The following is a 57,671-nucleotide window of genomic DNA, read 5'->3' as shown; positions in this document are numbered from 1 at the left end:
CGGACTGCTCGTCAAGTCCGTGGTCGGCCGGGCCAGGCCCGTGCTGCAGGACCCGGTGGCGCACGCCCCGGGCTACTCCTTCCCGTCCGGTCATGCGATGACGGCGACGACCTCCTTCGCCATCTTCATGCTGGTCCTGGCACCCCTGCTGCCACGGGCCTGGCGTATCGCGGGCTGGTGCGTCGCCCTGCTCTGCGTCCTCGGGACCGGCTTCACCCGAGTCGCCCTCGGCGTGCACTGGTTCAGCGACGTCCTGGGCGGCTGGCTGCTGGGCCTGACCGTCGTCGCCCTCACCGCCTGGGCCTTCGAGGCCTGGCGCGTCGACGCCGGACGGAGCCGTACCCCGGTGAGCGACGGCCTGGAGCCGGAACTCACCGAAGCCACCCCGGAACCCCGTCCACGGACCCGCTGAGAGACGTACGGGAACAGGGCTGTTGCAAAGTCGCGTGATCTTGTGAGCCTGCTGTCAGAGCAGGCCGATGAGGTCGAGAGGTCGGGTGTGGGGCCTGTAGGAGAGGTGGCGGAGGGCGGCGGCGATGTTGCGGTGTCCGGCCCGGCGGAGGGTGCTGATCGCATGGTTGCGCCAGGTGGCCATGTTCTCCGGGCCGCGTCCGGTGCGGATGCGGGAGGTGTCCTCGGCGAAGGTCACGTCTCGGACGAAGTGGAGTCTGTTCTCGATGCCCCAGTGGGAGCGGGCCAGTGCCGAGCCGCTGCGGGGAGGCTTCCTTCGAGGTCAGGTCGGTGATGGCGTAGACGGTCCTGCGGGTGAGCCGGCCGGTGGTGGCGTCGGTGCGAAATCGCATAATCCGTGCGGCCTGGACGACACCGGGGAAGTCCACGTCGAGGCCGGTGACCGTCAGAGCCTTCACGACCCGCAGCTCGCGCCGTCCGTGCCCGGCATCGCGGTCCGCGTGGCGGGCGGTGACGTGCTTCCAGGGCAGTGAGCGCAGGGTCTTGAACAGGGTCGGCTGGTTGTCCTTGACGACCAGGAGGTAGCGGGCGCCGGCCAGGACCGCGCACGCCGCGATCACCAGCACGCTCACGAACGGGTGACGTACCCCGCGGCAACGACGTGGATCGGGCAGTCTGACCAGTCGTTCTGTCACCGGAAGCCCGGCCAGGCCCGCCAGGACAGGCGACTTGAACAGACATGGCGTGAGAGACTGACGGCACATCGAAGCTCCGTTGGACGCAAGCGACTTGGGGAGGTTCAAAGGACGCCTCGCCCCCACCACCAGCCACTGACCCTCAACCAACCAAGATCAGCCGTTGACTGGACACACCCCGGGTACAGCGTTTCTGTTCGCAGCAGTACAGGCGCGCTCGTAGCCGGACGATCATCTGTCGTGAGGCCAACGGCCGCTCAAACAGGGTGCGTTGATACGGGCTGTGTAGACGGCGGAGAGCCGGTCCTCGCGCTTCGCCCGGCATGGCTCAGGCGGGCCAGGCAGGCAGGTCGGCACGATAGCTGAGCACCAGCACGAGGTCGGCTATCGCACCATCGCGTAACGCCTCGCGTGTGTCGGCGTCGTCGGCCAGGGCGAGCTCCCATTCCCCGGTCGGCGTTTTCGCCCAGGGTGAGGATGATTCGCCCGGCGGTGCCGCCTGGTTGGGGGGATCGGTCAGGGGGAGCCAGGCGCTTCCGGTGCCCAGGCGTGTGCTGATGATGTCACCGGTGGCTGTGGCTGCGCCGCCGTGGATGCGCCGGTTGCCCCGCACGAGGTCCAGGTGATCGACTGCGATGTCGGCGTCGCCTTCTGCGCGTTCGCCCGACCGAATGACGAGCAGGGCCACGGCCTCCAGGCGCACGTTGTCGAGGTTGCTGGGGAAGTCGGCCTCAGTGACGGGCAGGGTGACCGGCGGGATGGCGGCCAGGTTGTCGGGATCCCGCTCGTGGAGGGTGTACCAGGCGTCAGGGAAGGTGTCGCGCAAGCTCAGCGGGAGGGTGCCGTGGACGCTTTGCGGCAGAGCGGCCCGGACCTGGCGGGCGTAGTCGGGATCGGCCAGAGCGGTGTACTCCATGGTGACCAGCACGTCTGCGATGGCGCGGAAGTCGAGGGGGTTGGCGGCTCTGGGCATCTGCAGTTCCCAGGTCGTATGGACGCCGTGATCCTCGGAGAAGTACTTCAGTTCCGGCTGGGGGTCCAGTTCGAAGATGCCGGTCGCGCCGACCGGGGAGGTGTAGGCCACCGTTTCCGGTGGACGGGTGAGGGTGATCGGCTGGAATACGCCATATTGTCCCACCACTACCTTCGACTGCCCGCTGCACGTCAGTGTCGCGGCGATCCCCTGGGCAGCCGGTACGAGGGCCACCACCGAGAGCCGTATCCGGCGGATCGTGCGGAGGAAATGGCCGGGGAACCGGCGGTCGAACGCCTCCATCGGCGTGCAGAACCTGAGGACGCCGGTTCGTCGGAACTCCGCGAACGCTTCAGGTGCCGTGCGTGAGAGGGAGAAGACATGATCGAGGTTGAGCTTGCGCCGGTTGGTCTCGAACGCGTGCTGGTCGAGTTCGGTGAGGTCACGCAGCAACCGCGCCGATCCGCTCAGACCGTACCTTTCAGGTTCGTTCTGCCTCTGCGCGGCAGCGGCGGAGACGGTCAGGTAGCTCGTCTTGATGATCTCCGGCGGAGGCTGCTGGCGCTCGAAGGCGAGCTGCTGCTGGGCCATTTGCGCGACGGAGGTGGCCTGCCGGAGCAGATAGCACCGAACTTCTCCGAGCTGACCAGCGATCCATGCCTTCATCTCAGCGGTCAATCGGCGACCTGCGAGGTAGTTGACCGCTGCCTGAGCGTGGCGTTCCTGCGCCGTGGCGACGTTGTGCTCCTCCGCTGCGAGTACTGCCCGCCGTCTGAGGACTTCCCCCTGCTGGGCCACGATGACCTCGTCGTCGCGCGCCAGGGAGGCCTCCAGCTGCAGCTGTTGAGACCGGCGCTCATAGCCGGCGCGCGTGGCTGAGTCCTGGGACCGCGCTTCCTGCTGAGCCAGCGTCCGCGCCTGTCCCGAACGCAATGCGGCTGCCAGCGCCACCGCTCCCAGCATCCCTGCGCCCCAGGCCGTCGTTGCTGCTGCCGCAGCACTGGCCATGGTGAGTCCTGCGTCGCTCTCCGCCATGGCCTGACGTGTTGCGGCGATCTGCTGATAGCTGTCCAACAGATCCCGTTCCCATTCGGACGGCCCTGCCGCGATCCAGCCTTCCAGCGTTTCCGCCTGCCGCTTGGCTCGGAGTACCTGCGCCTGGGCGACCTTCACGTCCTGATCAGCCGCGTCCACCGCAGCCTGTTGCACGACCGCGCGCGCACGGGACAGTTCCAGGTCCGCGCCGGCCTGTTGTTCCGTATAGCCTTCGGCGTCGGCACCTACGAGTGCCGCCTGGTAAGCCTCTTCGACCGGAGCAGCGAGTGAAAGAAGTTGCTGCGCCCGTGCGACAAGTGTGGCGTAGCGATAGGGCGTGGGCCGTGGGGGGCGCGTCGGCGGTGTGAGTGGCCCTCCGTCCAGCGCGGGCACCACGAGCTGCGAGGCAGTGCCCTCGTGGGCGGCCGGTGCGGGCCGGGGCACGCCGGCGATGGTGAGTCCGCGGCGCAGCCTTCCGAGGTTCGCCGCGACACGCCCGCGCAGGGCTTCGAGGAGTGGGTTCGCGGGAACACGCGGTGCTTCCGGCGGGTCGTCGAACTCTGTCGAGTGCAGGCTGCGCAGTGCGGCCAGGTAGAGCTCCCGGGCGCGTGGGCGCGATTCAGGTGTGTCCGCGGTGAACTCCGCATCGGCCTGCTCAGCGAGGCAGCGCGCCAAGAGCAGTTTGGTGAAGCGCAGGTGGGCACCGGCGCGGCCTTCGGCGATACGGTGTGGGTTGAGTTCGTCGCCGGCAGGCCAGTTCAGCGGGCGTTGCAGTACGGTCGGCGGGCCTTCCTCCAGAAGGAAGCCCGCGAAGATGATCCGGTCGGCGCCGGTCTGGTCGTACGCGTACAGGGTGCGCAGCCAGTCGATCGCGGCAAGGTCCTCGCCTATGCGGCTCAACGCGATCGCGGACTGAAGCGGTACCAGCCACATCGTTTCCTGCACTTCCGGGGGCAGGTCGCGCAGTGCGGTGGCGCCGTGGATCAACGAGCGCTGGCCTTTCGCGAGGGCGGCCAGCCCTATGGAAGTGAGCTGGTCGGTGAGTACCCAGTCGATCAGCGGTTTCCCGCTCACGACGACGGCCTCGAGTGCAGCGCGGGTCTCCGGCTTGAGCCTCTTCTTGTAGGCGGCCGCCTGTTCGCGTGCTGTCTGCGGAGTGAGGTCACCGCCGGCAGCGGTCAGTTCGCGCAGGAATTGTGCGTAGGAAGGTGTGGTGCCGGGACGAAGCGCCGGATAAAGCATGAGTTCGGGGCGGAAGAACACAGACACGGCGGTCTGCCAGGCCGCGTGGGCGCCTGTCCAGCGCAGCTCTTCGTCGAAGTCGGCGCGGGAGTAGGCGTCCGTCTGACGCAACTGCCAGCTGCTTGCGTGTCCTGCGGGGGGCCACGGGCCCTGCGGGAGGAGCCGGTTGGTGCGCGCTGAGAATACGATGCCTTGCACCGCTTCGATGGCCTGGTCGACGCGGCTGGTGACATCCTCGGGGCCGGCGCCGACATCCATGAACAGCACGGAGCTCAAGGCGTCGGCGACGGACAGGCCCGGGATGCCCGGGTCGATGGTGCGCAGCAGTGCGTCGCGCACCAGAGGGAGGGCCGCGTCCTCCGCGCGGGCGCAGGCTGCGGTCTGCGCTGCGGCGGCCGACTCGACAGCCAGGGCGCGGGCCGCCAGCCGGTCCAGCCAGTCCTGCCGTGCTGTCGCGTCGATGAAGGAGGGCAGTGCCGTGCCCGTCGCCTGCGCCGCGTCGCGGAACACGGCCGGGTCGACGACCACGTCGACCGTCGCTTCCACGGAGCGCCAGGTCGCCCAGTTGCGCCGCCGCAGGACACGCACGAGAGCGGTGACGACGTCGTCCCATTCGTCGTCGTGCAGGGGCCCTGTCCCGGCCAGGTCGCGCAGTTGGAGCAGGCGCAGCATGTCCCGCTGGATCAGGCCGACGGTGGTGAGTGCCTCGGTGATGTCCTGCCCGGCGCGTCGGGCGGCCGCGAGCTGATCGAGGTCGACACCTGCGAGCACGGTTGCGACGGCATTGTTCACGGCTGCCGCGTCGTCCCCGGACATGTCCCGCAGGGCGGTGAGCGTCCTCAGCTGGGTGTCCCGCCAGGCGATGCGGTCACGGAGCAGGCCGGCCGCCGACCCGGCCGGGTCGGCACAGTCCTCGGCGACGACGACCTCCGGGTCCAGCACCGGTGTCTGCCCCACTGCGCCGGGTGTTCCGTGATCGGTCCGGCGCCACTGCGTACGCAGGGCCGCGAGCCTCCAGCGAGTCAGGGCGGCTGTCTGCGGCAGGGGTTCGGTGGCCTTGAGCGGGTCGGCGTATCCGAACAGCGTCTCCAGTGCCGCCGCGTTCAGGCCTCCGCGGCTGACGAGCAGTTCGTCGAGCTCGTCCGGCCGGGTCGGCCGCAGGGCGATGCCGAGACGCTGCGCCAGTGCGGTGCGTTGTGCGGGCGTCGCCCCTCGCGCGAGGCGCAGTTCGACCTCGGATGTGCCGTGGGCGCCCAGCAACGCCTGGTAGGCGGCCTGCAGGTGCCCGCTTGTGGCGGCCGCGGCCCGTGCTGTCATGCGTCCCGTCCGGTCCCAGGCCGCACGCCCGTCGAACAGGACGTAGCCGATGCCGTGGACCGTCGAGTGTTCCAGGCCCACCAGCCTGGCGGGCACGCGCAGTGTGACCCACTCGCCCGGCTCCGGCAGAGCGCCGATACGGCGGCGGCTGTCGGTCTGGTCCGTCCCCCGGTCGATGAGGTCTTCGCCCCAGTAGGCCCGGTGCTCCCAGGAGCCGTCGGCGTCCTGCCACTGGAGCATGATCTGTCGCGGTGGGTGAAGAGGGTCGACCCACACGTCGGTCACCAGGACATCGCCGCGGTCGACGGGGAAACCCGTTGCGGGCAACCGGAACCGGTGCTGATGCCGGCCCGCGGTGATCTGGGAGCGGTGGCAGCGGACACCGGTGGAAGGTGCCGGATTCTCCGTCACCCATTCCCAGGAGTCCTGATCGGTATCTGTCTCGGCCCCGTCCGGCAAGGTGTCGTCCACCCACAGGCGGGCTCCGTCGCCGTCCTCTTCCTTGCCCAGCAGGCGGTGCAGGTCGGCTTCGTTCAGAGCGCGTCCGAACACGGCGACGTCCGCGATGTCGCCCGCGAAGAACTGTGCCATGGCGGGTCGGCCGCCGATCCACAGCTCGTTGTCGGCAGGATGGGCGTCGCCGACCGGCCCGGACACCTCGGCGGTGTGCCGCAGGACGCCGTCCGTCCAGGTCCGCACACGGCTTCCGTCGCAGGCCAGAGCGATATGGGTCCACCGGCCCAGCGGCGCGACCGCCCCGGTGTCGATCCAGGTCCAGCCGGGGGCGGTGCCGGCGAAGGCCCACTGCAGCGTCCCGTCCGGGAACCGGGCGATCTCGTACTCGCCTTCCTTGTTGATCACAATGCCCGGCTCGGCGGTGTCCCGGGAGGGGCGGACGCGTGCGACAAGTGTGAACCGGTCGGCCACACGAACCTGGGCCGCACCCTCCGCGCTGACGCGTACATGCGCGGCGTCGTCCGGGTCGAATCGCAGCACCGGCGGAACCGTGCCCTCGTCCCATGCCGCATTCACGACGGTGCCTGTGGCCCTGCCGCCGGCCGTGTCCTCGACGGTGGCGCCCTCGCCCTCGTGCAAAGGCCACGCGGCGAGGGGGGCCGGCGGGCCCGGCCGCACGTAGCGCGCGAGCGTCTCGACCACCAGGCGCAGCGTCCGCACGGGGGCCGTCGCCTCAGCAGGGCTCATGCGTGCGACCGCTGCGACATCCTGCCCCAGTGCTTCGCCGATCTGCTCCGCCGTGGCATACGGAGGCTCTGCCGGTCCCCCATCGGGTGCGCGCACCCACAGCCGGTCGGCCGCGAACGCCAGGAGGTCACCCAGGTATGTCTGACGGCTCAGGTCGCGCAGCATCGTAGGCGTCGTCACCACGACCCGGTGCCCGGCGTCCTCGACCGACGTCGAGTTGGCGTCCATGGCACGTACCTTGATGACATGATCGTCTTGCGCGGGGACGAAAACCTGGGCCGCCCACGTCGAGGGATCGCCGTCAGAGCGGCGTTCGGCGGCGATCCACGGGCCGTCGTCGACACGGGCGTCGACGGCGACGACCCCACTGCTCAGCACACCTCGCCCGGAGTCCTGGACCGTGATGACCACATCGGCGACGGCGCCTACTCCGCTGCCCGGCAGCTTCGACCCGTCGGAGGGCGTAAACGCGAGCACCACCGGGAGAGTGGCGTCGACTGCGGTGACCTGGCCCGCTCCCTCGTAGGTCCGGCCGTTGTCCCGCGTGGCCTGAAGGTCGATGCCGACCTTCCTGCCGCCAGGCGGGACGTGCTGGTCCGCCAGCCGCAGGCGGCCCTCCCAGCGTCCCGCGTTCGGCTGGAGATCCACCCATGCCTGGCCGTCTGCGCGGGCGCGCACGCTGCGGGTGTCGGGCGGACCGGCGGACACCGCGACGGGAAACTCGACCGTACTGACCGGTGCGGTCGGCTCCGCCAGGGCCAGGGTCGCCACGCCCTGCACCACCAGCACGTCCTCCTCCTGCATCCCGTTGCCGAGGGACCAGTGGGCCACCGCTCTGACGGTGCGCGCGCCCGCCGCATCGACCGAGATCTGCGCTTCCCAGGCGCCCCAGTTCGCGTCGAGACCTATTGCCTCCTGCTGCGGGCCGCCGTCGATGCTGACCGTCACCAGTTTCGGCCACCGCGGTGCCTTCGGCTTTCTGGGATCGTCCGGTTCGAACGGCTCGGTGGAACCGGCGATCCGCACAGTGGACCCCACGACCACGCTCGTCCCGTCGGCGGGTGACTCAATGGTGATTCCGGCCATCTGCGCTCCTCACCGGCGTCGGCCCGGCATAGCGGGAGAACCTGTCGGGACCAGGAGGAGGAAGGGGGTCCCGAAGATTTCGTTGAGCGGTTCCCACGTACCCGTGGCGGTTCCCCCGGGACCGGGCTCGTAGCTCCATCGCAGAGAACTCCCCTTCGGGGCGTCGTCATGAAGCTTTCCGGCTTTGATGTTGCTGACAGCCCAGTAGGTCGTGCCCTCGCTGCCGACGGACGCGATGCCGTGTTGCTCAGTGATCTTCTTGGCGTACTTCCAGCTGTTGCAGGAGATGAAGACCGCACGGGCGTCAGGTGTGAAGATCTCCGTCTTGAAGGCGTCGACCGGGGGAAACCGTGTGGCCTTGTTCATGTCGTAATATGGCGCGCCGGTCCCTCCGTGCCCGAGGTAGAACCACTGGCGCACGTTTCCGGCCTTGTTCAGTTCCTCAGCGACCTTGTCCTCTTCCACCGTGCGAACCTCATAGGTCACCCAGGGTCTGACCTCGAGCCACTCCTCCTGGCTGCTGTCCCCGGGGACCGCTCGTGCGTCCAGGCGGCGTTCGCTGAAGTGGCGCACTGCGGCCTCGATCTGCTCTCTCAGCTTCTCCGGTGTGTCGGGAGGGATGAAGACGAGCACATGGTCACCGGAACGGACGGGTCCGGCGAAGTCTTCGGCCGTGTCCTTCGTGAAGAGAGTGACGGCATGGCGGGCGATGGTCTCCCTCGAAGCATGCCGATTCGTCGACTTGTCGCCGTCACCGCTGCTGCGGTCGGAGTTGCCGATCATCACGGCGTGGGTCTGTGGACGGTTCCCGGCTGTCGTGCTCTGCCGCCCGGTCGGGTCAGTGAAGAGCAGAGGATTGTCCCGGGCGTAGGCGTAGGTGTTGCAGCCGTCCACCGGTCCGGCCGGATCGGAGCTCGTCCAGCGGCCCCACCCCGGCGTGTAGCTGCGCGCACCCATCGGCTGGAGGCCGGTCTCCTCATCGCGGGGCATGCCGGTGAACCGGTAGCGTTTGCGTCGGAAGCCGCCAAAGCTGGTCTCGCCATAGGGGAAGTACTCCTCGCGGGTCGCCCACCGCCCCGTGTCGTCGGCGGTCAACGCGGTGCTGCCCAGATGGTCGGCCAGCTCGTAGCTGACCGGCGGTCCGAAGTCGTCGGGGTGCCGATCCCCCGTGCGGATTACCGTGACCTGTGACGCCTCGTCGTGAAGGCGCAGCACTGTGCTCCTGCCGCCGCCGTCGACGGCCCATGCGTGGTGCTCGGCAAGTGCACCGAGGTAGACCGTGCTTTCGTCATGTCCCGCTCCAGGGCCGCGACGCACCCACTTCTTGACCCGGTTGCCCGCCGCGTCGAACAGGTAGCGCGCCCGGACGGACATCGCAGCACCGGCGCCCTCCGTGAAGGCGGTCATACGACCGGCGTGATCCCAGCGATGGGTGCGACTGTCGCCCTCGGTGATCAGGTTGCCGGCGTCGTCGTAGCCGAGAGCCAGGTCGCCGCCGGGATTGCGCACCGAGGTGAGCCGGTTGTCCGCCGGCTTCGCGGAGTCACCGGGCTCCAGGCCACCCATACCGAAACGCCGATGCCAGCCCGACACGGTCGGCCCGGTTGTCGGCCGGTAGAAGAGGTCACGCAGGTTGCCCGTCTCGTCGTACCGATAGGTCTCGACGTATGCGGTGGTGACCTCGGGGCCGTTGATCTGGTCCGGTCTCGCGGGGCCCGGAGTGTACGGGGAACCGACGGCACCGCATCGGGGCAAGTCCTCCGGTGGCCTCGCCGTGGCCAGGTCGGCGCAGCCGCGGCCGGTGGCAGAGGTCAGCCGGTAGAAGGGGTCGTAGGTGAACTCCCGCGTCAACGTGTCTCGTCCGGACGCCGTCCCGGCCACGCCGCATCCGGGGGTGTGCTCCTCGATGCGGGTGACGTTCCCCGCCAGGTCGTAGGTGTAGGTGAGGTCCTGGAGCGGCGGCCCGGTGCCGGTCCAGGTGTCTCCGGTCGAAAGAGCGCGTTCGCTGCGCAACCGCCGCAGTCGGCGGGAGCCGGAATCATAGGAGTAGCGCGTCATCAGGCCGTTGCCGTAAACGACGAGGACGCGTCGGCCCTGCGCGTCGTGGGCGATGAGCGGGACGTGGAGATGCCCGTCGACCGCCATCGCCCGCAGTGCGCCGCAACGGCCGTAGCGGCGGACGACGATCTGTCCGCCCGGGGACTGTGTCTCCACCACTCGCCCGAGGGCGTCGTACCGGGTGCGGGTGAGCAGTCCGGTGGGTTCCAGCACGTCGTCGGCGCCGTCGGCTGCCCAGTCCGGTTCCCACCCGGCGGCGAGCGCGGCGTCGGAGACGACATGTCGTGTTTCGCCGAGGGCACGGCCCGCGAGGTCGTAGGCCTCGATCCGCAGGCGTCCGGCTTCGTCGTCGTGGCTCCAGATCCTGCCCAGGGCCCGCGCCCCGACCGCCTTCTCACGGCCCGCTCCGGGGGGCAGGGCGTCGCCGTGGACGACACGCTCGCGCAGGGTCAGCGGCCCCCCACCCTTGTCGCGGGCCAGCACGGTGCGAGGGCGGCCCAGACCGTCATATGTGCGCAGCGTGAGTGCGTTGCGGGCGTCGGCGGTCAGGACGGTCGAGCCGCGGGCATCCGGCACGGACCACCGCGGTCCGCTGTCGATGCCGGTGACCCGCAGCGGTCTGCCGGTCAGGTCGTAGACGTACTCGAACGCCCTGCGGCCCATCTCGTCGGCGATGACCAGGACGTTGCCATGCACGTCCCTGGTGGTGCGGGTGAGGTGGTGGGCGACGGCGTCCGGACCACCGTGGGTGAGAGCACAGACGCTGCGGCCCAGTGCGTCGTTGACGGTGACGAGCGGGGTGAAATGATGTGCGGCGGGCGCTGCCTGGGCCAGCGATGTGCCGTCCGGAGCGATCGACGACGGAGCGAGGTCGTTCTCGTCGTAGACGGTGACCGTCCAGGGGGACGGAACGACGTGAGCCGGATCGGCCGGGTCGGACGGGGAGCCGTACAGAGTGCGGCGCTGGGAACCATCGGGGTGGACGACGCGCACCGGGCGCCCGAGCGCGTCGTAGGAGGTCACAGTGGGGCGTTCACCGACTCCGGATGTGTAGTTCCAGCCATGGCCGAACACAGGCGGGCGGGTCTCGACGACGCGACCCTTGTTGTCGTACCGCTGCGACCCGCTGACGACGACCCGGTCCGGCCGCCGCCGGCCGACGGCCGGGCCTGCCTCACCGGGTCCTGCAAGCCCGCTGTCGCTGTCCGTGTCCCCCTCGCCGAAGGCGAGTTCGTCGGCCTGGGTCCGGGTCTGCAACAGGCGTGCGAAGCCGTCCGAGTACTCCCTGGACTCGATCATCTCGTCGGAGACACCGTCCGTGGCGTGCCAGATCCGGCGCAGGGTACGTGCGCAGACGGGCTGCCGCCGGGTGGCGTAGGCGGTGAGATCGTAGTCGTGCCGGATGCCGGGCCGCTCCAGGGTGTCACCGTTCCCGTCACGGTCGACGGTGGCGACGAACGACACGAGACCGAGTCCCTGATAGCCGATCGTCGTGGCGGTGCCGTTGGGGTCCAGAACCCGTTCGGGCCGGCCGACGCGGTAGTTGTAGTTTGCCGTCGTCTCCAGAACCGCATGGTCCGTACCGGCCGAGGCCCGTATCCGGACGGGGAAGAGCTGGTAGGGGTCCGGGAAGAGCGCTGTCTCGTGGCCCAGGGGATCGCGGACGGCGCGCAGCAGCCCCCGGCCCGAAAGTCCCGCCTCATCAGGGAGTTGAACGTCGTACATCTGCATGGTCGTGTCGGCGTACCACCCCTCTGTATGGACGGCCCCTGCCCGCTCGCGCCGATACCCGAGCACGCCCTCGGACAAAGCCCCCTGAGGTGTTCCGTCCGGCGTCGGCGCGGTCCCTCCGAGCTCCTTCGGGCGCCGCTCCCGGTAGGCATCGTCGAGCACCGAGTCGGTGAAAGCGAGTTCCTCGGTCCGGGTGAGCAGACCATGCTCCCCGGTCTCACCCGCGGGCAGACCGGTGAACGCGGGGCCGTCGTAGTGGTGCACCGTGTGTCCGACGAGCGTGACCTCCTCCGGAGCCAGAGCGTCGAAGGCGGCGACCACTGCCAAGGCGACTCGTACCTGGTCGGAGAGGACGGCGCAGACGTCGGCCGGGGCGTGCTCCGTCACGGTGGGAGGATTCGCGAGGGCGTACCGGCGGATCTGCGCGACACGGTCGTACGGTGCCAGGCCGGTGGGCGTGGTCGCGTATGCGGTACGGGTGTGCAGGGCGATGACGGACAGCGGGTCCACGTCGACCGCCCCGACGACCGCCGCCGTCAACGGCTTCCTGCACACAGACCGGCGTGGGGCCGCTACTTGGGTATGGCGTCGCGGCTGGCCATGGGCGTCGTAATCCCCGGTGAACGAGAAACGCGTCTGCGGATCGTCGCCGCGTTCCCAGTTCGTTGTGCAGCTCGCGGTTTCGACGGCGAGGAAGGAACGGTGCCCGCCCGGGCCGCGCAGGTTGGACTCCTCTCGCAGCGCGTAGGCGTGTTCGGTCACGGTGTAGGGGCGGTCCTGCAGGGGTGTGCCGTCCAGGGCGTACACCTCGCTGCGCAGCACCCGGCCGCGCAGCGCTCGCAGGGCGTCGCGGCGGGCGGCGCGATCCGGGGCACCTCCCGGTAAGCAGAGCGCGCGCAGAAAGCCACGGATGGTATCGGTGTGGCCGAGCAGCGGAGGTCCGCCGGGCCAGAACTCGTGTGCCAGATCGAGCTCCTCCCAGGGGACGTCCCGGTCGGCATCGACCGGGCCGAGGTGGTACCAGGTGCGGGTGAGTGTGGGAGGGGAGATCGATGCCTCGGGGACCAGGGGGAGCGAATGGTCAGGGTGCGGACCCCCTGCATGGTGAGGGGCGAAGCTGTCGGTCTGCTCCGCGTAACCGAAGCCCCGGAACTCTCGGTCCCGGCCGTCCCAGTAACCGTGCCGGTAGCGGTAGGCGCTGGTCAGTGAGCTGCCGGAGACCTCGTCGATCGTCTCCATCCGCGCCACCACCGGAACAGGGGTGGGCAGCGGCGTGCGCCAGGCGGTGGACGGCCGCGTTGCGTCGGAGGCCGCGTACGCGGCGGACGAGGCGTAGGCGACCCGGGTGACGGCCCCGAGCTGGTTGTCGATCTCGGTCAGCAGCCGTGGCGATCCGCCGCCGCTGAGGTCGAGGAAGTACATCGACGCCCGCCCGGTGCCGGCACGGACGGTGTCGCGGCTGAACAGGATGCCGCTCGTGCCGGTGCCCAGCAGGTCCGTGAGCCGCATGTCCCAGGTGTCTTCCGGGACCCCCGGGACGGTCAGCGGCGGGCTCCACGAGGTGCCGCTGCGGTTGAACCAGACAGTGATCCGTCCGTCCACGGCGTGGACGAGATCAGCGGCTCCGTCGCCGTCGAGGTCGCCGAGCAGCAGGCGCCCGGGTTCATGGCTGATGGGAAGGTCGGGTACCGCTGCCATGCGGGTGCGGGGGCCGAACCGGCCGTGACCGAGGCTGGGCCAGTACTCCACCGACCTCCCGTGGACGAACACCAGGTCGCGCAGGCCGTCGCCGGTCATGTCGGCCCATCGAACCCTCGGGTCACCCGGAGTGACGGACGGTGGTGGCTGTCCGGCGGCATCGGGCGCGAACCGTGCGGGCCGTGGGCCGCTCCAGCCCGCCTCGGGGTCACTGAAGAAGCACAGCAGGCGGGTGCCGGCCAGGACGGCATCCGTGACGCCGTCGCCCGTGAGGTCGACGAGTTGCGCGGCGGGATCCTTCAGATCGGTGCTCGGCAATGTCCGGTAACGACTCAGCGGACCCCAGTCAGGACCGAAGCGCAGCGGGAAGAACCCGGCGACAGCGGGAGTCGTCACCATCAGATCGGCACGGCCGTCGCCCTGCGCGTCGAGCAATTGCACCTCCGGGTCGCCGAGGGCCAGCCCGGCGGGAGCCTGGGGCATCGGCCGCGGCCGGTCGAACACCCCGCTCCCCAGGTTCCGCCAGTAGCGGGCGGTGCCGTTGAGGTGCAGAACATCCGGCAGGCCGTCCCCGGTCAGGTCGACCAGCTCGTGGTCAGCGCTCGACATCGCTATGCCGGGCGGGTCCGAACCGGTGACCGGCTGCAGGCGGCACCTGTCCGGATCGAGCAGCCCGTAGCCGAACCTCACGCTCGGCAGGTCGTGCTGTTCGACGCCCATGTCGTCGTACCCGACCAGCGTCACATCAGTGAGGAGTGAGACACCGTTGTGGCCGTCCTGCTCATAGGCGAAGTCGTAGCGGCGGACAGGCTGGTCCACACCGGCGTGCACGGCCGTACGCAGGCAGCGATACCGGCGGGTCGTGCGGATCTCGAACCCGGCGCGGTACGAGGAGAAGGCATCCGGCCTCGCTTCTGACTCCAACGTGACGCTCGCGAGGAACCGCTGGGACCCGTCCGGGGCGGTGTAGTCGCCGTAGCGGATACGTCGCAGCAACGGACGACGCCAGACATGAGCGCCTGCGGCGCCCTCATCTGCGTCGTACTCGTAGACGACGAGATTTCCCAGCAGATCGCGGGTGCTGGTGAGCGACCAGGCGAAAATGCGGTCAGGGTCGTGCGGATCAGCAGTGACGGCCGGATCCCGCCAGTTGACGGCGGCACCGTCGGGGCGCGGCGTGCCGTAACAGCTGATCAGACCGTCCTTGTCAGTGACTTCCCAGTAGTCCGAACTCCCGGTGCCGCCGTCCCGGCCGTGACGCACGATCTCGGCGAACAGCCCCTCCGTCCGCGGGCGGTACCGCAAGCCGTCGGCCAACTGCTCGACAGGTAGCAGGTCCTCCGCACCCGAGAGGACGAACGTGTCCACGCCCTGGCGATACACCGGCACCGGGGACGTCTTGCGCGTCACACCCGGAACGGACAGGTTCCAGCCCTGCCCCAACAGACCGTTGCCGTATCCCGTGCTGTAGACGAGATCGAGCCTCGGCTGCAGGCCGCCGCGCCCAGCAGGCACCTCGATCGGCAGGGTCAGACCGCCTGCGCCGGTTTGGAGGTCAGGAACGAACGTAGTGCCGATCCCGCTGAGCGCTCCCCCGCCAGAGGGCAAGGAGATGATCTGATCTGGTGCACTGGCCGCGTCCCCCACGGCGTCACCCCCAACCCGCGCCGGAGAGCCAACAGTGTGGCCCGGACTCGTCGGCCGCCGGGAGGAGTTCCGCGAAGAATACGTCCTTTGCCCCTCGGTCTCTCAACATCTCGTCGTGGTGAGCGCGGACTACCCTGATGTCCGCGTCCCGGCCCGCCGTGTACGACGGCAAACACTCCGGCCTTGAGGTAGCGCTGAGTGCCGCGGGTCTCGGAGGTGTGATGGCGCTCGTGTGCGGCGAGCGCGTCGGAGGCAGAGCCTGACAGCGCCCGGCGGGCGAGGGCCCCGGCCTCCACCCGTACGGGCGCGCTGGACGGGCGGCTCGGCGTGCGACGTGTGAACGCTGGTGAGGGAGCCACCTCCCGAGGCTCATGTCCCCCGCCGCAGTGAAGGTGACGTATGAACGCCGACCCATCGGGATCCACCCGGCGAACCCGGAAGACCGCTGCCCGCGGTGCCACCGCCAAGAAGACGGCCAAGAAGGCCACCCCCGCCAAACGGCAGCCCGCCCGCAAGACGACCGCCTCCGGCAACGGGGGCAGCGGCGAGCTCCGGTCGGGTCCCGTCGCCGGAACCACGCTGGTGGACGGCGCGACCTTCCGCGCCAAGGCCCTCCACTACGCCGAGGTGGAGGGGCTCGCGATGTTCGAGGGCGACATCGTGCTCGGTACGGTCGAGGAGCTGACGCAGGAGTCCGACGCGGGGCCGGTGCTCTTCTCCATCGGGATCCCAGCGGTCGAGCAGGGCCGCCAGCGACGCTGGCCCGATGCGACGGTGCCGTTCGAGATCGACCCCAGCCTGCCCGACCCGCAGCGCGTCATGGACGCCATCGCCCACTGGCAGTCCCGCACCCGCATCCGGTTCGTCGAACGCACCCCTGCCAACGCGGCTCAGTTCCCGGACTTCGTACGGTTCGTGCCGGGCAGCGGGTGCACGTCCAACGTGGGCCGCCGCGGCGGCATGCAGAAGATCACGTTGGGCCCCAGCTGCTCCACCGGCAACGCCATCCACGAGATCGGTCACACGGTGGGGCTGTGGCACGAGCAGAGCCGCGAGGACCGGGACCAGCACGTCACGATCGTGTTCGCGAACATCAAGCCGGACATGCAGCACAACTTCCTGCAGCAGATCGCGGACGGCGACGACCTCGGCCCGTACGACTTCGGCTCGATCATGCACTACCCGGCCACGGCCTTCGCGATCGACCCGAACCAGCCGACGATCGTTCCCCGGACGCCGCTGCCTCCCGGCGTGACGATGGGACAGCGCTCGGGACTCTCCCAGGGCGACATCGACGGGGTGCACATGATGTATCCGGCCCCGCAGGCGACCACGGTCAAGGAGATCTCCAAGGATCCTGTCTTCGACACGACCATCAAGGAGATGTCGAAGGACCCCGTCTTCGAGGGCACCCACAAGGTTCCCTTCCACGACCTCATGAGCCCGCCGGCTCCCAGCATTCCGTTCGTGCTGGCAACCCCCCACCAGTCACCGGCGATGACCGGACAGACGGACGGAGTGGCCGAGCAGGTACGCCAGCTGGGCCAGATGGTCGCTTCACTGCAGCAGGGGCTGTCCGCGGTGCAGGCCGGCTACAACCTCCTGCTGGCCCAGGTCGGCACCCAGCCCGTCGCCGCCGGACAGCCCCGATGATCCTGGTCGTGTCCCACGACGAGGACCACACCCGCGCGGTTCTGCGCAGGCTGGAGGCGGCCGGACGCGAGGTGGTCCGTCTCGACCTGGCCGACTTCCCCACTCGCGGCGACGTCACGCTCGACTACGCCGCGGCCGGGGAACCGGTCTACACAGTGCGCACGCCGACGGCCCACGCCCACCTGGAGCGCTGCCGGGCCGCCTGGTGGCGGCGCGTGCGCCCCTTCACCGTCGACCGCCGACTGGGCACACTCCGCGACCAGAGCTTCGCGATCAGCGAGACCGGCGAGGCGCTGCACGGCCTGTTCCACTCCCTCGACTGCACCTGGGTCAATCCACCCGCACTGGACGCCGTCGCCCACCACAAGCCCTACCAGTGGAACGTGGCACGTCGCACGGGGCTTTGCCTGCCCCGGACCCTGGTCACCAACCAGGCTGAGCGGGCCCGCCGTTTCATCCACGAGACCGGCGTCGGCCACACCGTCTTCAAGGGCTTCGTCGCCTCGGCCGACGCCTGGCGAGAGACCCGGCTCGTACGAGACGAGGACCTGACGGTCCTGGACGCCGTACGCTACGCCCCTGTCATCTTTCAGGAGTACGTGCCGGGGAGTGATCTGCGGGTGACCATCGTGGGCGACCGCGTCTTCGCCGCGGAGATCGACGCCTCGCAGACGGGATATCCGGTGGACATGCGCATGGTCGTCGACGAGGCGCGGGTGCGGCCGGTCGAGCTGCCCGCGGCCGTCACCGACCGGCTCCTGCGTGTCATGCGGGCTCTCGGCCTGGTGTTCGGCGCCGTCGACCTGCGTCGGCGGGCCGACGGGGAGTACGTGTTCCTGGAGGTGAACCCGGCGGGCCAGTGGTTGTTCGTGGAGGAGCGGACCGGACTGCCGATCACGGCGGAGGTGGCCGCGCTCCTGTCGCGTCTCGACGAACGTGCGCCCGAACCGGCCGTGGCAGCAGGCTCACTCGCGGGAGGGGCGTGATGACGCACACCGTCACGGGTTTTGTGACCCTGCCGTCCGACACGCCGACCGGTACGGCCGCCTCTCTCCTGGTCGAAGTCCGCGACGTCTCCGTGGCCGACGCGCCTTCCACCATCGTCGGTGCACAGGTTCAGACGGACGTGCCGCTCGCTCCGGGAGGCCGGGTTCCCTTCCGCGTGAACGTGTCCGAACTCGACTCGTCGGCCACGTATGGACTGCGCGTGCACGTCGACCGCTCAGGAAGCGGCACGCTCGAGTCGGGCGACCTCATCAACACGCAAGCCATACCTGTGCGGACCGAAACCGTCGAACGTCTCGAGGCGCCGGTCGATCTCGTGTGAGCCAGTGCTGGATTCCTCTCGGACAAGCGGCCGGTGGTCCGCGGCGGGAGCCCAGTCGAGGTCCAGCCCTGCCAACGCCTCGGCAGCCGCGGCAGTGGTGGCGTCGTCTGCGCGCAGCCCTCGACCGCTACGCCGCCGCAGGCACCGCGTCTTCCTCAGCTCCTCCAGGAGGACAACCGGCGCCTGCGGCAAGCGGTCGAGCACGCATGGAGATCATTCCCCGACCACATGCATAGCGCGATCGTGTAGGGCCACGGGCCCTCCGAAGCAGTGCCGCTCCCCCGACGTCATCGACTGCAGCGTGATGGGTTTTCTCGTCGCTCCACGGCGCAGCCGATGAGTTTGTGGCTCTCGGCCGGTCCAAGCTCGTGACACCCCGGAAAAGGACACCGCCATGTAGGAGCTTCTCGTCGACTTCATCACCTCCCTCGACGGCCACGCATCGGGAGAGGGATGGCCCGGGTTCTGGGGCCTCGAGGGCCTTGAGTACCTCGCACGGCTCGCCGAGCAGCCCGAGCCCACCTACCTGATGGGAGCGAACACCTACCGCCTGATGTCGGGTCTCGCCGCAGGCGAGGTCCCGAATGGCCAAGGCGAGTTCAAGCCCGAAGAAGAGGCGTCCGTCGACGAGCTCACGCAAGCGTCCAAGGTGGTGTTCTCCTCCTCGCTCGAGGAGCGGCTCAGAGTCCGGTCACCAGGCCGGTAGCGACTTCTACCGGCACGTTCTCCAGGATGGTCGCGGGCAGGTGGCTGGTGAGCAGGGCACGCCATCACGGAAATTGAGAGGATGCGCCCGGTTCGATGGATGCCTCTTCGACGCCGCGCGCACCCCACGGCCGACGGAACAGCCGGAAGATCCCTCCACCGCAGGCCCACAAGACGGACGGGCCGTGCCAGGTCCACGGCCGCATGCGGCCGCCGCGCAGCGGCCCGGCTCTTGCCGTATGAGCGCGAGGACCAATGTCGGCGCCCATCTCGATCACCGGACGTTAGAGTCGGCGCGGGGCATCCCGGCAGCACATCGCCCGGTCTGCACGCAGCCCGCCGACCGCCGACGCGACCGACGGCCTGGCCGCCCGCTACCGACCCCACTGCGTTGTCGACCGGCACCCCTTTCCCCTCGCAGTACCGGTGCAGCGTCGAGGTGCTCATGTGCGCCTGCTTCGCCAGAGCCTCACAACTCAGCCCGGACCACTCCTCCAACTCGCGCAGCAGCGCGGCGAAATCGGGCTGCCTCTTCCGCTGCCCCACCAGTCCCCATCCCGTTCGGCATCCCAAGATCGCCACGTTCCTCCAGGCCAGAGCCAGCGCGGACATCCCAGCGTTCCGAAACTCCCGGTGGAATGGCGGACGGGACGCCGCACGCTACAAGCTCGGGCCAGCCAAGCACGACACTTCGCCGGAAACACAGTGACCGATCCCACCCAACTCGCTTTCAGAAGACGGCACTTCCACGCCCACGCGCACACCGCACACCCACGCCGCGCCCAGGCCGATCTTCGGGTCGGCCCCCTCCGGGGGCCAGGCCTCACCCCTCTACCCAGGAAGGTAAGAACCCGGCATGGCACCAACCTGAGTCCCACCCGCCGCGAGGCGCGACAGCAGCCCTGGCATGAGCAGGCATGTTTCGCGGCGAGCGCCGTCGGCCTGCCGACCACCGGCCGCACCGCGGCCTCGCGGGCGGCGCCGCGGACGTGGCTCCGCCAGCCATCGCGGCCACACCGACAGCACTTGCCACCGGATACGACAGGCTGACAGGGCTGCCGCTGTCCGCCTACGGCACCTCCGAGCAGGACGACGTCCTGCTGTACCTGACGAACGAGGCGCTGGTCGCCCGCTGGAAGAAAGGCCGCGGATACACCGGCTATGCAGACCAGAAGAAGACTCGGACGGCCGCGAAGACGAAGGAAGAAGCAGAGAAGCGATCCATCCGGCCAGCGCCTGGGACTACATCGGGAGTGCAACCACGAAGCGGATCGGATTCCACGCAAACGTGCCGGTCCCGTCTTCAAAGGCCCGACCGGGCAGGAGCTGAAGGACTACAACGCCAAGTCAATTTTTTGGGGGGATGCAGGGAATGGACGCAGTTCAGCGTCGAAAGCCTGGGACGAGAGGCTACAGCCAAGGAGCCCCAACGCTCCGCAGCGTGATCACGATGTTGGCATGCGCCGCGCTGATGGCGATACTGGTCGGCCCCGCGCGGGAGGCGAGCGCCGCTCCGCAGGACATCGCGAACCTGCGCCTGGCCACGTGGAACATGCAGGGCGCCACCAACGGGCGCGACAGCAAATGGACGGCGGGCGTCACCCAGCTGGTTCGAGGAAGTACGGACCGGGCCGTGCTTCCGAGCAACATCGTGGCCCTGCAAGAGGCGGGCAGTTCCCCGCCGCCCACAGTCCAGAACGGGGTCCCCGAGGTTCGCGCTCGGTCGGGGAATCTGACGGTGACCGAGAGTCTTTGGCAACCTGGTAGTACCGACGAGTACCGATACGTCTACTTCATGGAGACGGATCCGACCGGGCACCGGGTGAACCTGGCCATGGTGACCGACCGCGTCGCAGAAGAGGTGGTCATCATCCCGCCGGGTCTCTCCAACGGCGAGTCACGGGAATCGTTCGGGGTGAGATTCGGTACGACCTGGTTCTTCACCTTGCATGCGCTGTCCGGGAGCGGCAATGACGGGCCGGGCCTGTTGCGGAACATCGCAGCCGCGGCCGGCGGGAACAGCTGGGTCGCCCTCGGCGACTTCAACCGGGATCCGGTCCGCCTCTATCGGGACATGCCGCTCGACGGCAACGGCAACCGCATAGGGGTCGTGACGAACACGGGGCAGGCGACGTATCAGGGCAGCAGCGAACTGGACTACATGGTCACCTCCGGCGACCTGGTGGGCGTCCTCGCCCCGAATCGTCTGCGCAATCCCGGCGGTTCGGACCACACACCCGTGCAGTTCGGGTCGGCGCTGGCCGCCTCGGCAACCGCGTTCCAGATCACCGCGACCGACGTGCCACCCGGCATCGGAGCCACCGTCCAGGCCCCGAGCATGGAGCACGAGGCGACCCTTGACGACGATCTGCGCGGCGCGCAGAACTGGCACTTCCAGAACTACAGCTCCGAGGACAAGACTGCGCAGATAGCCAATTCCGATCCGGATATCGGGTGCATGGCCTTCTGGGAGGACGGCACCATGAGGACGACGCCGTGCGTCACGGAGCGGGACCAGGTGCCACCGGAGCAGAAGATGACCATCGTCGACGCCGACGTTCCCGGCGAAGGGCGCGATGTGGAGATCCGGCCGTTCTCCCAGCCCGACTACTGCCTGTACGCGTCCTATCAGTGGCAGCAGCCGAGCGGCTTCTCGGGCCGGAGTACCTGGCGGAACTGCAGGGCGTTTCAGTCGAGAGCGGCAGCCGAGGCGGGAGGAGGCAGCCATTGGACCCTCACCCCGGTCCGCCGAGTGATGATCGTCGGCGATTCCATCACGCAGGGCCGCGAAGGCGACTTCACCTGGCGTTACCGGCTGTGGCAGTGGTTGCGGAGCCAGAAGGTCGCCGTAGACTTCGTCGGGCCGTACTCCGGCACGTTCACCCCCGACAAGCCGGCCCCGCCCTCACGTCCGCTGCTTCCGGGTGAGACTCCGCCCGACCAAGGCCCGCGCACCACGGGTGGGTATGCGGTCGACATCCGCGAGCCCCAGAGCCCAGCCTCCGGACGGCCGACCGACATCAGATTCGACAGTGACCACTACGCGCACTGGGGACGCCAGGCCGCGCAGGTCAAACGGGACATCCGGCAACAGGTCGCGACCTACCGGCCCGACCTGATCCTGCTTGCGGTCGGCTTCAACGACATGGGCTGGTTCGTCAGCGACGAACACGGCACGTTGGATAGCGTCGGGCAGATCATCGCCCAGGCCCGCGAGGCCAACCCGAGCGTTGATTTCGCGTTGGCCAACGTGCCGCAGCGCACGAAGATCGGCGGCCGGGACGACCTCATCGCCAAGACCGACCACTACAACAGCCTTCTTCCGCAGTCCATGGCGACATGGCATGCGGACGACAGCCCCATCTCCAACATCAGTCTCGTCGACTGGGCGGGCCGGTACGCGTGCTCTCCCACGAACTGCCCATCCGGGTACGACGGTCTGCATCCCAACGAACACGGGGAGTACGAACTCGCCGTGGCCTTCGCGGAGGTCCTGCGCAAGGACTTCGGTTTCGGCGCCAGCGCCATGGACGCGCCCGCCACCGTGCCCGCAAGGCTCACTCCCGCCTTCCCCACCAATGTGCGAGCGGCATCCACCCCACTCGGCGTCACGGTGACCTGGGACCCGGTGTACGGGGCCGTCGACTACGACGTCCGGTCGCGGATCGCGGGCCAGACAGCATGGAGCCAGGGCAAGGCCTTCAGCAACCGGACCGACACCACATGGACCGTCGACGGCATCGGCTGGGAGTACCAGGTGCGGGCCAACATGGGCTGCCGCTGGCCCACGGACCCCCGTGAACCCCACGGCTGCACGCAGACCACATCGGGATGGTCCGGCACGGTCAGCGCCACCGCCCATCCACAGACCGCACCGCCACCGACCGACATCGCCAGCCGGCCCAGCGCCACCGGTGTCGACGTCGCCTGGACCCCACCGACGGGACCGCACACCGACACCATCGACCGCTACGAGATCATCCTGTACGACAAGGACACCCCCGGCGCCTTTCTCACCAGTACCGGAGCACGAGGCACCGTCGCGCACATCGACGGCCTCATCCCCGGTCACCGCTACCTCGTCGCGATAGCGACCTGGAACGCGGTCGGCGGCGGCCTGCCCGCCCTGGCCCGCCCGGTCACCGTCGGCGTCGGCACCCCGTCCGCACCGACGGATCTGGAGGTCACCTCCACCGACGCGACGACCGTCCAGCTGGACTGGAACGGCTCCAACGACGCCGCCGGCTACCGCGTGTGGGTCCGCAACATCAGCGGCGGCGACAAGGACGGCAGCATCTCCAAGGCCGACGAGGACATCGTCGAGGGCACGAGCAAGGGAATCGGGTTCCTGTTCCCCGGAGTATGGAACTACGAGTTCTGCGTGACCGCTGTCAACGGCGTCTACGAATCCGGCAAGTCGAACTGCGTGGTGGCGCCCCGACCGGCAGGCAGCCTCCGGTCGAGCTCCCCAAAGGCCGCCCGGCCGAGCGAGGGCGACCGAACGCGGCAGGCCGTGCAGAAGTTGCTGGACCTCCCGAAGCCGGTCGACCGGCCCGGTCCGACACCTGGGAGGTGACCAGCTGTGGCAGGCCCGCACCGCTCGCTCACGAGCAGTACGGGCCTGCCACAGAAATCGCCGGAAGTCCCGCAACACGTCGACGACCGCCGTGGCGTAGGCACGGCCACGTCGCAAGTCTCCCGCGCAGCGGTTCCAGCTCGGCCCGTACGCTGACGTCGACTCCCGGCATTTCGCCGACCTGTCGCTCATGACCGGTCCAGCAGCCTGCCGCATAAGGGCGAGAATGCGCTGGCAGTCCGGCGAGAGTGTGGTCTCCTCCATGTCGGGCGGGCGGTGCGGGATCAACGTCACCGCCTGCCCAACTGCCTGGGCGCCGGCGCGGCTGAAGTTTCCCCAAGGCCGGGTAGTTAGCGTTTTCGCAGGTCACGCAAGGAAGTTGGGAAAGTCCTGACGTGGGGCAACGGAGCTCGTTGGTACAGGCAGTCGTCCAAGACAGCTTGTCCAGAAGGAGCTCCGTTGCCCGAGCATTGTGTCCTGCAACCGCCGCTGGCGACCATCACCCGTACGGTCATAGTGGCCGCGGGTCGGTTCGCGCCGGGCCATCTGGGAGAACTGACACCGATCATGCCGTTCGAGCTGGTCGATGCGGTCTTGTCGGAGACACGGACCGTGCAGCGTCGGCTGCGGGATCTTCCCTCGCGGGTCGGGGTCTACTTCCTGCTGGCGATGTGTCTCTTCCCCGAGGTCGGCTATCGGCTGGTGTGGGCCAAACTGACGGCCGGCCTGCGGGGGATTCCGGTTGTCCGCCCGAGCACGAAGGCGCTCCGTGACCTGCGCCGAAGGGTCGGCAGCACGCCGGTGCGGGCGTTATTCGAGGTGCTGGCCGGCCCGTTGGCCCGGCCGACCACGTCGGGGGTGCGGTTCGGCCCGTACCGGACGGTGTCGTTCGACGGCTGCAGCTCGCTCAAGGTGCCGGACAGCGAGCGTAATCAGGCCTGGCTGGGGCGGTGCCCGCACGGCGGGTATCCCCAGGTCGAGCTGATGACGCTGGTCGAGACCGGCACCCGGTCCGTGATCGCAGCGGTCTTCGGCCCCACCCGGGAGGGCGAGACCTCCTACGCCACCAGGCTGTTGCACCATCTGAGCCCCGAGATGCTGGTGCTGTGGGACCGGGGCTTCGACAGCAACGACTTCTTCAGCGCCGTACACGCCACCGGCGCACAGCTCCTGGGCCGCATCCGCCGGCGCCGCCGCCCACCGGTCCTCCAGCCGCTCGCCGACTCCTCCTACCTCTCGGTCATCGGCGGCGTCCCGGTGCGCATCATCGAAGCCCGGGTGAGCATCACCTGCACCGACGGCAGCACCTTCGAGGGCTCCTACCGCCTGGCCACCACGCTCCTGGACGCCCGCCGCTACCCCGCCGACCGCCTCGTGCACCTCTATCACGAGCGCTGGGAGCACGAGAGCGCCTACTACGCGCTGCGCCACACCATCCTGCACGGACGCGTCCTGCGCTCGCACGACCCGGCGGGCGTCGAGCAGGAGATGTGGGCCCTGCTCACCCTCTACCAGCTCCTGCGCCGCACCATGGTCCAGGCGGCGGAGTCCCAGCCGGGCACCGATCCAGACCGCTGCGGCTTCACCATCGCCCTCCAAACAGCCCGTGACCTACTGGTAGGTGCGCAAGGCATCTTCGAGCAGGGCATCGGAGAGATCGGCCGGCGCGTTCTGTCGGCGCTGTCACCCGCACGGCGGGCCCGCGTCAGCACCCGCAAGGTGAAGTCCCCCACTTCCCGTTACGCGGAACGGAAAATGGACGGCCGCCCCGATGCCAGCAAGGCCGTGACCTCAACGGCGATCACGCTCCTGCCGCCACCGGTGCCGGAGCCCGCATTGCCCACGACCACGGTCCCCCAGTACGTCGGCCCCGGCCAGACCAGCACCCGCATGACACGCGTCCTGGCCATCCTGCAGGCCGAACCCCAACGGCTATGGCGCTCACGGGAGATCGCCGAACTCCTCGGCGACGTCACCCTCGTCGCCACCTACCGACAACTCGCCCGCTGGACCGAGAAAGGAATGATCAAAAGGGTCCGCACGGGACGTTACGCGGCCATAACGCAGGAAACGGTCCCCTTGCGTGACCTGCGAAAACGCTAACTACCCGGCCTTGGGGAAGCTTCAGACTGAGGCGACCCCTGTGGTGTGGACACTCTGACAATGGATCTTGCAGATCCGAGCGAAGGTGTACTGGTGGGACGTAGGTCTCCGTATCCGGTGGAGTTCAGGAACGATGCCGTCGCGCTGTACCGCGCGGCGGGCGGGAAGCGCACGTACGCGGCGGTCACGGCGGATGCCGGGGCGAGCGGCGAGACCCTGCGGAGCCGGGCGCGCCAGGCCGACGAACACGCGGGCCGCGATCACGGCCGTGGCGAGCAGAGCGCGGAGAGCCGGGACGAGGAATCGGCCCGGCCGCGCGCGGAGAACGGCCGGCTGCGCAAGGCAGAGAAGGAATGGGAACCCGAGCGGGAGATCCTGCGTCGGGCAGCTGCCCATTTCGCGAAAAAGATGAAGTGAAGACCCGCCGCCGGGACTTCGTCTCCGCACATGCAGAAGCCTTCGGCGTCCAGCGGATATGCCGGGTCCTGCGGGTCTCGCGCCCGGGCTGCTACCGGTGGCTCGCCGGAGCGAGGGCCCGTCGGGAGCGGCAGGCCGCCGACGACGCCCTGCCCGTGGAGATCCGCGAGATCCATGCCGGGCTGCGCGGCTTCGGGCACACCGTCAACCGCAAGCGCGTCGGGCGCCTGATGCGCCGGCCCGGTATCGAAGGACGGCGCCTACGGCGCAGCAAGCGCACCACGGTCCCCGGCCGGCTTGCACCACCGGCCCCGGATCTCGTCCAACGCAACTTCTTCGCCGGGCAGTTGAACGAGAAGTGGTGCGGCGACATCACATACGTGCAGGCCAGCGGGACATGACTGTATCTCGCCTGCGTCATCGACATCTGTTCGCGCCGGGTGCCCGGCTGGTCGACGGCCACTCACATGCGCACGGAACCGGTCGTCGACGCCCTGGAGATGGCCGTGGCGACCCGCGGCGGCCACGTGGACGGGGTGATCTTCCATGCGGACAGGGCTCGCAGTACACATCGGCCGCGTTCGCGCAGGTTCGCGACGGTTTCGGGATCTGCAGGAGCATGGGCCGGGTCGGCTCGGGCTACGTCTGTCAGTCTTTTCGCGCCAGGCCCCCGGGAAAATGCGGTCATTGCGTAGCACTGTTGATCGTTTATGGCTTTCGGCGGTGCCAGCCTGGGCTGTCCGGCAATATGCCTGTTCATGGGGCGATTGCCGGCGGGGATGGGTGAGCTGGTGGGGCATGGCACGGTGCTCGGGTCCGAGTCAGGGCTCGTGGGCAAGGGGGTTGCAGCGCGGATCCCCGACCGCGGCCCGCGCCCGGCTTTCAACACCCGCGAACCGGTCGGGGAGGTCGGGTGACACGGGCGCAGCCGGACCGCCAGCAGGAGGCGTTCGGGGCGGGTGAACAGCAGGGTCCGGTCGCTGTGGTCCTCACGGCATTGTCTGTGGAGTACGAGGCCGTCCGGGCGCACCTCACCAGTGTCCAGACCCTCGTGCACCCTTCCGGCACCCGTGCCGAGTGCGGCCGGTTCGCCGGGACCTCCTGGCAGGTGGCGCTCGCCGAGACCGGTGAGGGCACGCTGACCGCCGCGGCCCTCACCGAGCGCTTCCACACCTGGCTGCGCCCGCAGGTCCTGCTCTTCGTCGGTGTCGCGGGCGGGCTGAAGGACGACATCGAGGTCGGGGACGTCGTGGTCGCCACCAAGGTGTACGGGATCCACGGCGGCAAGCAGACCCCGCACGGTTTCCTCGTACGGCCCGAAGCCTGGCGCACCTCCCACCGCCTGGAGCAGGCCGCCCGGCACGCCCTGCGCGGCAGGGCCCACTTCAAGCCGATCGCCGTCGGGGACGTCGTCCTCGCGGACGCCGCCTCCGCGATCGTCCGCCACCTCAACGAGCACTACAACGATGCCGTCGCCATCGAGATGGAAGGCGCCGGCGTCGCACAGGCCGCCCACCTCACCGGTGATCTGGACGCTCTGATCATCCGTGGCATCAGCGGCAAGGCCGACGCACACAAACACCAGCGGGACGCCGAAGGCTCGCAGCAGCCAGCCGCCCACAACGCCGCCCAGGCCGCAGTCGCCCTCCTGCAAGAGCTGACAGGGCGCCCCGCGTCCGGGTCTGGGGCAGGGACCGGTGGGCAGCGCGGTGACGTGGGGCCGGGCAGGCCGATCGGTGAGTGGGATCCACATGCCCTGGAGGTCCACCCGGCGGGCCCCACCCTGGCAGAGTCCGGTGCGCTCGCGCCGGGACGGTCGACGCTGCCGGGGTATGTGGCGCGGGAGCACGACCGGGTGCTGGCGCGCGCGGTGCGGGATGCGGGCCAGGGCCGCAGCCGGATGGTGGTGCTGGTGGGCACCTCTTCGACCGGGAAGACGCGGGCGTGCTGGGAGGCCGTCCAGCCCCTCGCTGAGAAGGGGTGGAGGCTGTGGCATCCCTTCGACCCGACCCGGGCCGAGGCAGCACTCGAGGAACTGCAGCATGTGGGGCCGCGCACCGTGGTCTGGCTGAACGAAGCCCAGCACTACCTCGGGAAGCGGGCGGACGGTGAGCGGATCGCAGCGGCCGTGCACCAGCTGCTGGTCAGCCCGCAGCGCGGGCCGGTCCTCGTACTGGGCACGCTCTGGCCCGAATACGCTCGCCAGTACACGTCCCTGCCCACCCCGGGCGAGGAAGATCCACACAGCCGGGTGCGGGAACTCCTGTCTGGCTGCACGCTGAGCGTCCCGGACAGCTTTGATGCTGGCGCCCTGGCCAAGGCCGTCGCACTTGCCGAGGGTGGTGACCGGCTGCTGGCCGACGCCGTTTCCCGTGCCCGCGCCAACGGGCGCATCACCCAGGATCTGGCCGGCGCTCCCGAGCTCCTCAAGCGCTACCTGCACGCAACACCAGCCGCCATGGCACTCCTGGAGGCGGCCATGGACGCCCGCCGTCTTGGCGCCGGCCTCCACCTCCCCCAGGCTTTCCTCATCGACGCTGCCACCGATTACCTGTCCGACATCGACTACGACCAGCTCACCGACGACTGGGCTGAACGGGCGTTGGCCGAACTCGCCGAACCGGTCCACGGCAAACAAGCCCCTTTGCGCCGTACCAGCAGGCGACCCTCACGACGAGGCTCTCCCATCCCAGCTGCCGGCGCGCCGTTCTCGCACCCGGCAGGACCGCTGTTCCGTCTTGCCGATTTCCTCGAAGAACACGGACGCCACCATCGCGTGGGGCAGCTGCCCCCTGTCGGGTTCTGGGGCGCAGCCGCAGACCACGTCCGCCCTGTCGACCTGCACACCCTCGGTGAAACCGCCCGGCGATGCGGTCTGTACCGGGAGGCTGCCCAGCTGTTCAAGACCGCCACCGCACGCGGCGGGTCCCAGGGGGCAAGCGACCTCGTCCACCTCCTGCACAGCCTGCACCCCGCCGACCACCGGCCTGCCGAGTGGGTTGCAGCCAACGCTTCAGTCGACGACCCATTCGAAGTGACCACGCTGCTGAGGAACCTGTGGCGCGGCGGCACAGTCGACCAGGCAGCCGCCCTCGCCACGCGAGCTGCCGCTCACGCAGCGCTGGACGACCCGTGGGCGGTGGCCCACTTGCTGTTCAGCCTGCACTATGCCGGAGCGCACACGCAGGCGGCCGCTCTGCTGGCCCGCGCCCCCGCTGCCCACGTCGCACTTGACGACGGGCGTGCAGTGGCGAATCTGCTGTACAACCTGATGGCTGTCGGGGCAGAGGAGCAAGCCGCCGTCCTGCTGGCCCGCGACCCCGCCGGCCACGTGCCTCTCGACTCACCCAGCGCGGTGGCCGATCTGCTGGAGGGCCTGCAGAGGATCGGTGCGCACGACCAGGTCGCCATTCTGGCCACACGAGCTGCCGCCCACGTATCCCTCGACGACCCGCGTTCTGTGGCCGAAGTGCTGGACCTCTTACACAAAGCCGGGGCGCACAAGCAGGTGGCCGCCTTGTTGGCCCGCAACCCCGCCGCCCACGTCCGCCTCGACGCCCCGGATGCGGTGGCTGTTTTGCTGGACGGCCTGCACCATGCCGGAGCGGACCACCATGCGGCTGTCCTGCTGGCCCGTGACCCCGCCACCCATGCCGCACTCGACGACGGGCGCGCTGTGGCCGTGCTGCTGGAGAGCCTGCGCAATGCCGGGGCGGACGAACAGGTCACCACCTTGAGCACACGGGCAGTCGAGCATATGTCCCTTGATGACCATGGCGCGATGGTCCTGCTACTGGGCAGACTGCGGGAAACAAGGCAGAACGAAGACGGCGCCGCCCTGACTGCTCGAGCCCTGGCACGCGTCCCCATCCACGATTCGGTCACGGTCGCCGATCTGTTGTACGGCCTGCGGAATGCAGGGGCAGACAGCCAGGTGGCCGACCTCCTGGCCCGTGAACCCGCTGCCCATGTAGCTCTCGATGACGGGCGAGCCGTGGCTGTGCTGCTGGGTAGTCTGCTGGATGCCAGAGCGAGCCACCAAGTGGCCGCCCTCTTGGCTCGCGACCCCGCCACCCACATCACCCTCAACTCACCCATCGCGGTAGCCCTGCTGCTGGACAGACTGCGGGACGCCGGAGCGAGCCACCAGGTGGCCGTCCTGCTGGCTCGCGATCCGGCCACCCACGTGCCCCTCGACTCACCCACCGCGGTGGCCGATCTGCTGGACTGCTTGCGGGATGCTGAAGCGGATCACCAGGTGACTGAACTAGCCGCACGAGCGGCTGCCCACGCACCGCTCGACGACCCGCGCGCAGTAGCAGTGCTGCTGGACAGCCTGCGAGCCGCCGCGGCACACACACAGGTGGCCCACTTGGCCACACGAGCCGCCGCCCACATGCCACTCGGCGACCCTGCCGCGGTGGCGGTGCTGCTGGACAGCCTGCGCGCTGTCGCCGCACACCCACAGATGGCCGATCTTGCCGCACGGCTTCCTGCGGCGGGTCTCTTCGATCAGTTCATCAAGCTCAATGGCCACCAGGAGCATTTCCGATTCGGTCGGAACACCGATGGCTGCGCCGCCCTCCCGTGGACGTGGGAAGACCTGCCATGAGCCGTCCATGCAGATGAAGGCCGGTCAGCTGCACGCCGACGGCAAGTCCGTCGGCACCCACGACGACGTTGTGGAACTTGAAGAGGTCGGCGACTGAACGCGACGCTCGGACTCTGACCAGAGCAGCGAGGTCTTTCAGGGTGAGCTGAACCGGATTTTGCAGCGGTCCTGAAGCCAGGCCTGATCTCCTCGGCAGATGGGAGAACACAGGTCCGATGCCTGCACCACGGAAGTACCCAGAAGGTACCCCGACGAGCCGCGTGAGCGGGCCGTCCGCGAAGTCCAGACCTCAGACCGTCCGGTCGCGCACGTGGCCCGGGACCTGGGCGTCCCCAAGGAAGCCCTGCGCGGCTGGGTCCGCCAGGCCGGGCCGACCAGGGCGCCCGTCTCGATCGGCGCGTCCACCACCAGCCCGACGCGAGGGCGCGCACGCGGCCCGCTGCACCGTCGAGCGCCTGATGCACGAAGACAGCCAGGAAGGCGTGGCCGAGGCCCTCAACGGCTCCTCCAAGGCCGAACCGATCGAGCACCAAGACCCCTGGCGGGACACTGACCATGTCGAACACGCCGTCGCCGCCTGGGTCGGCTGGTACAACACCGAACGGTTGCAGTCGGCTCTCGGCTACGGCCACCGCACTGCATTGGCACCACCGCGCGGCGGGCCGTGCTCTCGAACTGCCGCGCCCCGGTGGGGGCGTCGACATCAGGGCCGTGGACGCCGTGGCCCTGATGGACCCCGAGGGGGCTCAGCACGACATCGTCCAGGCCACCGGCCGCGCTCTGTGTCAGAAGCCCGGTGAGAGAAAGCTCGCCCTGATCGTGCCGGTATTCCTCCAGCCCAATGCCCAGCAGGAGGACATGTTCACCGGAGCGGCCCCGGAGGACCCCGCCCTTTGCTGCGGTTCCCGTAGTCAGCCGCCGAGCGGGATCCCTGTGGCCAGTGCGGTGGTCACGGGGTGGGATGGTGAGGTGAAAAGCAGCGCCGTGGGGCCCGACTCGACCACGTGGCCCTCGGACATCACGACCAGGGTGTCCGTGCGGTCGGCGACCAGGCGCAGGTCGTGGCTGACCAGGACGAGCGACAGGCCACGTCGGGCACGGAGGTCCGTCAGTAGGTCCATGACGGTGACGGCGGTGTCCGCGTCGAGTGCTGAAGTGACCTCGTCGCAGAACAGCACGTCGGGGTCGGCAGCCAGAGCGCGGGCAATGGAGACGCGTTGGCGCTGGCCGCCGGACAGTTCGTGGGGATAGCGGTCGGCGAAGGCGGCGGGCAGGCCGACTTGGTCCAGGAGTTCCAGGACGCGGTCGGGGAGCTCGGCCCGACCGGCACGACGGTGCAGCAGGAGTGGGCGGCGCAGGGTGGCTCCGACGGTGCGGCTGGGGTTGAGGGTGCCCAGGGGGTCCTGTGGCACGAGTTGGAGGCGGCGGCGCTGGTCGCGGGAGCGGCCGTGTGCGGTGGGAGCGAGGCGGGTGCCGTCGAGGCTGACGGTGCCGGCGGTGGCGCGGTGCAGGCCGACCAGGGTGCGCAGCAGGGTCGTCTTGCCGGAGCCGGAGGCGCCGACGACGCCGAGGCTGCTTCCGGCGGCGAGGGTGAGGTCGATGCCGTGCAGCACGGGGACGCGGCGGCGCCGGTGGAGGTGGACGGCGTGCAGGCCGGACGCGGTGAGCGTGGAGGAGCCGTCGGGCCGTGTGGTTGCGGGCTCGCGCGGGGCGGGTGCGGTGCGTGCGGGTCCCCGCGGGCGTGGGCCGGTCAGGTCTACGACGTCGTCGGCGAGTCGGGTGACCAGGTCGGGGTCGTGGCAGGACAGGCCGATCGCGATGCGGTGGCTTTCCGCGAGGTGGCGCAGGAGGTCGGCGATCTCGTCGCGCAGTGCGGGGTCGAGTCCTGCTGTGGGTTCGTCGAGGAGGAGGACGGCGGGGCGGCGGGCCAGGGCGCGGGCGAGCGCGACCCGGCGCTGCTGGCCGCCGGAGAGGCTGCCGATGCGGCGGTCGGGCAGGCCGTCGTCGGTGGGCAGGCGTACCTCGGTGAGCTGGGCGCGGATCGCCTCGGGGCTTTTGTCCACGGCGATTTCGGCGAGCAGGCGGCGCACCGTCATGCGCGGGTTGAGGGCGGGGCCAGGGTCCTGGCCGACGTAGGCGAGGTGGTGGCGGCGCAGGGTGCGCAGGGCGGGGGCCGGGAGGGCGAGGGGGTCTTGGCCGAGGACGGTGACGCTGCCCGTGGTCCGTTCGGTGTCGGGGGGCAGGGTGCCGGTCACGGCTCGCAGCAGTGTGGTCTTGCCGCAGCCGGAGGGGCCTACGACGGCGGTGATGCGGCCGGGGGCCAGTTCGAGGTCGGCCCGGTCGAGCAAGAGGCGGCCGTTCGGGGCGGTGATCGTCAGGTCGGAGACTCGGACCGCGTTCGCCCCGTCCGTTGTTTGGCTGTCGGAGTACCAGTCGGGCATGTGGTTCACAGTGCGGGCACCGCCTTCCGGCCGGCCTGGGGGACGAGGGCGGCGGCTGCCAGATTGACGCTCATGGCGAGCAGGCCGATGGCGATGCTGGGGGCGAGGACGGCCCAGGGGTTGAGGACAATGCCGCCGGAGTTCTCGCGGATCATCAACGCCCAGTCGGCGGCGGGCGGTTGGGGGCCGACCTGGAGGAAGCCGGCGGTGGCGACGAGGTAGACAGCGGCGACGAAGCGCAGTCCGAACAGGGCCAGCAGGGTGGCGCGCAGGTTGGGCAGCACCTCCCGGACCACGAGGTACCCCAGTCGCTCGCCGCCGACGGCCGCCGCCTCCACGTACCCGGAGGCCGCCACGGGCGTGGCGGCCCCGGCGACCAGGCGTACCGCGTAGGGGACGCCGAGGACGACGGACGCGGTGACGACGGCGAGTCGTCCGCCTTCCGGCCAGGACAGGGTGACCAGGAGGATGCCGAGCACGGCGGGCAGAAGCATCAGCACGTCGGCGGAGCGTTCGACGATCCGTCCGAGGGTCGGGCGCAGAGCGCTGAACGCGCCGAGTATGGCGGCCACCGCGGTGACGAGGACGGCGACGAGGAGTGAGGTGACGACGAGTTCGCGTCCGCCGGCGAGGAGCCGGCTCAGCACGTCCCGGCCCAGCTGGTCTCCGCCGAGGGGGGCGTCGCCGCCGGGTTCCGCGTACGGCGCCGTGACCGGGGCGTCGATGGCGTGCGGGGCGAGCCAGGGTCCGGCCAGGGCGAGGGCGGTGAACAGTACGGCCGGGAGCACTCGCAGGGCTACCCGGCGACGGGTACGACACGGGGAAGGGGCCGTCTTCGCGGCGGCGGTGGTCGCGGTCATGTGCGGTCTCCCGAGGCCCAGGCGCGTATGAGGTCGGCGAGCAGCAGGACTCCGGTGATGACTGCTCCGGTAACGGCGACGACTCCGGCGATCACGGGGCTGTCCCGGTCGGCGACCGCGCCGGCGAGGACGGAGCCGATGCCGGGGTAGTTGAAGATGGTCTCGACCACGACCGCGCCGCCCAGGAGCATGCCGGTGGAGGTGGCTAGGCCGGCAGCGATGGTGGGCAGGGCGCCGGGCAGCAGGTGGTGGGTGAGGATCCGGTGCCGGGGCAGTCCGTCGAGGACGGCGGTCTCGATGTGCGGGGCCGTGGCCTCATCGGCGAGGGCGGCCCGCACGATCCGGGTGTTCCAGCCGATCTGCGGGATGGCCAGGGCGAGGACGGGCAGGACGAGCATCCGCCAGGAGGCGGGCGAGCCGTCGGCGTCGGTCAGGGTGACGGCGGGCAGCCAGTCGACCCACAGCGCGAAGACGAGGACGAGGGCGACCGCGACGACGAACTCGGGCAGCGCGAGGATGCCGGTGGCGCTCGCCGAGACCGCCCGGTCGAGCGGACCGCCCGGCTTGGCCGCCGCCCAGCAGCCGAGGGCAACCGAGGCGACGAGGGTGACCAGCAGCGCGAGCCCGCCGAGCAGTAGGGAGTTGGGGAACGGGTGGGCGAGCAGGTCCGCGATCGGCTCGCCACGGGCGGAGGTGCCCAGGTCGCCGGTGGGCAGGCCGGTCATCCAGTCCCAGAACCGTTCCGCCACCGGCCGGTCCAAGCCCAGCAGATGGCGTCGCTGAGCGAGGTCGGCCGCGCTCTCGCCGCGTTCGGAAGTGGCGTCGGCCGCGTCACCCGGCAGCATTTCGACGGCGGCGAAAACGGCGCCGAGCAGCACGGCCAGCAGCAGGATCCGGCGTGCGAGCACACCGGCCGCGTACGGGACGGTACGTATCACGGCAGGAACCGGCCGGGGCACGGTGGTGCCCTCGGCCGGTTCGTCCCGGGTCAGCGAGCCAGCCATGCCTGCTCGAGCTGGACGCGGCCGTAGCCGGGCAGGGTCGGCAGGTTGCGCACGGCGGCACCCGCGAGGTCGATGCCGTCGGCCATGCCCCACAGCAGGTAGCCGGACTCGTCGTACTCGATCTGCTGGAACTCGTGGAGGACCTTGGTGCGGGCCGCCACGTCCTTGGTGGCCATGGCCTTCTTGTACGCGGCGTCGAACTCGGCGTTCTTCCAACCCGCCTCGTTCTGTCCGGAGTCGGACACCATGGTCTTGCTGGCGAAGAACACCACGGAGTCGTTCGTGCCCCAGTACGTGGTGTACAGGTCGCCCTTGAGCCACGTCTTGTCCCAGAACGTGGCCGACTCCTGCTTGACCACCTCGACCTTGACCCCGGCCTCGCGGACCTGGGAGGCGAACAGGGTGGCGGACTCGGCGAGGCCCGCGATGTCCTCGGTGGTGAGCAGCTTGTACGTCTTCGACGTGTCGAAGCCGGCTTCCTTCAGCAGCTGCTTGGCCTTGGCCAGGTCGCGCTCGCGCTGCGGGATGTCCTTGGCGTAGGCGGGGTCGCCGGTGCCGAGGATGTCGTTGGCGACGGTGCCGTAGCCGGACAGAACCTGCTTGACCATGGCCTCGCGGTCCACGGCCAGGCGCAGCGCCTCGCGCACCTTCGCGTCCGCGAACGGTCCGCTGGCAGTGCGCATGACGATCGGCATCGCCATGTCGTTGGGGCGGCGCACGATCTGGATGTCGTCGCGCTTCTCGGCCGTACGGGCCGCGACCGCACCCACGTTGGAGGCGACGTCGATCTGCCCGGCGAGCAGCGCGTTGGCCATCGCCTGCGGGCTCTCGAAGATCTTCACCTCGATAGCGTCGAGGTACACGTCGCCGCCGTACCAGTCGTCGTTGCGCACGAGGCGGGCGTTGCCGGAGCGGAACCAGTCCAGCTTGAACGGGCCCGTGCCCGGCGCCTTGCCGAGGTCCTTGTCCGCCGTGTCCTTCTTCAGAACGAACGTCGTCAGGCGGGTCAGCAGGGGCAGTTCGGCGTTGGCGTAGTCGGAGACAAGGACGACGGTGTCGTCGCCGTCGGCCGTGATGTTCTCGGGCTTGACGCCGGGCAGCCGGGAGGCGCCGGCGGGAGTGTTGCGCAGCCGCTTCAGCGACCACACGACGTCGGCGGCGGTGACCGGCGTGCCGTCGTGGAACTTCGCCCCCTTGGCAAGAGTGAAGCGCCAGGTCTTCAGGTCGTCCGACGCCTGCCACGAAGCCGCCAGCCGGGGCTCGGTGTTGGGCTTGGTGCCGGGAACGGTGAGGGTGTCGTAGACCAGCGAGATGATCAGGTAGTCGCTCTCGTTGGCCTGCGTGCCGTGCGGATCGCGGGTGATGGCCGAGGCGCGGCCCAGGGCTCCGACTCGGAGGGTGCCGCCCGGCCGGGGCTTCTCGCTCGCCTTCGCCGGCGACTTGGACGAGGTCTCGTCACCGTCGCCGCAGGCGGCAAGCAGCACGGCCGCGCCCATTCCGCCGCCGGCCCACAGCACTTGTCGTCTGTTCAGGTTCACGTCGTACGACCTCGTTCCGCTCACTTGGGGCAGTTTGCTTAGGTGTGCCTACCCTAATAAATTCTTGTGCGCAAGCTTTGCCGAAGGCTTTCCCGATCTCCGGCCGGAGCGTCAGATCGGCGCAGGGGAGCACGCAACGGCGCACGCAAGGCGGGTGGCGCACAGGAGGAGCATACCGAGCTAGTAAGGCTTGCCTAACCTAACTGCGATTGATACGTTGCCGCAGCGATCGCCGAGCCGACCACGGAAAACTCACAGGTCGGCGCTTCCGAGCTCCACTGCACCCGCACCCCGCAACCACCCCCGAAAGGGATGTCTGCGCCATGCCTACGGGAGCCGCACCCGTCCGACAGCTCGACTCGCACGCCGTCGAGAAGCTGACCGAGACCGCCCACAAGATCCTTGCCGACTTCGGCAGTTCGGCCGCCCGACCGGAGCTACTCCGCCGAGTCGCGACGTCCGCCACCCCACTTGGGGCAACGATTCGCCATGCATGTCGTCCGGTCGACACCGACGACGGCCTGTACGTCCTGCGCGGCCTGTCGGTCGACGACGACGGAATCGGCCCCACGCCCGGCAGTTGGGCCACGGCCGGCGACAGCGCCGCCGCCTGGGACGTGATCCTGCTGCTGCTCGCCACGGCCATGGGCCACCCCATCGCCTGGGAAGGGCAGCAGGAGGGCCGCTTCGTGCACAACATCGTGCCCGCACCCGGCCACGAGGAGGAGCAGACCGGCGCGAGCAGCACCGTGCTGCTCAGCCCGCACACCGAGGACGCCTTCCACCCCGGCCGCGCCCACCTGCTGCTGCTCGCCTGCATGCGCAACCACGACGCCGTCGCCACCACCGCCGCCAGCATCCGCAAGGTCCACCTCAGCGCGGATGACACCGACCTGCTGTCCCGCCCGGTGCTGCCGATCCTCCCCGACGACGCCTACGCCGAGGCGCAGTCCTTCACGGGGGAGAAGCCGCCGAAGGTTCCTGCCCTGTGGCAGACCGAGGCCGGCCCGACTCTGCGGTACGACCCCGCCTACACCCCGCTCGACGAGGCACCCGCCGACTACCGGGCCGCCTACGACCGGCTGACCGCCGAACTGGAACGAGTCTCGGTCGCCGTCGCCCTGGAGCCTGGCGACGTCCTGGTCGTCGACAACGACATGGTCGTGCACGGCCGCGTGCCGTTCAAACCCCGCTACGACGGCACCGACCGCTGGCTCAAGCGCGCCTCGGTCCGCGTGCCCGGCCGCCGCAGCCGCCCACTCGCCGAGGCCGACGAACACGGCTATGGGCAGGCCGCCCTCGTCGCTCTGATCTGACCTCCCATCAGCGGCCCCCGGCCTGACCCCCTGGCCCCGAAATCCCCTGGTACGAAAGGGAACAGCCGTGACCGGCACCCCCGCACGCACGGACAACACCCCGTCCGACATAACCGCGGACGACAAGACCCTGCGCATCCTGAGCACCAGCGACCTCGCGGGCATCGACATCTCCCTCGCCGACGTCGTCGACGTGGTCGAGCAGGCGTACCGCACCCTCGCCGACGGCAAGTCCGCCAACCCGCGCAAGCTCACCGTCAAGCCCGAGGACGGCCACTCCGTCTCCTACGCCATGCTCGGCCGGGACGGCGTCCGCGAAGTCGTCGCAATCAAGACGTCGTACAAGCACGGCCTGGACAAGTCCCGTGACCAGCAGCACTACTACACGACCCTCACCGTCTACGACGACACCACCGGCCTGCCCGTCGCGATGATGGACTGCGGACGCATCGGCTCCCTGCGCACCCCCGCCGTCTCCGCGCTGCTCGCCCGCGAGTGCGCGCCGCCCGGCAGCCGCAGCGCCCTCGTCATCGGAACCGGAACCCAAGGCCGCCTCGCCCTGCCCTTCCTGCTCACCACGCTGCCGGACCTGGACCGACTCATGGTCTACGGCACCCACCCCGACGGCCTCGCCGCCGTCCGCGAGCGACTTCACCACTACTTCCCGGAACGGGAGGTGGAGGTCGTCGACGACGTACGGGCCGCCGCGTCCGACGCCGACGTCGTGGTCGCCACCGCGGGCCAGCACACCCCGGCCGCCGTGGAGTCCGACGACCTGAAACCGGGCGCCCTCTCCATCCTCGTCGGCCACGGCATCGCCCCCTCCACGCTCCAGCGGGCGGACCGGGTCATCGCGACCAGCGAGGCGCAGATGAAGGTCACCGGCACGGACATGACCGACGCGGACGGCAACTTCCCCGCCGTCGACGCCGAGTTCCCGGAGGTCGTGGCGGGACGCGCGCACGGCCGGCAGGCCCCGGGCGAGCGGATCTTCGCGTACAACAGCGGGCTCGTCGTCACCGACATCGCGCTCGGCCACCGGTTCGCCCAGCTGGCCATCGAGCAGGGCCTGGGAACACGGGTGTCGCTGTGGCAGTGACCGACCCGACGGCGGCCCCGTCGCTGCCGGCCCACCCGGATCCGCAGCTCGACGCGATCCTGGCCGGCTCGCTCGCGCACGAGCTGTCGTACGCGATCGGCGGCCCCTTCCATCTGCTGCTGCCCGACCGCTTCGACGCCAACGCCGTCGCCTTCACGGCGGTGCTCGACGAGTTCGGCGTCGAGGGGTACGTGTACTACGCGAAGAAGGCGAACAAGGCCGCCGTATGGATCGAGCGGTGCGCCCTGTCCGGGACGGGCGTCGACATCGCCAGCGCCGGTGAGCTGCAGAGCGCGCTTGGGCACGGAGTGCGCGGCGAGCACCTCGTGATCACCGGGCCCGCCAAGGCGGACGCCCTGCTGCGTGTCGCCGTACTGCAGGGCTGTCTGATCGCCGTGGACGCCCTCGACGAACTGGACCGGGTCATCGCGCAGGCGCGGTCGGCCGGACGTCCGGCGCGGGTGCTGTTGCGGCGGCTTCCGCCCGCCCAGCCTCACAGCCGATTCGGCCTGGACGAAGGGGCGTTGGAGACCGCGCTCGTACGGTGCCGGGAAGCCGGAGTCACGATGGAGGGCTTCTCCTTCCACCTCTCCGGCTACGACCCCCTGATGCGTGCCCAACTCGCCGCCGAACTGGTCGACCTATGCCTCAAGGCGAGGACGCTGGGCCTGCGCGCCGACCGGATCAGCATCGGCGGCGGGTTCGCCGTCGACTACACCGGCGCCGAGCACTGGGAACGCTTCCTGCGCGACCAGCGGCCCGAGCACTATCACGCCGGCAAGTCCTTCGGCCCGGCCGACTTCTACCCATACCACTCGCCGGTGGCGGGCCCCGACGCCCTGCGCGCCATCCTCACCACGGGCGGTCTCGCCGGGCGCCTGCGCGAGGCGGGCGTGATGCTCCTGATGGAGCCGGGGCGGGCGCTGCTGGACGGGGCCGGCTGCACCGTGTTCCGCGTGCAGGGCGTCAAGGACCGGCCCGGGTACGGGATCGTCACCGTGGACGGGAGCAGCCTGAGCCTGTCCGAGCAGTGGTTCAACAGCGAGTACCTGCCCGATCCCGTGCTGCTGCCCGCCCAGGAGTCCGCAAGCGAGCCGTACGCCGCCTGCGTCGGCGGAGCCACCTGCCTGGAGTCCGACATGGTCACCTGGCGCAAGGTGCGGTTCCCCACCCGCCCCGGCTTCGGTGACCTGCTCGTCTACCCCAACACCGCCGGATACCAGATGGACTCCAACGAGTCCCCCTTCCACGAGCTTCCGCTCCCCCCGAAGGTCGTCCTCGACACCGCCGGCGGCACGACCCGCTGGCGGTTCGACCGCCATCCACTCGCCTGACTCTCTCCCCGAAACCTGGAGCCATCCGATGGACAAGGCGCTCTCGCGTCCCGCAGTGGTCAGCCACGTCTCCGACCTCATAGGCCACACGCCGCTCTTCGAAGTGTGCCGCACCGACACCAGCAGCCGACTGCTGCTCAAACTCGAACAGTTCAACCCCACCGGCACCGCGAAGATCCGCATGGCCCGGCAGATGGTCCTCGACGCCGAGGAACGCGGTCTGCTGCGCCCCGGCGGCCGTATCGTCGAGTCCACCTCAGGCAACACCGGCCTCGGCCTCGCCGTGGTCGCGGCCGAGCGTGGCTACACCTTCACCGCCGTCGTCGACCATCACGCCGCCGCCGACAAACTGCGCGGCATGAAGGCGCTCGGCGCCGAGCTCATCTATGTCGCCGAGGACGGAGGCGAGGAACTGGCCACGGCCGCCCGCGAGGAGTTCGCCGAGAAGCTGGCGGCCGAGAGCGACAACGCCTACTTCACCGAACAGCACAACAACCCGGCCAACGGGGACGGATACCGGCCGGTGGCGCATGAACTCGACGCCGCCCTGGATGGCCGTATCGACATCCTCATAGGCGCCGTGGGAACCGGCGGAGGACTCTTCGGGACCGGCGGGGAACTGCGCAAGTCCGTGCCGGGGGTGCGGATCGTCGGCGTCGAGCCGAAGGGGTCGATCGCCTTCGGGCCGCCCGCCCACGACTACTACCAGTCCGGCACCGGCACCCCCGAGGGCGCCACCATCGGCGCCATGGTCGACTACGACCTGCTGGACGAGGGCGCCAAGGTCGGCGACATCGAGGCGTTCGCCACCGCGCGCGTGCTGGCCCGCCGTATCGGTCTCCTCATCGGCGGCTCCGCGGGCGGGGTGGTGTACGAGGCACTGACCCGGATGTCCTCGCTCGCGCCGGGCACGACTATGGTCGCGCTGGTCAACGACGGAGGCGAGAAGTACATGGACACCGTCTTCAACGATGACTGGATGGACGCCCGCAATCTCATCGACCCGGCCGTCGAGCGCGAAATCGACGAGCTGCTGACCAAACTCCGCGAGAACTGACACCGATGCCGACACCTCTCACCACCCTGCTCCGGGACAGCCGCGCCCTGGCGACCCTGGCCGTCCCGCTCGCCCTGACCCAGCTCGCCCAGGTCGCCCTCACCACCACCGACACGGTGATGATGGGCCTGATGGGCGCCGAGGCGCTGGCTGGCGGCGGCCTGGCGCTGGTCATCTTCAACCAGCTGCGCACCATGGGCGTCGGCCTGGTCACCGCCGTCGGCAACCAGGTGTCCGCCGCCTCCGCCCGCGCCGACGAGGACGAGGAGCTCACCGACGCGGCGCGGGAGGAGGTCCGGGACGTGGTCCGTGCCGCGCTGGCGCTGGCCACCCTGGCGGGTGTCGTCGGCGCCCTCATCATCCTGCTGATCGGACGGGCAGTGGCGTACCTCGGCCAAGACCCCGAGGTCGTGGAGATCGCCTGGCCGGTGCTGCTCGCCCTCGCCCCCGGTCTGATCCCCTGCCTGTGGTTCCAGGCGATCCGACAGTTCACCGTCGGAATGCGCCGCCCCCAGGCCCTGCTGCAGATCACGATCGCTTCGGTCGCGGTCAACGCGGGCCTCAACTGGGTTCTCATACAGGGCACTTGGGTGTTTCCTGAGTGGGGCCTGCCGGGCATCGGCATCTCCACCTCACTCGTCTACCTGCTGACCTGCGTCGCCCTGTACGCCTCCGCCCGCCGAGACCCCCGGCTCGCCCCGCTGCTCGACGCCCGGATCTGGAAGACCCGCCCGGCCACCCTGCGCCGACTGACCGCCTTGGGCGTGCCCATCGCCGCCACCTACGGCTCGGAGGCGGGCTTCTTCTCGGTCGTAGCCCTGCTGATCGGCACCTTCGGCAGCGCCGCGCTGGCCGCGCACACCGCCGTCAACCAGCTGATCTACATCGTCTTCCAGATCGCCGTCGGCCTCTCCCATGCCGCATCCCTCAACGTCAGCCGCGAACTCGCCCTGGACCGGTTCGACGCCGCCCGCCGTATCAAGAACACGGCGCTGGCGTGCGCGGCGGCCGTGATGGCCGTAGTCGGCGTCGTCTACCTCGCCGCGCCCGGCCTGGTGCTGCGCCCGTTCCTCGACCCGTCGTCCGCCGACGGGCACAGCGCGACGGACATCGCCACGAACCTCCTGCTCGTTGCGGCTGTGCTCCAGTTCTTCGACTGCACCCAGAACATCGGCGTCGGCCTGCTGCGCGGCCTGGACGACACCAAGAGCGGCTTCCGCATCACCCTCGTCGGCTACTGGCTGATCGGCCTGCCCGCCGCCTGGCTCTTCGGGAACCTCGGCGGACTGGAGACCGTCGGCGTCTGGCTCGGCCTCCTCACCGGCCTCGCCGCCACCGCCCTGCTCCTGCTGCGCCGCTACCACCGGGCACTGTCCCTGCGCGCGGCCGGACAGCTGGCCGTCGCCTGAAGCACACCGCTTCACACCACCGAACCACTCGGGCGCCACAGATCGCTGCCTGGTGATGGGGTTTATGACGCCTGGTCATGTTCCTGACACTCGTGCTGGGCAGGTGCCTCCTCTTCTCCGCCTTCGCCGGCCTCATCGGGTTCGGCATCGCCCGCCCGGTCAAGGCCCCGGTGGACAAGGCGATCGGCCGGGGCCCTTCGTGGCGTTCAGTGTCATGACGCTGTGCATCGCCGTGCTGGCCGTGATCGTGCCGCTGGTGACGTGACCGGCTGTCGCACACGCGAGCGCCGACAAGCTGGAACGAGCATGTCATCACGGCTCCCGACATCCCGTGGGGGCCGTGACGACGGCCTGCGGCACCGGGCGAATCCCCGAGCACCGCTTCGATGATGCTCGTGCGCACGGCGGCGAGGGGGATGAAGCCGCCGGTACCGTCGTGATGGCGACGGCGGGCAACCAGGCCAGGTGCGCGGCCTGTTCCTGGAGGCTCGTACAGCACGGGCAGCGGCGTCAACGGCTGCCCCAGCGTGCACGAGGGTCTCGACACCGGCGAGGTCATCGTCCACGGCCCGCCCCTCACCGGCCCCGACGACGTCGGTCGCCCGGCTCCAGCACCTCAGCGCGGGAGAGGTCCCGATCGTCGTACCGCGCGACGTGCTCGTGGACTTCGGCCCCAGGGAGGTCACGCGCGTGCCCGACGCGATCGGGCGGGAGGAGTTCGACCGGCTTTCACCCAGTTGAAGTACACGGCATGGCGCCTGGAGTGCCGGCGCCGGTACGCCTCCGACGAGCAGACCGAGACCTACCGGCAGTTCATGTGCGGTGAGCCCGTGGACTGGGAGGGTGTCGACGCAGCGTCGTGCGCCGAGCGGCGTGAGCAGACGGCGCTCGGCAAGCGCTTCGGACGGGTGCGGATCGTCGATGCCCCGCCGACGCCCGGCCAGCTCTACCTCCTCGACAACGCGCGGCGCGACAGCAGCGTCGGCGGGGTGATCCACTGCCTCCGGCGTGAGCACGCCGACGCCCTGGCGCTGCCGAAGAGGACTTCTGGCTGTTCTACTCCCGGCTCGTCGCCCGCCTCGACATCGACGAGGACGACCATCTGCTCAGCGTCGAGCTCATCACGGAGCCCGCCGAGGTGCTGCGCTACACGCAGGCCCGCGACGCGGCCATGCACCGGGCCGTCCGTCGGCGTGCAGCGATCAGCAGTCGGGGCGTCGGGGCAGACCCGGTGCGGGCCAGGCTGGGTCCCACCGCCAGCCGGTTCATGTGCTGGCGTCCGCGAAAGGACCGGAGCGTTCCCCGATCATCGACAGGGCCTGGGCGCGGGCTGCCTCCACGGCCCGGCGCTCGGTGTCGGTGACGATGCCGAGCCGTCGCACGTGGGCGTACTCGTCCTCGTCCTTCCACGTGAACGTGCTCAGGTCGGGGTCGACGACCAGGTCCACGACGAGGTCGAAGATGTCGAACCCGTCCGCCGTGCGACAGGCGGGCGACGTTCTGCCGCCGCACCGTGCGGGAGGCGCGCTCGATGCGCTCCAGGTTCGCCCGGGAAGCATCTCGCGGATATCCAGGAGCGCATCCCCGTGCCTCATCCGCCAGCCCGCCGAGGAACTCCGTCCCGACGCGGGGCGCGACCCCGGCCACGGGGAGACGCGTCGCCGTCCCGTGGCGTGCGTCGTGGAGCTCGGTGACGCGGAGACCGACCACCCGACGCGCCAGAGGCCTGCGACGCTGTGATCACTCCTGCCAGAGCAGCAAGGACTCAGAGCTCCTACACCGACCGCGTAGTCGTCGCCAAGACCGTTGACCGCTAAGGCAATTAAGGTTGCAGCATGACTGACGATGATCGCTCTGTTGGAACCTCGATCCGCGTGCTCTGTCCCCATTGCGACGCGCGCACCTCGGGCAGGATCGAGGGCACGCTCAGGACTGACGACGTGGAAGACGACGGTTTCGTGAATGAGCTGGTGTTGCTGCAGCTTGTCCGGTGCTCCCACTGCGGCCAGGGCATGCTCGTCGCCGACTACAACTACGGCTTCGGCTGGGAGATGGAGCTGCCCACCACCCTTTGGCCGAGCACTTCGTCCGAACTCAGTCACCTGGTGCCCGACCGGCTGCGGCGTGCACACGAAGAGGCCAGGCTCTGCTTCTCTGCAAAGGCGTACGCGGCCACCGTTGTGATGGTCAGACGCACGCTCGAGGGAGTCTGCGCGGATCAGGGCACGACGGCGAAGATACTCATGAAGGCCTTGGAGGAGCTTCGGGACAGCGGCAAGATCGAGGGCCGCCTCTTCGACTGGGCCCAGGCTCTTCGGGTTCTCGGCAACCAAGGTGCACACTTCACCGATGTGGAGGTGAGACGCGATGACGCAGAAGACGCACTGGCACTCAGCGAGGCGCTGCTCGACTACATCTACGTACTCGCGGTTCGCTACGAGGAGTTCGCGAAACGTCGACAGCTGAACAGTGCATCTTCCCAAGGTGCGCAACCTAGCTGAACCGGCTCACTCCCGCAGCGAACATGAAGCCGGGCCGACCCCAGGCGCACCGGGCCGACGCCGAAGCGCTCCCCCACGTCCCGCCCGCTCTCCATTCGGCAACCTTCCTCTTCCGGGGCGAGATGGTCGTGGGGCGCTCTGAGGGGGGAGGTCCGATCCCGACCACACCCGAACCCTCATGGTCCCCCGCGGCGTTGCAGGCGCGGCCTGCAGACTCGAACAGGAGCTACATCAGGAGCCGGATCAGGCCCTGTTTCAGGAGATACCGGCGGGAGCCGCTGTCGCCCTGCGGCCCCGGCCACGGAGCCGACAGGATGACGGCGACAACGGCTGCGGCGGTCGGTTCGGTTGCTGCCCACCGAGTCAGACATGGCAAACCGTGCGGTGCGCCAGCTGGCCGGTCTACGGGCGGGCCGTGGGCGAACGGCCTTGGCGCACGATGCCCACAGTGAGCATGCCGAGAAGAGCGTCAGCCGGCCGTGCGGCCCGGAGGAAAGGGCCGTGGCGGCCCGCCGCGATCCGCCGTGGGTCCCAACTGGTGCCGGGACTCACGGAGCCGGTCCGCCATCCGGAGCCGGTGCGGCGCCGGGGTCTTCAGCGGGTGGCGTTGATTCCGCCGTCGACGGGGATCACGGCCCCGGTGATGTAGCTGCTGGCGGGGCTCATGAGGAAGACGGCGATGCCTGCCATGTCGGCGGGACGCCCGATGCGCCGCAGGGGGATCTGCCCGGCGACGGTGTCCGCGCCCATGCTGAGGATGCCGGCCGTCATCTTCGACTCGAACAGACCGGGGGCGACGGCGTTGACCAGGACCTCGGGGGCGAGGGTTCCGGCCAGCTGCTGGGTGAGCATGTGCACGGCGGCCTTGCTGGCGCTGTAGGAGAAGTTGTCGAAGCCGGGGGCGGGAGCACGCAGGCCGTCGATGCTGCCGGTGTTGACGACCCGGGCCGGATCGTCGGGCGTCGAGGCCGCCTTCAGCAGGGGCAGCAGGGCCTGGGTGAGGGCGAAGACACCCTTGACGTTCACGGACAGCACGCGGTCCCACGCCGACTCGGGAAACTCCTCCAGGGACGCGCCCCAGTTGGCGCCGGCGTTGTTGAACAGGGCGTGCACCCGGCTCTCGCGTTCGCCAAGGTAGCCGGCGAGGGTCGCAACGCCGTGGGCGGTGGCGAGGTCGGCCGGCACCGCGTGGATGTCGCCGAGCGGGCTCAGCTCCTCCACGGCAGACGTCAGGTCTGCTTCCTTGCGGCTGGAGATGTACACCGTGGCGCCTGCTTCGAGGAGTCCTCGGGTGATCATCTTGCCGATGCCGCGGCCGCCGCCGGTGACGACGGCGACCTTGCCGGCCAGCAAGGGGGTAGGGGTGCTCATGGGATGCTCCGCACAGATAGGGGTCGGACGGGCCGGGCAGGGGGACATCGGCCTCACTGCCCGGGGGGAGGGAAGAGGTGCTGGGCGCGTGATGTGTCGCGCCCAGCGGGGTGTCACGGGCCGTCAGCGGATGCGGCGGCCGGACAGGGCGCGGCTGATGGCCAGGCGCTGGATCTCGCTGGTGCCTTCGTAGATGGTGAAGATCTTCGCGTCGCGGGCCCAGCGTTCGACGGGGTAGTCGCGGGTGTAGCCGTTGCCGCCGAGGATCTGCACGGCGCGTTCGGTGGTGCGGACGGCGACCTCGCTGGCCTTGAGCTTGGCCATGCTGCCCTCGGCGCGTGTGAAGGGCTTGCCGCTCATCATCATGTGGCTGGCGCGCCAGACCAGGAGGCGGGCGGCGTCGATCTCCATGGCCATGTCGGCCAGGGTGAAGGCGATGGCCTGGTTGTCGATGATCGGCCGGCCGAACTGCTCGCGTACGCCGGCGTACTCCAGGGCGTACTCGTAGGCGGCGCGGGCCACACCGACGGCCATCGCGCCGATACCGGGCCGGGTCAGCTCGAAGGTGGCCATGGCCGCGGGAACGCGGACGCGGGTGCCTTCGCGGGCTGTGGCCAGGCGCTGGTCGAGCGCGTCCTTGCCGCCGAGGACCAGGTCGGCGGGAATGCGGACGTCGTCGAGGACGACCTCGGCGGTGTGGGAGGCGCGCAGGCCGTGCTTGGAGAACTTCTGTCCCTGGCTCAGACCCTGGGTGCCGGGCGGGATGAGGAAGAGGGCGTGGCCGCGGGCACCGAGGGCGGGGTCGGTGACGGCGTTGACGACGTGGATGTGTGCGATGCCGCCGTTGGTGGCCCAGGTCTTGGTGCCGTTGAGCACCCATTCCCTGGTGGCTTCGTCGTAGCGGGCGTGGGTGCGGATGGCGGCGGCGTCGCTGCCGGCGTTCGGCTCGCTGGCGCACAGGGCGGCGACGGCCAGGTCGCCGGGGGTGCCGAAGAAGGCGGGCAGCCAGGTGTCGATCTGCTCCTTGGTGGCCGCGCCGAACAGGGCCGCGGCGGGTAGGAAGGTGCCCAGCAGGGCCTGGCCCATGCCGCCGTCACCCCAGAAGATCTCCTCGGCGACCACCGGCTGCAGGAGCCCGGTGGGGTCGGCGATCATCTGCAGGGCGAACTCGGGGGTGTACAGGCCGACCTTGGCGGCTTCCTCGATGACCGCCCAGGGCATCTCCTCTCGCTCGTCGTACTCGGCGGCGACGGGGCGTACGTACTTCTCGGCGAAGCCGTGGGCCCACTGGCGGGCCTCGGCGATCTCGGGCGGCAGGTCGAACAGGGAAGGCGGCGTCTTTGCGCTGGTCACGACAGGTCTCCTGGCAGGGGGTGGGGGCGGCTGGTCAGCGGCCGGTGAAGACGGCGTCACGGCGCTCGATGAAGGACTGGATTCCCTCGGCGCCGTCGGCGGTCGAGAACAGCCGTGCGATGTCCGGACGCAGCCGCTCGATCGCGGCGCTCTCGCCGTGCTCGTGGGCCAGGTGGGCGGAGGCGAAGACTGTGCGCACCCCCAGGGGAGCGGACTTCTCGGCGATGAGCGTGGCGATCTCGGTGGCGCGCACGACGGCGGCCGGCCCGTCGGCGGCCAGTTCCTGCACCAGCCCGATGCGGTGGGCTTCCGCGGCGTCGAACTCCTCGCCGGTCAGGATCCAGCGCATGGCGTTGCCCCATCCGGCCTGTTGGGGGAAGCGGAAGGTGGCCCCGCCGAAGGGGTAGATGCCGCGGCGGATCTCGTACTGGGCGAAGCGTGTGTCCTGGGCGGCCACGCGGATGTCGGCGGCCAGGAGCAGCTCGATGCCGAGGGTCATCACCCAGCCCTGTGCGGCCGCGACGACGGGCTTGGACCACGGTCCGTCCAGACGCCAGGGGTCGCGCCCGCCCTCGGGGGCGTCGAACTCGCCCGACGCGAGCTCGGCGCCCACGTCGAGCATGTCCAGGCCGCCGGTGAAGTGCTCGCCGTGGGCGAACAGGACCCCGCACCACAGGTCGTCGTCGGATTCCAGCAGACCGTAGGCGGCCGACAGCTCGCTGAGCATCTGCTGGGTGAAGGCGTTGCGCTTGGCGGGCCGGTTCAGGCCCATCAGCAGCACATGGCCGTCCCGTTCAACGGTGACCGCAGGTGTGCTCGCAGGCGTGGAGCTCATCACTCCTCCTCGTAAGTTGCATGATGAGACTCACGAGACGCTAGTCGGACCGGGTTGCCGGGGGCAAGTGAATCTCATGATGAAACTGATAAGGTCGCCGACATGAGACGGACCTCATTCGACAGCTGGCCCTGCTCGATCGCCCGCACCGTGGACGTCCTGGGCGACGGCTGGACACTGCTGATCCTGCGCGAGGTCTTCTACGGCGAGTCGCGCTTCGACGGCTTCATCGACTCGCTCGGCGTCGCGCGCAACACCCTCACCGACCGGCTCCGGCGCCTGGAGGACGCGGGCCTGCTGCACAGGCAGGCCTACCAGAGCGAGCCGGTCCGCCACGAGTACCTGCTCACGGACAAGGGCCGCGACTTCTTCGGCGTGCTCGCCGCGATCAACGCCTGGGGCGACCGGTGGCTGGCCGATGACGACGGCATCCCGGTGGTCATGCAGCACACCCCCTGCGGCCACGACACCCAGGCGAAGGTGGTCTGCGCCTCCTGCGGTGAAACCCTTCATCACCAAGACGTCGCGGTACGGACCGGACCCGGCTACCCCGCCCGCCTCCTCGACAGCCCCGGCGTCCAGGAGCGCTTCGCCACGCACGGACACCACGACGAGTCGCCCACATCCTGACCCCGCCCGTCGGGGCATGAGCAGCGCCGCACCGGCCTCGAACCGGCCGCTGCCCGTGAACCGGAACGACTCCCGGAGACAACGCGGCACCGCTCGTCGAGTCGGGCCCCCAAGGAGCCTTCCGTGTTCCTGGCGGCCGGCTTCATCGGCCTCGTCATGGGCGGACTCATGTTCTTTCACGAGAAGTCCGTGCCCGCGGCCGTCGCGACGGGTCCTCTGACCTTCGGAGCCAGCGTTCCCGCCCTGCACAAGCTGATCGGCTGATCGCCCGTGACGGTCTCGACTGTCTGCCGCACCGCATTCAGCACCGGAAGACCAGGGATGGCGGGCAGCCATCAGGCGGCGCTGAAGTCGTGGGCGGGACCGCCGTGCCACTCCACCCACCCCGGGTCGTCCAGGCTGCCGTCACCTTTGGTCCCCGGGCGGTACGGTGCCGGGTTCAAGGGGATGGTGCCGCGGCGGGTGCGGGCTCGTCGCGCGGCGTGAGCGCGATGTCGCACCACACCTGCTTGCCGCCGCTGAGGGGCACTGAGCCCCAGGCCGCGGCCATCGCCGCCACGAGCAGCAGGCCGCGCCCGCCGGTCTCCTCCCAGTCGACGCTCTCGGCCTTGACGGGTGAGCGGGGAGAGGCGTCGTTCACGGCGATGCGCAGCCGGTCGCCGGTCAGCGTCAGGTCGAGGCGCACCTCGCCCGTGGTGTGTGCGACAGCGTTGGTGACCAGTTCGGAGACGACCAGCAGGGCGACGTCGTTCTCCTCCTTCACGGACCAGTCGCGCAGGGTGCGGGCCGTGAAGCGGCGCGCGTGCATCACCGCGTCGGGAAGTCGCCATACCGCCCAGTGGGCCCTGACGGGCCGGACCTGCATGCCGTCGTAGCGCAGGATCAGCACGGCCACGTCGTCGTGTCTCTGGCGTGTGCCGGCGACGAGGCCGTCGGCCACCCGCTCGGGCTCGGCCGGGTCGGCGGCGGCGAGCAGCTCGCGCACGGCCCGCATGCCGTCCTCCAGGTGGAGGGTCGCCGATTCCACCAGGCCGTCCGTCAGGAGGGTGATGAGGGTGCCGGGGGCGAGGCTGAGCTGGGTCATCGGGAACTCGCCGTCGGCGATCACACCGAGTGGGGGTCCGCCCTCGATCTCCGGTTCCTCGGTGGTGCCGTCGGGCAGCCGCAGCAGCGGCGGCAGATGGCCCGCGCGGACGGCCCAGGCGATGCCCTCCTCCACGTCCAGGTCGACATACGTGCAGGTGGCGAAGAGGTCGGTCTCCATGCCGACGAGCAGCTGGTTGGCGTGGGCCACCACGACGTCGGGAGGGTGGCCCTCGACCGCGTAGGCCCGGATGGCGGTGCGCATCTGGCCCATGATGGTGGCGGCTCCGGCGCTGTGCCCCTGCACGTCGCCGATGACCAGTGCCAGATGCCTGTCGGAGAGCGGGATCACGTCGTACCAGTCGCCGCCCACTTCGAGGCCCACAGTCGCGGGCAGGTAGCGGGCGACGGCCACCCCACCGGCCAGTTCCGGCAGCTTGCGGGGCAGCAGGCTGCGCTGCAGCATCGTGGCGAGTTCGTGCCCGGCGTCCAGTGCGTGGGCGCGGGCCAGGGCCTGGCCCATCACGCCCGCGGCCGCGGTCAGCAGGGAGCGGTCCCCGGGTCCGAAGCGGTACTCGCCGTCCCATCCCACGACGCACACGCCGACCATCCGGTCGTCCGCGGGGAGCGGCAGTACGGCGAGGCCGCCGGGCCCGACGCCCTCGAGGCTCGGTTCGAGCTCGGTGCCGGCCGGCCAGAGGCCGACGTGTCCTTCCCGCAGGGCGCTTCGCAGGGTCGGCAGGGAGTGGCAGGAGGCGTCGGGCCATTCCGAGCGCCATTCCGAGCGCCACGACCGGGGCCAGGCGTCCGGCTCCGGCGGGTCGAGGACGGTCACCACGAGGTGGTCGCCCTCCAGCTCGGCCACCGCTATCCGGTCGGCGTTGAGTGGGGCGCGCAGGGACTCGACCGCCACCCTGCTGACGTCGCGGATGGTGGTCGCGCCGGACAGCGCGGCGGACAGCCGCTGTACGAGCGAGACGTCGTCGGCGCTGTTGCGTAGATGCGAGGCGTCGCTCACCACGCCCAGCACGCGCCGCGTCCTGCCGTCGGGCCCGGTCAGCACACGGCAGCACAGGCCCAGCCAGTGCAGCTCACCGTTGCGGCGGATCCGGAAGGTGAGGCGCTGGTCGGAGTCGGTCTGCTGGGGCTCCACGATCGACATCAGCGCGGGTGTGTCGTCCGGGGCGGTGCATTCCAGCAGGGCCGAAACATCGCCGTCGAAGTCCTCCTGGGGGATGCCGAACAGGTTCAGGACCGCCGTGTCCACGTCGATGTGCCCGGTGCTCGGGGTGAGCACGAAACAACCGCCGCGCGCGGACAGCAGGGCGGGCCTGAGCCGGGATGCCGTCTCGGCGCGGTCGGTGACGCGGGCCGCGGCTGCCTCGAGACCTGCGGCCGCCTGGCCGGCGTAGAGCTCCAGCAGCGTGCGCTGGTCGGTGCTGAAGCCGTCCCCGCCCCGGCACGCCACGAGCAGGCAGCCCAGCAGGCGGGCCTCTCCGCCCAGCGGCAGCGCGCCCACCGAGACGAGGTCGGTCGGGGCAGCGCCGTCCGGGCTCTCGACGAACGCAGGGACGGGGGCGAATGCGTGACCTGGCAGGCCGTACCGGACGACGTCCTCGGTGGTCAGCCACAAGGGGCGGCCGATGCGGCAGGCCTCGGCAACCGGTGAAGGCTCGGTCAGGGCGTACGTCGCCGCCGTCCGGCGCCTTCCTCCCGCGTCTTCGGTCACCTCCGCCAGGCGGAGCTCGCGACCGTCCTCCGTCAGCACGTAGACGGCGGCGAACCCGACCCCGCAGGACGCAAAGATCTGCACGTCCAAGAACACGCACCGCCTCCGTACGCCCGGACCCGCTGCCGTTCACCGCTGCTCACCGGCTTCACTCCATGTTCCACGGGCCGGGTGGCGGCAGCCAATCAGGGTGATCGCCGCAGCGGGGCGGAGCAGACGGCGCGAGAGAGGCGTACCCGCTGGAGTGGTTCCCGTGACTCCGGCACCTGAATGCCCGGCGGGGCTCGGAGCCTGGGCATCCGGCGATCGTTCGACCACAGCTGGCCGGCACACGGTGCCCCCCGAAGGCAGCGGGGTCGGCCACGGCCGGGTCAGACCCTGGCATCCGCGCGGAGGCCAGGATGGGGGCGGCGCGAGAGGGAGTCGGCGATGACCGCGATCAGGAGGATGCCCGCGGTGATGGTGATCTGGATGGCGCCCCGCAGGCCCAGAAGCGCCATGCCGGAGGCGACCGACTGGATGACCAGGATGCCGAGCATCGCGGACCAGGTGCGGCCACGACCGCCGAAGAGGCTGGTGCCGCCGATCACGGCGGCGGCGACCACGTTGACCAGCAGGATGAGGGTGGGCGAGCCCGCGCCGACCGTGCTGGTCCGTGAGGCCAGAAGCAGGCCGCCGAGCGCGGCCATCGTCCCGGAGACCATGAATACGGAGATCTGCACCGCGACCACATGGAGTCCGGCGCGGCGGGCCGCCTCGACGCTGCCGCCCTGGGCGTAGACCGTGCGTCCGTACGTGGTGCGGCGCAGACCGTAGTCCAGTCCGGCGACGACGAGCAGAAAGATCAGCAGGGCCAGCGGCAGTCCCCGGTACTGGTTGAGTACGGCGGCGCCGGCGAAGGCAATGAGGCCCAGCGCGACCGTACGGGCGGCGATCCTCCTGGTGGACGGGAACGTTGCGCCGGAGGCCCGGTGATATCGGGATCGCTGGCGGGCGGCGAAGAAGTAGGCGCCGGTGACCAGCGCGGCGAGACCGTAGGCGGCGGCGGGGCCGAAGTGATAGCTGGTCAGCGTTGCCACGAAGCCCTCGTCATCGAAGAAGACGGTGCCGCTGCCGCCCAGAACGATGGCCAGCATGCCGCTCCAGCCGAGCCCGGCGGCGAGGGTGACCGCGAAGGACGCCACGCCCATCCGGGCGAAGATGACACCGTTCAGAACTCCCGCCGCGCAGCCGGCCGCGACCGCCAGGAGCGCCGCGAGCACTTCCGGCATGCCGTGGTGGACGTTCAGCACGGCGAACAGGGCGGCCGTGAAGCCGCTGAGCGCGCCGACCGAGAGGTCGATCTCGCCGATCAGCAGCACGAAGACGAGGCCGGTGGCGATCAGACCCGTGCCGACGATGTCCACGCTGAGGTTGGAGAGGTTGCGGGGGGAGAGAAATCTGGGGTCGAGGATCTGGAAGACGGTCCAGATCAGTATCAGGACGACGATCGCCGGCACCGGGCCGAGCCCACCCGTGAGCAGGTTGTGCCGCCGGGCGTCGAGGAAGCCCCGCACGCCCTGCCGGCGCAGGGTGCGCAGCCGGCCGACGAAAGCGCGAGACGGCGTGCTCACCACGCTCCCCCGTTCTTTCCCGGGACTTCGCTCCGGGGGGTGCCCCCCGTTCCACCCGCGCGGAGGGCTCGGCGGGTCGGGAGCATCCGCGGTCTGGCTGCCACGAGCATGTCGCTCACTTTTCGTAGTCCTTCTACTCCGTGGCGCGATGGGCCACGGCGTGGTCCGTGGCACCGGTGATGGCGGAGGTGATCATTTCCTGGGAGGCGGTGTGCACGTTGAAGACGCCGTTGTTGCGCCCCAGGCGGAGCACCGCGACCCGGTCTGCGACGGCCTTGATGTCGCCCATGGTGTGGCTGATGAACAGGATGCCGAGACCGCGGTCACGCAGCCTTTCGATCATGTCGAGGAACTTGTTGGTCTGTTGTGTGCTCATGGCCTGGGTGGGTTCGTCCAGGAGGAGGAGGTCGGGTTCCCTCAGCAGCGCGCGGGCGATCGCCACGATCTGCCGCTGGTCGGAGGGGAGCGAGGCGACCGGTGCGCGGGCGTCGGGGATGCGGATCGACAGCGTGTCCAGCAGGGCGCGGGTGCGGCGCCCCATCTCCAGCTCGTCGAGGACGCCGAACCGGCGGAGCTCACCGCCGAGGAAGACGTTGCCGACGACGTCGAGGTTGTCGCACAGCGAGAGGTTCTGGTAGACGGCGGAGATACCCAGGTTCTGGGAGTGCTGGGGGCGGGTGAGCTGTACCTCGCGGCCTTTCCAGCTGAAGGCACCCCCGTCGGAGGGCTCGACGGCGGCGATCACCTTGACCAGGGTGGACTTGCCCGCGCCGCTGTCACCCATCACCGCCACCACCTCGCCCGCGCGGATCTCCAGGTCGATGTCGGTCAGCGCGCGGACGGCCCCGAAGGACTTGACGACGCCACGCAGGCTGAGCAGGGGCGGAGCCGATCCCTGAGTCATCTCGGCCTTCCTCGCCGTCAGTCGGTGAGTCCGGCCTTCTCGCAGGCGGGCCGGTATTTCGGAGTGCAGATCTCGTCGATGGTGTACATGCCGTCCCGGACCACGGTCTCCTCGACGTTGTCGACGGTCACCAGGGCTGGCGCGAGCTTGACGCTGGGGACGTTCTGGGCCGTGTCGGTGCTGATCGTGCCGGTGGCTATGGAACGCAGGGACTCACCGCGGGCCAGGGCGAGTGCCATGTCCACGGCGGCGTCCGCCTGGAGCCTGTAGGGCTTGTAGATGGTCATGTACTGCTCTCCGCTGATGATGCGCTGCACCGCCGAGAGGTCGGCGTCCTGGCCGGCGACCGGCGGCAGCGGGTCGATGCGTGCGCCCTTGAGCGCGGAGACGGCTCCGGCGGCCAGTGCGTCGTTGGCGGCCCAGACCGCGTCGATCTTGTCCGGCCCCAGGTTGGCGATGGCGCCGACCATGACGGCGTACGCGTTCTCCGGGGTCCATCCCAAGGTCACGTACGTCCTGCTGATGTGCGCCCCCGCCCGCTCGAGCATGGAGACCGCCACATGGTCCGGGTTCCACAGGGGCCCCTCCACCCGGACGACGTGCGCCCCGTCGGCCCGGCCGCCGAGACCCTCGAGCAGGCCCTCGCCCTGGAGAACGCCGATGGCGTCCGCGTCGAAGGAGACGTAACCCGCGATCGGCCCCTCGGCCATCCGGTCGTAGGAGACCACCGGGACGTCCAGCTCTGCCGCCTCGGTGATCAGACTGCGGAGATAGACCTCCTGGACCGGGTCGAGGATCAGCACATCGACGCCTTGGGTGAGCATGGCGTTCATCTGCCGGTGCTGGATCTGAACGTCGTTCTCCGCGTTGGCGTAGCGAACGACGCACTTCTCGCACCGGTTCTTGACCGCTTGCTCGATCAGCGGCCGGTCGAAGGTCTCATAGCGGCTGGTCTCGGTCTCCGGGAGCAGCAGGCCGATGGTGAGGCCGTCTCCGCCGGCGCCGCCTCCCCTCGGGGCCTCGGTGCCGCAGGCGGTGCTTGCCAGAACGAGAGCGGCGACGACGGCGATGCTGGCCGTCCATGGCTTCATACGAAACCTCCGCCATCCGCCGCCACGGCCATCGCTTTGACCAAGAAACATATTGTTTGGACGTTACGCCCCAGTTTATCCGGGTCGGCTATTCGACGAACCCGACAACCCGCCGACGAGAGGCATACGGCACCTTGTGCCACCTGAGGGTGCCCGGCGAAGACGGTCGGGAGTTGTCCTTGACACTTCTGTGCCGGAGACAGCGGTGGAAGGTGCGGCACCGTGCTGATCACGGGTGCCTCAACCGGCGAACTCGTCATGCGGACGCGTTTGTCGACCAGTTCCTGCACCGCCGCATCACCGCCAAGGACGCCCGCCGCCAGAACCGGCCGGATAGCCCGTGAAGAGGACCGTCCGGGGCGGGAGGGCCCGCCGTTCTGGCGGCATGAGCAACGAGACTGCGCTCGAGTACGACGACGTGGCACCGGGAGCGGGCGGCATCCAATCGGCCGGGTCCTGGCCGGCCTTCCGACGGTTCGTGCGGGCGGTGACCGCCACCAGGGAGGCGGACGCATTCTGATCGTTGGCGTACGCCTCACACCGCCCCGCCCTCAAAGGGCTCGCGCCGGAATTCCATGCCTCAGCGACGAGGCCGTCGGGGACGGCCACGGGGACACCGTGGGGCGCCGCCGGCAGGTGCGCCGGCGCCGCCCCGGCTGCGGCGGCCCCCTCCGGGCGCCACCGCCCGTCCGCCTCGACCGACGGCACGCTCGCCCCTTCCCGCGGCAGCGTCTCCCAGCCGGTCGCCGGACGGGCGGTGGCGTCGGCGTCGAGACGGCGTACGGCGGTCGGGTCCGGCCACACCGCCTGCCAGAGCAAGCTGACGGTTCATTGTCCTGGCACGATGATCTTCGACCAACGGCCTTTACGCTGCCGTGGAGGGCTGACGCGGGATTCTCAGCTCTCACCGCCCGTCGACGTCCGGTCGGCCGCGCCGGGCCGCTGTCCGGCTGTGTCGACGACGGCGTGCTCCAGTTCGGCGGAGCTGGACAGGAGGGTCCCGGCACGGCCGTAGGAGGTGTCGGCGGTCAGGACGCTGCGCGAGCCGAGGAAAGTGAAGTCGTCGCTGTCGAAGACCCACTCGGTGCGGATGCCGTAGCGCGTGTCCACACGGGCGATGCCGAGGCCCTGGCGGCCGATCGCGTCCCGTGCCCGAGGGGCCTCGGTGACGCCGGGGATCTTCGCCGCGGCCCGGTAGAGGGCGGCGGCCGTACGCGGAGGTGTGAACCCGCCGAGCAGGGAGCCGATCTGCTCGAACACCGCCTGGTGGCGTTCGCGGCCCTCGGCTCGCGGGGTGTTCGCGTACAGGTGGGCCAGCAGGTTGTCGGGGTCGCCGGGCAGGGAGGCGAGCCAGCCGTAGGTGGGCCGGCTGAAGCCGGCCGGTGTGCCCTCCGTGTCGCCGAACTCGGCGTTGATCGGCAGTGTCTCCCCGTCGGCGCGGACCAGGCCGAGCTTGTGCAGGGGCTTCGGGTCCTGGGCGACCCACGTCTCATGGCCCCTGAGCGGTCCCACGACGGCCCTGCCACTGGTCAGGTCCGCCTCGCGGATCTTCTCGCGGGTGTACACAAACTGGTCGTCCCGGACGGACACAGTGCTCTGGCGGCTCGTCGCGTCGGAGATACGGTCCAACAGGGCCGCGGCCGGCTGGATGTCCGTGGCGGCCGCGCGGGGCATGCGGCCGTCGCCGTCACGGTCGCCGTCGGTCAGGGCGATGCCCGCCGTCAGAGCGCAGGCCAGAGTCAGGGCGGTGGCCGGGGCGAGGAGCGCGGGCCGCAGCAGGCGACGCTCCCGCCGGATGCGTACTGCGGTCAGGTCGCGGTCGATGTGGCGCATCAGGGTGTCCTTGTGACGAAGGTGCTGCTCGCGCGGCAGGCCCCACTCGGCAGGGGTCGGCAGCAGGCGGGCAATCTCTTCCCGGTCGCCGCGGTGCTCCGGGGAAGCGGAGGCGTTCCTGTCGTTCATCGGTGTTCTCCTTCTTGGATACCCCGTCCTTCAGGGCGGGAAGGAAACGAAG

Annotated in this window: 38 protein-coding genes and 4 pseudogenes (1 of these 42 only partly in view); 24 read left to right on the top strand and 18 right to left on the bottom strand. The window is 70.0% G+C overall.

Annotated elements, in window-relative coordinates; all coding sequences use genetic code 11:
• Nucleotides 1-412 carry the 3' portion of a phosphatase PAP2 family protein gene (locus ACFYR0_RS27780; RefSeq protein ID WP_389333657.1) on the top strand. It extends 389 nt beyond the left edge of the window, so only the last 412 of its 801 coding nucleotides appear in the window; the start codon falls outside the window, past its left edge; its stop codon occupies nt 410-412.
• A 54-nt stretch (nt 413-466) separates the two neighbouring features.
• On the opposite strand, the gene ACFYR0_RS27775 is transcribed toward ACFYR0_RS27780, so the two are convergent.
• The 3 genes from ACFYR0_RS27775 to ACFYR0_RS27765 all read right to left on the bottom strand — a co-directional run bounded on the left by ACFYR0_RS27775 (nt 467) and on the right by ACFYR0_RS27765 (nt 15,096).
• The gene (locus ACFYR0_RS27775; protein WP_389333654.1) at nt 467-649 is read right to left on the bottom strand and encodes a hypothetical protein; all 183 of its coding nucleotides are present in this window, start codon (nt 647-649) and stop codon (nt 467-469) included.
• A 785-nt stretch (nt 650-1,434) separates the two neighbouring features.
• Nucleotides 1,435-7,962 carry a LamG-like jellyroll fold domain-containing protein gene (locus tag ACFYR0_RS27770; RefSeq protein ID WP_389333651.1) on the bottom strand — a complete coding sequence of 2,176 codons (6,528 nt, stop codon included), beginning with the start codon at nt 7,960-7,962 and terminating at the stop codon, nt 1,435-1,437.
• Nucleotides 7,963-7,971: 9 nt separating this feature from the next.
• A complete protein-coding gene (locus ACFYR0_RS27765; protein WP_389333648.1) occupies nt 7,972-15,096 on the bottom strand; it encodes a SpvB/TcaC N-terminal domain-containing protein in 7,125 nt (2,374 codons plus the stop codon).
• A gap of 399 nt (nt 15,097-15,495) precedes the next feature.
• On the opposite strand from ACFYR0_RS27765, the gene legP reads away from it, so the two are divergent.
• The 4 genes and pseudogenes from legP to ACFYR0_RS27745 form a co-directional block, all read left to right on the top strand.
• Nucleotides 15,496-16,749 carry a Dot/Icm T4SS effector Zinc-dependent metalloprotease LegP gene (gene legP, locus ACFYR0_RS27760; RefSeq protein WP_389333645.1) on the top strand — a complete coding sequence of 418 codons (1,254 nt, stop codon included), beginning with the start codon at nt 15,496-15,498 and terminating at the stop codon, nt 16,747-16,749.
• Nucleotides 16,750-16,757: 8 nt separating this feature from the next.
• A complete protein-coding gene (locus tag ACFYR0_RS27755; protein ID WP_389333642.1) occupies nt 16,758-17,735 on the top strand; it encodes an MvdC/MvdD family ATP grasp protein in 978 nt (325 codons plus the stop codon).
• On the top strand, nt 17,735-18,076 hold the full coding sequence (locus ACFYR0_RS27750) for a YbaY family lipoprotein (RefSeq protein ID WP_389333639.1): 342 nt from the start codon (nt 17,735-17,737) through the stop codon (nt 18,074-18,076). Before ACFYR0_RS27755 ends, ACFYR0_RS27750 begins: the two co-directional genes overlap by 1 nt.
• 418 nt (nt 18,077-18,494) lie before the next feature.
• A pseudogene (locus ACFYR0_RS27745) lies at nt 18,495-18,749 on the top strand (deaminase); the annotation flags it as partial.
• 431 nt (nt 18,750-19,180) lie between these two features.
• Here the strand turns inward: ACFYR0_RS27745 and ACFYR0_RS27740 are convergent.
• A pseudogene (locus ACFYR0_RS27740) lies at nt 19,181-19,393 on the bottom strand (helix-turn-helix domain-containing protein); the annotation flags it as partial.
• Between the two features lie 838 nt (nt 19,394-20,231).
• Between ACFYR0_RS27740 and ACFYR0_RS27735 the strand changes: the two are divergent.
• From ACFYR0_RS27735 to ACFYR0_RS27700, 8 genes are all read left to right on the top strand, one after another.
• Nucleotides 20,232-23,357 (top strand): fibronectin type III domain-containing protein, encoded by a 3,126-nt coding sequence (locus ACFYR0_RS27735; RefSeq protein WP_389333738.1) that lies wholly within the window; start codon nt 20,232-20,234, stop codon nt 23,355-23,357.
• A 459-nt stretch (nt 23,358-23,816) separates the two neighbouring features.
• Nucleotides 23,817-25,460, top strand: a complete 1,644-nt coding sequence (locus ACFYR0_RS27730; RefSeq protein ID WP_389333636.1) for an IS4 family transposase — start codon at nt 23,817-23,819, stop codon at nt 25,458-25,460.
• 60 nt (nt 25,461-25,520) lie between these two features.
• On the top strand, nt 25,521-25,877 hold the full coding sequence (locus ACFYR0_RS27725) for a hypothetical protein (RefSeq protein WP_389333633.1): 357 nt from the start codon (nt 25,521-25,523) through the stop codon (nt 25,875-25,877).
• The gene (locus ACFYR0_RS27720) at nt 25,874-26,278 is read left to right on the top strand and encodes an IS3 family transposase (protein WP_389333630.1); all 405 of its coding nucleotides are present in this window, start codon (nt 25,874-25,876) and stop codon (nt 26,276-26,278) included. The genes ACFYR0_RS27725 and ACFYR0_RS27720 overlap by 4 nt, the downstream gene beginning before the upstream one ends.
• Nucleotides 26,279-26,572 carry a DDE-type integrase/transposase/recombinase gene (locus ACFYR0_RS27715; RefSeq protein ID WP_389333736.1) on the top strand — a complete coding sequence of 98 codons (294 nt, stop codon included), beginning with the start codon at nt 26,279-26,281 and terminating at the stop codon, nt 26,570-26,572.
• Nucleotides 26,573-26,790: 218 nt separating this feature from the next.
• Complete coding sequence (locus ACFYR0_RS27710) at nt 26,791-30,489, top strand: hypothetical protein (RefSeq protein ID WP_389333627.1); 3,699 nt, start codon at nt 26,791-26,793, stop codon at nt 30,487-30,489.
• 196 nt (nt 30,490-30,685) lie between these two features.
• Nucleotides 30,686-31,042: a transposase gene (locus ACFYR0_RS27705; RefSeq protein WP_389333624.1), complete on the top strand. Its 357-nt coding sequence runs from the start codon at nt 30,686-30,688 to the stop codon at nt 31,040-31,042.
• Nucleotides 30,948-31,289, top strand: a complete 342-nt coding sequence (locus tag ACFYR0_RS27700) for an integrase core domain-containing protein (protein WP_389333621.1) — start codon at nt 30,948-30,950, stop codon at nt 31,287-31,289. Before ACFYR0_RS27705 ends, ACFYR0_RS27700 begins: the two co-directional genes overlap by 95 nt.
• 111 nt (nt 31,290-31,400) lie before the next feature.
• On the opposite strand, the gene ACFYR0_RS27695 is transcribed toward ACFYR0_RS27700, so the two are convergent.
• Genes ACFYR0_RS27695 through ACFYR0_RS27680 form a run of 4 tightly spaced genes read right to left on the bottom strand, consistent with a single transcriptional unit; the run spans nt 31,401 to nt 36,290 of the window.
• Complete coding sequence (locus ACFYR0_RS27695) at nt 31,401-32,939, bottom strand: ABC transporter ATP-binding protein (protein ID WP_389333618.1); 1,539 nt, start codon at nt 32,937-32,939, stop codon at nt 31,401-31,403.
• The gene (locus tag ACFYR0_RS27690; protein ID WP_389333615.1) at nt 32,936-33,790 is read right to left on the bottom strand and encodes an ABC transporter permease; all 855 of its coding nucleotides are present in this window, start codon (nt 33,788-33,790) and stop codon (nt 32,936-32,938) included. Before ACFYR0_RS27690 ends, ACFYR0_RS27695 begins: the two co-directional genes overlap by 4 nt.
• Nucleotides 33,787-34,794, bottom strand: coding sequence for an ABC transporter permease (locus ACFYR0_RS27685; protein WP_389333612.1), 1,008 nt, complete (start codon nt 34,792-34,794; stop codon nt 33,787-33,789). The genes ACFYR0_RS27690 and ACFYR0_RS27685 overlap by 4 nt, the downstream gene beginning before the upstream one ends.
• On the bottom strand, nt 34,779-36,290 hold the full coding sequence (locus tag ACFYR0_RS27680) for an ABC transporter substrate-binding protein (protein ID WP_389333733.1): 1,512 nt from the start codon (nt 36,288-36,290) through the stop codon (nt 34,779-34,781). The genes ACFYR0_RS27685 and ACFYR0_RS27680 overlap by 16 nt, the downstream gene beginning before the upstream one ends.
• 365 nt (nt 36,291-36,655) lie before the next feature.
• Here ACFYR0_RS27680 and ACFYR0_RS27675 point away from each other — a divergent pair, with 365 nt between their 5' ends.
• From ACFYR0_RS27675 to ACFYR0_RS27645, 7 genes and pseudogenes are all read left to right on the top strand, one after another.
• Nucleotides 36,656-37,648 carry a TauD/TfdA family dioxygenase gene (locus ACFYR0_RS27675; protein ID WP_389333609.1) on the top strand — a complete coding sequence of 331 codons (993 nt, stop codon included), beginning with the start codon at nt 36,656-36,658 and terminating at the stop codon, nt 37,646-37,648.
• Nucleotides 37,649-37,715: 67 nt separating this feature from the next.
• A complete protein-coding gene (locus ACFYR0_RS27670; RefSeq protein ID WP_389333606.1) occupies nt 37,716-38,747 on the top strand; it encodes an ornithine cyclodeaminase family protein in 1,032 nt (343 codons plus the stop codon).
• Entirely contained in the window at nt 38,738-40,081 is a 1,344-nt protein-coding gene (locus ACFYR0_RS27665) for a Y4yA family PLP-dependent enzyme (protein WP_389333603.1), read from the top strand. Before ACFYR0_RS27670 ends, ACFYR0_RS27665 begins: the two co-directional genes overlap by 10 nt.
• A gap of 28 nt (nt 40,082-40,109) precedes the next feature.
• Nucleotides 40,110-41,138 carry a cysteine synthase family protein gene (locus ACFYR0_RS27660; RefSeq protein ID WP_389333600.1) on the top strand — a complete coding sequence of 343 codons (1,029 nt, stop codon included), beginning with the start codon at nt 40,110-40,112 and terminating at the stop codon, nt 41,136-41,138.
• A gap of 5 nt (nt 41,139-41,143) precedes the next feature.
• On the top strand, nt 41,144-42,547 hold the full coding sequence (locus tag ACFYR0_RS27655; RefSeq protein WP_389333597.1) for an MATE family efflux transporter: 1,404 nt from the start codon (nt 41,144-41,146) through the stop codon (nt 42,545-42,547).
• A gap of 77 nt (nt 42,548-42,624) precedes the next feature.
• Nucleotides 42,625-42,765 (top strand): hypothetical protein, encoded by a 141-nt coding sequence (locus ACFYR0_RS27650; RefSeq protein WP_389333594.1) that lies wholly within the window; start codon nt 42,625-42,627, stop codon nt 42,763-42,765.
• A 309-nt stretch (nt 42,766-43,074) separates the two neighbouring features.
• Nucleotides 43,075-43,733 (top strand): annotated as a pseudogene (locus ACFYR0_RS27645) (DUF6879 family protein); the annotation flags it as partial.
• Nucleotides 43,734-43,812: 79 nt separating this feature from the next.
• Here ACFYR0_RS27645 and ACFYR0_RS27640 read toward each other — a convergent pair.
• Together ACFYR0_RS27640 and ACFYR0_RS27635 are read right to left on the bottom strand one after the other, a co-directional pair.
• A complete protein-coding gene (locus tag ACFYR0_RS27640; RefSeq protein ID WP_389333741.1) occupies nt 43,813-43,995 on the bottom strand; it encodes a hypothetical protein in 183 nt (60 codons plus the stop codon).
• Between the two features lie 157 nt (nt 43,996-44,152).
• Nucleotides 44,153-44,251, bottom strand: a pseudogene (locus ACFYR0_RS27635) (oxidoreductase); the annotation flags it as partial.
• A 131-nt stretch (nt 44,252-44,382) separates the two neighbouring features.
• Between ACFYR0_RS27635 and ACFYR0_RS27630 the strand changes: the two are divergent.
• Nucleotides 44,383-45,048 (top strand): DUF4145 domain-containing protein, encoded by a 666-nt coding sequence (locus ACFYR0_RS27630; RefSeq protein ID WP_389333591.1) that lies wholly within the window; start codon nt 44,383-44,385, stop codon nt 45,046-45,048.
• Between the two features lie 594 nt (nt 45,049-45,642).
• On the opposite strand, the gene ACFYR0_RS27625 is transcribed toward ACFYR0_RS27630, so the two are convergent.
• From ACFYR0_RS27625 to ACFYR0_RS27615, 3 genes are all read right to left on the bottom strand, one after another.
• Entirely contained in the window at nt 45,643-46,419 is a 777-nt protein-coding gene (locus tag ACFYR0_RS27625; RefSeq protein WP_389333588.1) for an SDR family oxidoreductase, read from the bottom strand.
• A 123-nt stretch (nt 46,420-46,542) separates the two neighbouring features.
• Nucleotides 46,543-47,772, bottom strand: a complete 1,230-nt coding sequence (locus ACFYR0_RS27620; protein WP_389333585.1) for an acyl-CoA dehydrogenase family protein — start codon at nt 47,770-47,772, stop codon at nt 46,543-46,545.
• A 34-nt stretch (nt 47,773-47,806) separates the two neighbouring features.
• Nucleotides 47,807-48,607 carry a crotonase/enoyl-CoA hydratase family protein gene (locus ACFYR0_RS27615; RefSeq protein WP_389333582.1) on the bottom strand — a complete coding sequence of 267 codons (801 nt, stop codon included), beginning with the start codon at nt 48,605-48,607 and terminating at the stop codon, nt 47,807-47,809.
• Between the two features lie 102 nt (nt 48,608-48,709).
• On the opposite strand from ACFYR0_RS27615, the gene ACFYR0_RS27610 reads away from it, so the two are divergent.
• Nucleotides 48,710-49,237 carry a winged helix-turn-helix transcriptional regulator gene (locus ACFYR0_RS27610; RefSeq protein ID WP_389333579.1) on the top strand — a complete coding sequence of 176 codons (528 nt, stop codon included), beginning with the start codon at nt 48,710-48,712 and terminating at the stop codon, nt 49,235-49,237.
• Between the two features lie 123 nt (nt 49,238-49,360).
• Nucleotides 49,361-49,501, top strand: coding sequence for a hypothetical protein (locus ACFYR0_RS27605; RefSeq protein ID WP_389333576.1), 141 nt, complete (start codon nt 49,361-49,363; stop codon nt 49,499-49,501).
• A 175-nt stretch (nt 49,502-49,676) separates the two neighbouring features.
• Here the strand turns inward: ACFYR0_RS27605 and ACFYR0_RS27600 are convergent, their stop codons facing one another.
• From ACFYR0_RS27600 to ACFYR0_RS27585, 4 genes are all read right to left on the bottom strand, one after another.
• Nucleotides 49,677-52,139, bottom strand: coding sequence for a SpoIIE family protein phosphatase (locus ACFYR0_RS27600; protein ID WP_389333730.1), 2,463 nt, complete (start codon nt 52,137-52,139; stop codon nt 49,677-49,679).
• A 281-nt stretch (nt 52,140-52,420) separates the two neighbouring features.
• Nucleotides 52,421-53,662: a sugar ABC transporter permease gene (locus ACFYR0_RS27595; protein ID WP_389333573.1), complete on the bottom strand. Its 1,242-nt coding sequence runs from the start codon at nt 53,660-53,662 to the stop codon at nt 52,421-52,423.
• A gap of 133 nt (nt 53,663-53,795) precedes the next feature.
• Nucleotides 53,796-54,566: an ATP-binding cassette domain-containing protein gene (locus ACFYR0_RS27590; protein WP_389333570.1), complete on the bottom strand. Its 771-nt coding sequence runs from the start codon at nt 54,564-54,566 to the stop codon at nt 53,796-53,798.
• A 17-nt stretch (nt 54,567-54,583) separates the two neighbouring features.
• Nucleotides 54,584-55,657: a substrate-binding domain-containing protein gene (locus tag ACFYR0_RS27585; RefSeq protein WP_389333567.1), complete on the bottom strand. Its 1,074-nt coding sequence runs from the start codon at nt 55,655-55,657 to the stop codon at nt 54,584-54,586.
• Nucleotides 55,658-56,042: 385 nt separating this feature from the next.
• Between ACFYR0_RS27585 and ACFYR0_RS27580 the strand changes: the two genes are divergently transcribed.
• Nucleotides 56,043-56,177, top strand: a complete 135-nt coding sequence (locus ACFYR0_RS27580; RefSeq protein WP_389333564.1) for a hypothetical protein — start codon at nt 56,043-56,045, stop codon at nt 56,175-56,177.
• 377 nt (nt 56,178-56,554) lie between these two features.
• On the opposite strand, the gene ACFYR0_RS27575 is transcribed toward ACFYR0_RS27580, so the two are convergent.
• Nucleotides 56,555-57,619 (bottom strand): CU044_5270 family protein, encoded by a 1,065-nt coding sequence (locus tag ACFYR0_RS27575; RefSeq protein WP_389333561.1) that lies wholly within the window; start codon nt 57,617-57,619, stop codon nt 56,555-56,557.
• Between the last annotated feature and the right edge of the window lie 52 nt (nt 57,620-57,671).

The sequence above is a fragment of the Streptomyces sp. NPDC005017 genome (assembly GCF_042873115.1).
In the GTDB taxonomy this organism is placed as follows: domain Bacteria; phylum Actinomycetota; class Actinomycetes; order Streptomycetales; family Streptomycetaceae; genus Streptomyces.
This window is presented reverse-complemented; position numbering and strand designations above follow the sequence as displayed.

Excerpts from the sequence above, each read along its gene's own strand:
- ACFYR0_RS27770 (WP_389333651.1), bottom strand. The coding sequence starts at position 7,962 with ATGGCCGGAATCACCATTGAGTCACCCGCCGACGGGACGAGCGTGGTC.
- legP (WP_389333645.1), top strand. The coding sequence starts at position 15,496 with ATGAACGCCGACCCATCGGGATCCACCCGGCGAACCCGGAAGACCGCT.
- ACFYR0_RS27750 (WP_389333639.1), top strand. The coding sequence starts at position 17,735 with ATGACGCACACCGTCACGGGTTTTGTGACCCTGCCGTCCGACACGCCG.
- ACFYR0_RS27735 (WP_389333738.1), top strand. The coding sequence starts at position 20,232 with ATGTTGGCATGCGCCGCGCTGATGGCGATACTGGTCGGCCCCGCGCGG.
- ACFYR0_RS27725 (WP_389333633.1), top strand. The coding sequence starts at position 25,521 with ATGGATCTTGCAGATCCGAGCGAAGGTGTACTGGTGGGACGTAGGTCT.
- ACFYR0_RS27705 (WP_389333624.1), top strand. The coding sequence starts at position 30,686 with ATGGGAGAACACAGGTCCGATGCCTGCACCACGGAAGTACCCAGAAGG.
- ACFYR0_RS27700 (WP_389333621.1), top strand. The coding sequence starts at position 30,948 with ATGCACGAAGACAGCCAGGAAGGCGTGGCCGAGGCCCTCAACGGCTCC.
- ACFYR0_RS27690 (WP_389333615.1), bottom strand. The coding sequence starts at position 33,790 with ATGACCGCGACCACCGCCGCCGCGAAGACGGCCCCTTCCCCGTGTCGT.
- ACFYR0_RS27685 (WP_389333612.1), bottom strand. The coding sequence starts at position 34,794 with ATGGCTGGCTCGCTGACCCGGGACGAACCGGCCGAGGGCACCACCGTG.
- ACFYR0_RS27680 (WP_389333733.1), bottom strand. The coding sequence starts at position 36,290 with ATGGGCGCGGCCGTGCTGCTTGCCGCCTGCGGCGACGGTGACGAGACC.
- ACFYR0_RS27675 (WP_389333609.1), top strand. The coding sequence starts at position 36,656 with ATGCCTACGGGAGCCGCACCCGTCCGACAGCTCGACTCGCACGCCGTC.
- ACFYR0_RS27660 (WP_389333600.1), top strand. The coding sequence starts at position 40,110 with ATGGACAAGGCGCTCTCGCGTCCCGCAGTGGTCAGCCACGTCTCCGAC.
- ACFYR0_RS27655 (WP_389333597.1), top strand. The coding sequence starts at position 41,144 with ATGCCGACACCTCTCACCACCCTGCTCCGGGACAGCCGCGCCCTGGCG.
- ACFYR0_RS27650 (WP_389333594.1), top strand. The coding sequence starts at position 42,625 with ATGTTCCTGACACTCGTGCTGGGCAGGTGCCTCCTCTTCTCCGCCTTC.
- ACFYR0_RS27630 (WP_389333591.1), top strand. The coding sequence starts at position 44,383 with ATGACTGACGATGATCGCTCTGTTGGAACCTCGATCCGCGTGCTCTGT.
- ACFYR0_RS27625 (WP_389333588.1), bottom strand. The coding sequence starts at position 46,419 with ATGAGCACCCCTACCCCCTTGCTGGCCGGCAAGGTCGCCGTCGTCACC.
- ACFYR0_RS27615 (WP_389333582.1), bottom strand. The coding sequence starts at position 48,607 with ATGAGCTCCACGCCTGCGAGCACACCTGCGGTCACCGTTGAACGGGAC.
- ACFYR0_RS27610 (WP_389333579.1), top strand. The coding sequence starts at position 48,710 with ATGAGACGGACCTCATTCGACAGCTGGCCCTGCTCGATCGCCCGCACC.
- ACFYR0_RS27590 (WP_389333570.1), bottom strand. The coding sequence starts at position 54,566 with ATGACTCAGGGATCGGCTCCGCCCCTGCTCAGCCTGCGTGGCGTCGTC.
- ACFYR0_RS27585 (WP_389333567.1), bottom strand. The coding sequence starts at position 55,657 with ATGAAGCCATGGACGGCCAGCATCGCCGTCGTCGCCGCTCTCGTTCTG.
- ACFYR0_RS27580 (WP_389333564.1), top strand. The coding sequence starts at position 56,043 with ATGAGCAACGAGACTGCGCTCGAGTACGACGACGTGGCACCGGGAGCG.
- ACFYR0_RS27575 (WP_389333561.1), bottom strand. The coding sequence starts at position 57,619 with ATGAACGACAGGAACGCCTCCGCTTCCCCGGAGCACCGCGGCGACCGG.